Origin of the sequence: Brucella pecoris, from assembly GCF_006376675.1 — a bacterium.
GTDB classification, from domain to species: Bacteria; Pseudomonadota; Alphaproteobacteria; order Rhizobiales; family Rhizobiaceae; genus Brucella; species Brucella pecoris.
This window is the reverse complement of record NZ_VEWK01000005.1, coordinates 56,536-114,206: the sequence shown is the minus strand read 5'-3', so window position 1 is coordinate 114,206 and position 57,671 is coordinate 56,536. Positions and strand designations below refer to the sequence as shown.

Here is a 57,671-nt window from a genome sequence, read left to right as displayed (position 1 = left end):
GCAGCCGGAAATCTACAAGCGTGTAAAGCGGAATCTTTTTCGCGTGCACTATCAATATGTATTCGGAAATACGAAGCCCTATTGGTATGATTTCTTTCAAATCTGCTGTGGGCCGACCTCGCTCAGAGATCGGACAGACGACCGAATAATCGGAGCCTTGCCAATGAAGGAAACTATTGCCGAATGACACCGACACTGGCCGCTATCGTCTGGGGCATCGGGCTTGTCGCCTGGGTCGTTATCCGCATTCCGCACCAGCGGCGCGCGCGCAAGATCAAGGTTGCAAACAATGCAAAGACGCTGGCCGACAGGCTGGCGCTGGGTGCAGCGACCGTTGGCCTTTCGCTGATCCCAATCGTCTATGTCGCAACCGGATTTCCCGCCCTTGCCGATTATGCTTTCCAGCCATGGCTGGCCTGGATCGGGCTGATTGTCGAAATTGCCTTCCTTTGGCTTTTCTATGCAAGCCATCGCCAGCTCGGCAAGAACTGGTCCGTCTCGCTTGAGATCCGCCGCGAGCACAAGCTGGTAACCGACGGGCTCTACAAATATGTCCGTCATCCGATGTATGTATCGTTCTGGCTGTGGGCGATTGCGCAATTCTGCCTGCTGCCAAACTGGTTTGCCGGTCTTGCCGGACTTGCTGGCGTTGGCATCCTTTATTTCTATCGGGTCGAGCACGAGGAGGCGATGATGCGCGCAGCATTCGGCGCATCTTATGACGAATATGCCAGCCGGACCGGGCGTATCATTCCAAAAATCAAACTCTAGTGATTTGGTTGAAACAATCCGACACTCTAGATATCTGTCTTGATGCGCCGTGTTCTAAAGCCGTTTCATCGTTTTCGAACGCGCTCCAACAGGTAATCGAAGATGATTTCAAAGCCGAATATTTTGCGTTCGAAACCTTTCACCCGCCGCGGCCTGCTGTTTGCCGGGGCTGCATTTGCGCTCTTCAACGGTGCGGCACTCGCGGCGTCGAAAATGCCTTCCAAAACCTCACAACAGGCTGACGTCTACCTTCTGCGCGGCTTCGGGGATATTTTCTCCACTGGTATCGATGAGATCGGCAAACAATTGCAGGCCAATGGTGTGGATGCGCATGTCGAAGGGCATCAGGCCTGGCGTTTCGTGCTGAACCAGATACTCGCCGACCAGAGGAAAAATCCGCGCGCGCCCGTCATTCTGATCGGCCATTCGCTCGGTGCCAATGCCGTCATTGATATTGCAGCAGCCCTTGAGCAGAAAGGTATCCAGGTCGCCTATATGGCCACTTTTGCCGCAACCGCGCCTGCCCCTCTGCCCGGCAATATCCGGCGTGTCGTGAACTTCTATTTCAAGCAGCATGGCTGGGGCCTGCCGCTGACCGCCGGCCCGCGCTTCCGGGGAAGTCTCGACAATCGCGACTTCTCTGACATGAAGGATATCGGCCATTTCAATATCGAGAAGCAGCGTCCGCTTCAAAGTGAAGTGGTTCGCAATGTGCTGAGCATCGTACGCTCGAGATAAGCTGGAAAAGCCGATTGGCGGAAGAGAATGGGAGTCGAACCCACCAAAGACCGTCTATCGGCCCCTCCCGGATTTGAAGTCCGGACATGCCACCGGGCATGCATCCCTTCCTGATATTGAATTCATTCCATAAATTCGTTTCGGATGGCTGCACCAAGAGGCAGTTTTCTGCCTTGCAGCGGCCATTTCATTCGCTCTTCATTCCTACAGCAGGAGCAATCATAGCGTCAATCTGGGCGGCTGTATTCCAGCCCCCGATCACTGAATGATGCAGGTTCCCGGCCAGTCTCTACACGACCTGTTGGCGCAGCCGCCAATGACGGCCAGAACGAGAATCAGGCAGATGGTAGTCGACAAAGATTTCATTTCGTTCCTCCGGTTTGCCCTACTTCCCCTTGCGTGAAATCGCCGAACAAGTCCAGTTTGCGGCGGTTCAGGCGACGCATGTCGCCACGCCGTATCGTGACGCTGTTGCGGTCGAAGAACTCCAGTATCTGGATCGCCACCTTTCGTCCGCTATCCACCCGGTCGCGAAACCGCGCCGCAATGAACCAGCCACTATCGAATGCCGCATCCATATCCGACAGGATGCCGATCATTTCGGCAATTGTCGTCCGCAGGAAAAAATGGTCGTGCGCCACTTCATGCACCCGGCCCATGCGCCCGGAAAGCTTGAGCAGGCGGCGAATATCTTCCTCCCGTTCATCAAGCAGTCCTGCAATATCGCGCACGCGTGGCGGACGAAAACGGGCATCGCCTTCAAGCAGCGGCGCGATGCGCTGCCACAGCACCTCGTCAGCATCGCTCATCGTGACTTCATGGTCGCGCAGGCGAAGCCAGACACCGTCCAACCTCAGCAGATCCGCCTCGACCAGTGCGGCGATGGCAGCACGGAAGGCAGGCGCAGGCAGGCGCGGTTTCAACAACAACCGCAGCCGCTCGACACCCATGCCGATCAGGTCCGGATTCTCATCATGGAACGCGCCAAGCCGCGCCAGAATATCGTCGCGCAGCGCATTCCATCGTCCTGGCAGCAGCAAGAGCACCGAATTTGCTTGGCGGAGCATTGCAGCATTGAGCGCTTGCGCCAGACCTTGCGGATCGTCCGGCAGCGCGCGGTCGCACAAGAATGCAGTTGCATCAAGAAAATAAGGCTCGACAGACAGCAGTGCCCGTGCCGCTTCCACCGGGTCGTCAATGGAATGGGCGTCGAGTTGCGCCATGCGTTCCGGGCTGCGGCGCTTGCGTTGCGGCGGGCGCAGATCGAGAAAACGTCCGCCGCCGATGGTGCGCTGCGCAGAAACATCCCGGATTACGAAACGATCTCCTGCCGCAGCCGTAACAGGACGATCCAGCACCAGTTGCACCCGGTCTTCAGTGCCCGGTCGAAGTTCTTCATCCTGCAAAAGCACGATGCGCGCACCGACCTCAGTCGAGGCATGATGCAGGCGAACCGGGAACCACTGACTGATCGGCTTTTTCTCAGATGACAGGATTTGCAACGATGCGTCGATGCGGTCCGTCGGGCGATGAAGGCCGGGCGACACCAGCATATCACCGCGATGTACCGCCTCTTTCGATATGCCATCGCCTGCCAGATTGAGCGCGCAGCGATCACCCGCTTGCGCGGTTTCGCTTAGCCTGTTTTGCGCGTGAATGGTGCGAACACGCGCTTCCTTGCCCGACGGACTGATGACCAGATGGTCGCCAATAGCAACCTTGCCGGACAGTACCGTGCCGGTAACGACCGTGCCCGCGCCCTTGATCGTAAAGGAGCGATCCACGGCAAGACGAAAGCGACCATTTGCCCGCCGCTCACCGAAGGCATGGGCCTGGGTTTCCAGCATGATTTTAAGATCGTTGATCCCGGTACCGGACACGGTGGAAACTGCCAGAACGGGAATATCGGCAAGTCCGGTCAGCGCCAGTTCATTGCGGATCGCGGTTTCTACTTCGGCAAGACGATCAAGCTCGACAAGGTCGGATTTGGTGATGACGGCGACACCGCGCCGGATGCCAAGCAGGTTGACGATTGCCAGATGTTCACGCGTCTGCGGCATGATCCCGTCATCGGCAGCGACAACCAGCGTGACGAAATCGATGCTCGCCGCACCGGCCAGCATCGTGTGCACGAACTTTTCGTGTCCCGGCACGTCGACAAAGCCGAGTATATCCTTTTCGTCACCAGACAAGGGCAAATAGGCAAAGCCGAGATCGATGGAAATGCCTCGCGCCTTCTCTTCCGTCAGCCTGTCCGTATCCACCTGCGTGAGCGCGTGCACCAGCGAGGTCTTGCCGTGATCAATATGCCCCGCTGTTCCGACGATCATGGCTTTTCGTTCAGCGCATTGCGCGCTGCCTCGATGAACGGGGCGGCAAGCGCGCTGCCGCCCGCCTCAGCGCGCAGCAGATATTCGTAAGCCGCTGAAGGATCGCGCTCCACACCCATTCCAAGGTGCAGCGCCGCGCCGAGCATGGCTTCCCCATCCGCGTCGCCCGCAGCGGATGCCTGTCGCCACCAATACACTGCCTGAGACGGATCGCGCGGCACGCCGAGAGCATTATGATAGATCATGCCAAGCCGCGTCATGGCTGCGGCAACGCCGCCATGAGCCGCTTTCAGCGCCCATTCACGTGCCTCGACAGGATCGGCAGAGGTCACCTCACCTTCCATGAGCATCCAGCTCAGCATGTCCTGCGCCTGCGGATCGCCCTGTTCTGCGGCAAGCCGGTACAGTTTTGCAGCTTCCGGATAGTCGGCTTCAATGTCTTCGCCCTTGAACAGCAGTGAGGCGAGATTGCGCTGGCCGGAAGCATCGCCAGCCGCAGCAGACAAGGCCAGCCAGCGCTGTGCGAGACCGATATTTTTCTCCACGCCCATGCCGCCTGCAAAACAGGCGCCGATATTGTTCTGGGCACGGGCATTGCCTGCGCGCGCCAGCGGCTCCCAGATGGAGAGTGCAGTTGCATAGTCACCCGCCTTTGCAGCAACAAGCGCCTTCTGCAGCGCTTGCGCTGTCGTATCCGGCTTCGGTTTGCGGGTGAAAAGATCAGCGAGCCGCATAGGACGACAGGTTCCGGACGAAACTATTCTCGTCATCAAGGCAGCGCAGGTCGAGCACGAGTGCGCCCTTTTCGATCCGCCCGATGACCGGTAAAGGCAGCGCGCGCAATGCGGCCGCAAGTGCAGTCAGCGCGGAGCCGCTGCCGTCCTTCGGCGCAATCGACAATCCGGCGCTTGGAACAGTTGAAAGCGGCAACGCGCCGGAGCCGATCTGGCTGGCGCAATCCATCACCGCCACGATGAAAGCTGCACCGAGCATGTTTTCAAACTCCGGCTTGAGCCGTGCCGCCTGCGCAGCAATGTCGGCCTGCGGGCGCGCCAGATAGCAAAGGGTCGGCAGCTTTTCCACGAGCTGTTCCGGGTTGCGATAAAGTTTCAGCGTCGCTTCCAGTGCTGCGAGCCGGATCTTGTCGACCCGCAAAGCGCGCTTCATCGGGTTCTTGTTGATGCGGGCAATCAGATCACGCTGCCCGACGATGAATCCCGCTTGCGGCCCACCAAGAAGCTTGTCACCGGAAAAGGTGACCACATCCGCGCCTTCGGCAATCGCTTCGCGTACTGTCGGCTCGTGTGCGAGGCCGAAAGAAGTCAAATCGGCAAGCGTACCGGAGCCGAGATCATTGACCAGCGGCACGTCCTTGGCTTGCGCAATTGTGGCCAGTTCCGGTGCCGTGACTTCCCGCGTAAAACCTTCGATCCGATAGTTGGAGGTATGGACCTTTAGCACCAGCCCCGTATCAGGGTTGATTGCATTTTCGTAATCACGCGGATGGGTGCGATTGGTGGTGCCGACTTCGACAAGCCTTGCACCGGCGCGGGCCATGATGTCCGGCATACGAAATGCGCCGCCGATCTCGATCAGTTCACCACGCGACACAATGGCTTCCTTGCCCGAGGCGAGGCTATTCAAAACCAGAAGCACGGCAGCCGCATTGTTGTTGACGACGGTTGCGTCTTCCGCCCCGGTCAGTTCACAGACAAGTGCGCGCAGATGGTCGTCCCGCTCGCCGCGCGATCCCGACGACAGGTCGAATTCAAGCGAAACCGCCTGCCGCATGGCTTGCGTAGCGGCCTCAATGGCGGCTTCGGCAAGGATAGCGCGCCCCAGATTGGTGTGCAGCACGGTCCCGGTCAGATTGAACAGCGGGCGCAGGCTCGATTGCCCTGACGCTTCAAGCAAATGGAGAACCCGTTCAGCCAAATGCTGATTGCTAGAAAGCGGGGTGCCGGATTTCACCGCCTCGCGCTCATCGCCCAGCGCCTTCCGCACAGCCTCCGTCACTGATGCGTGGCCGAAACGCTCCAATGCCGCAGCAAGTTCGGGCATATGCAGGATGGTATCCACGGATGGAAGGTGACGCAGCGAGGTCTTGATCTGGTCCATGCTGCCTCACAGTCCGGCAAGAAGCGGAGAGAACCCGCCTCGCCCGTAAGGCGTTTCGCGCATCAATATATCGAGACCGAGACTCGCAATATCGTCGGTCATCGGATCGGCATCCGCCGATAGTTGCTGATAGATGATCTTGACCCAACGCTGGCATTCGTCGCAGGTTTCGGCCTTGATGATGCCGCCGCCTTCCTCCACTTCCTTGTAGCCGATGCCCTTTGTGGAGCCGCAGCACACGCATTTGACCCGTACATAATGCCAGAGCGTGTTGCAGACGGAACAGGAGCAGAAGCGTGCGCCATGCGCACCGTGCCAGCCTACGACCATCGAGCTTGACGGTATGCTGCCGCAAGTCGGGCAAACGCCATCGGCAACGGGCTTCAGAGACTTCGGGGCAAGCGCCGCTGCAAGCCGCGTGAAATAGAGCTGCAAGCCTGCCCAGACATAGATATGTTCAGCAATTGCTTCCGGCGGCAAAACACCGGCGAAGATTGCCTCGATCATCCGGTGACGCTCATCCGCACTGTTATTGGCCACACGCTCCAGCGCATCGGCGGCATCCTGCGGCTTGGCGATCATGCGGACGCGCTCGAAGAGCCGGTCGAAGATGGTATCGAGCGCCGCTTCCGATATGGCATCCGCACGATCGACCGCTGGCATGCCGAACTCTCGGCCACGCTCATCGCCATGCCGCGCGACGACAGGACCGAGACCAGCCGCTATGTCGGACTGCGCCTCGCTCAGATCGGCAATAAATTCCAGATAGGGTTTCAACGGGCTGACCGAGCCCAAAAGGCGCAGCCGCCCTGCTCTTTCGGCGAAAAGCACGCCGGGGTCCGGCAATTGCACGAAGGGTGGGGCCGATATTTCGCCGATGACCGTCGGGTCCGGCACCAGATCTTTCTTGCCTGCCATGTCACTCCTCACGAACCCAACGGGCCACGTGGACCACTGAATATGATCGCCCTTGAATGACGACCCCGTAAATTCAGGCGGCAGGCTTGCTGCCGCCCTGTTTCATTTTCTGCTTCGATGTCAGTTCACGCAACCATTTGCGGTGATGCCGCCATGCCCAGCCGCCGGTAACCGTTCCGCGTGTCATTGCGTGGATCGTGCCCTTGACCCAGATCGCGGCATAGACATGCACGATCCAGACACAGATCGCCGCCACCGCCGCCATGGAATGGACAAGCAAGGCCCAGCGCTGCTGGTTGATGCTGGTGAAGGAACCGAAATACTCGTTCCAGATCATCACGCCTGAAACGATCAGAATGATAATCAGCAGCGACATTGACCAGAAAACGAGCTTCTGGCCGGCATTATATTTGCCGACTTCGGGCAGTTTTTCCTCATGGCCAGCGATCACGTCATTGGCCTGTGCCAGCCACTGGCTGTCTTCGCGCTTCCACAGATTGGCGCTCCAGAAACGCACGAAAAGCCCAAGGAAGCTGAAGAACAACACCACGCCGATCCATGGGTGGATAGCGCGTGTCCATTGTCCGCCGCCAAACAGGCCCGACAGGAAAAACAGCCAGGGGTGGAACATCGCAAGGCCCGACAAGGCCAGCAGCACGAGGCTGATGGCGGTGATCCAGTGATTGAAACGCGCGCCGCCTGAATAGCGGTGCACCCTGACGGGCTTGCCCGGTTCTATCCCGTCACCGCGTTCAATATCGTCAAAGTCGGTCTTGCTCATGAGCTTTTTTCTCCCGTGAGCTTTTCGGCCTGTTCCTCGTCATGCTCTGTCACGACGTTCGGACCCTTGAAGACATAATGCAGCAGACCTGCTGCGGCAGCCAGCCCCATTGCGGCCATGCCCGCATATTTGGACACGCCTTTCCACGCCTCGACAACCGGGCTGATGCGCGGATTGTTCGGCAGATTGGCGTAGATTTCGGGCTTGTCGGCGTGATGCAGCACATACATGACATGCGTGCCGCTGACGCCCGGCGGATCGTAAAGCCCGGCATTTTCAAAGCCGCGCGATTTCAGATCCTTGATGCGACCGTCGGCCCATTCCTTCATCTCGTCCTTGGTGCCATAGACGATGGCCTGTGTCGGGCATGCCTTGGCACAGGCCGGTCCTTGTCCAACCGCGATGCGGTCGGAACAGAGTGTGCACTTGTAAGCCTTGTGGGTCACTTCCGAAACGCGCGGAATGTTGAATGGGCATCCTTTGATGCAATAGCCGCAGCCGATGCATTCATCATGGATGAAATCGACGATGCCATTGGAATATTGCACAATTGCGCCCGGCGCTGGACAGGCTTTGAGACAACCGGGGTCTTCGCAATGCATGCAGCCATCCTTGCGGATAAGCCATTCCAGATTGCCGGTATCAGGATTGTCCCACTCGGTAAAGCGCATCAGCGTGAAGGTGTTCGGCGTCAGGTCATGCGGATTGTCATAGACACCCACATTGATGCCAACTTCCTCATGCGTGTCGTTCCATTCGGCGCAGGCCGACTGGCACGCCTTGCAGCCGATGCATTTCGACACGTCGATGAGCTTAGCCACCTCCGTCTGACGCTCTGCAGGCGGCGTCACATTCGACGCCGACCGCCTGATCAGGTCCTTGTCACCGAAACGCGGCTGTTGCGGCTGGACGCTAGGATTGGGAACGGGTGGAAACATCTCTAATCCCTCCTATGCTACAGGCGCGCTTGAGCGCTCGATATTGACCAGAAACGCCTTGAATTCAGGCGTCTCGATGTTCGCGTCGCCGACAAACGGTGTCAGCGAGTTCGGGCCGAAGCCCTTGCGGGCAGCACCCATGAAGCCCCAATGGAGCGGGATGCCCACCACATGGACCGTCTTGCCGTCGCAAATGAGCGGCTTGATGCGCTTGGTCACCACGGCCTTGGCCTTGACCGAGCCGCGCTTCGACCACACCCGCACCCAGTCGCCCTTGGCAATGCCCTTTTCCTTTGCCAGTTCTTCGGAAATTTCCACGAAGAACTCGGGCTGCAGAACGGCATTTACCGTCACGTGCTTCGTCCAGTAGTGGAAATGCTCGGTCAAGCGGTAGGAGGTCGCCGCATAGGGGAACTCCTCCGAGGCCGTTTCCGCGAACTGCTTGAAGTCGTCGTTGAAAACGCGCGCCACCGGATTGCCCCGGATTTTTGGTGCGATCACATTGGCGAGCGGCGATTCAAACGGCTCGTAATGGGCCGGGAACGGACCGTCGCGCATCATGCCGCGGCAGAACAGGCGCGACGAGCCCTCCGCATTCATGATGAACGGACCGACCTCTTCCGGCTTGGCGGTCGGCGCAATATCCGGCACGTCATAACCTGTCCACTTTGAACCGTCCCATTCTATGAGCTTACGGCTCGGATCCCACGGCTTGCCATTCAGGTCTGCTGAGGCGCGGTTATAGAGAATGCGACGGTTTGCAGGCCATGCCCACGACCAGTTGAGATAGGCGCCGGTCTCATCCGGATCGTGATTGTCGCGGCGGGCCATATTGTTGCCAGCCTCGGTGAAGCAGCCGGAATAGATCCAGCAGCCCGATGCCGTCGAACCATCGTCGCGCAGTGCCGCGAAGCCGGACAGAAGCTTGCCCGCCTCGGCAACAACCTTTGTCGGATCAGTTGGATCGGTCACCGTGCCAAGGGCACGACCGTTCAGTTCCTTGGCCAGTTCTTCCGCTGTCGGCTCGCCTTCATCCTCATAGTCCCAGACGAGATTGAGGATCGGATCAGGGAAGGCCCCGCCTTCCTTGCTATAAAGCCCCTTCAGCCGCAAATATATCTGCGCCATGATCCAGTTGTCGGTCTTCGCGTCGCCGGGCGGCGTAGCACCAGGCCAGTGCCATTGCAGCCAGCGCCCGGAATTGGTGAGCGACCCCTCATCCTCTGCGAAGCAGGTGGATGGGAGCTGGAACACTTCCGTCTGGATGGAAGCCGAATCCACATCGTTGAATTCACCGTGGTTTTCCCAGAAACGCGAGGTTTCCGTTTCCAACGGATCCATCGTCACGAGGAATTTCAGCTTCGACAAAGCGTCCGTCAGCTTCTTGCGGTTCGGCACCGCCATCAGCGGATTGAACCCCTGACAGACATAGCCGTTGACCTTGCCTTCATACATCATGTCGAAGATACGCAGCATGTCGTAATTCGGCACATCGAGCTTCGGCAGCCAGTCATAGACGAAGTCGTTTTCGACGGTCGCGGCACTGCCCCACATCGCCTTCTGGAAACTGACGAAGAACTTGCGATAGTTCTGCCAATAGCTCGTCTGGTTCGGGCGCAGCGGCTTGAAACCGCGTGTCGACATATAGATTTCGAGATCGGTTTCCTTTTCGACCGGGATATTCATATAGCCCGGCAGAAGATTGGACATCAGGCCGATATCGGTCAGTCCCTGAATGTTGGAGTGACCGCGCAGCGCATTCATGCCGCCACCGCGCACGCCAATATTACCGAGGATGAGCTGCAGCATCGCCATGCAGCGAATATTCTGCGACCCCTTGGAATGCTGCGTCCAGCCGAGCGCATACATCGACGTCATCGTCTTGTCCGGCGCCGAGCATTCGGACATCATCTCGGCCACTTTCAGGAATTTCTCCTTTGGCGTACCGCAGATGCGTTCCACCATTTCCGGCGTGAAGATCGAAACATGCTGCTTCAGGAGATTCCAGACGCAACGCGGATTCTGCAATGTATCGTCGATGACTGCATAGCCGTCATCGCCGATCACATAATCCCAGCTCGAACGGTCATAATCCCGCTTTTCCTCGTCATAACCGGTAAACAGCCCGTCCTTGTATTCGAAGCCATCCTTGATGATGTAGCTGGCATTGGTGAAATGCTTCACATAATCCCACTGCACCTTATCGTTCTGGATGCAGTAGTTGATGACGCCGAGCAGGAAGGCGATATCCGAGCCCTGCCGGATAGGCGCGTAGAAATCCGCCACGGACGCCGTGCGCGTGAAACGCGGATCGACGACGATCAGCTTGGCGCCACGATTGGCCTTGGCTTCCGTCACCCATTTGAAGCCGCACGGATGCGCTTCCGCAGCATTGCCACCCATGACGACGACGAGATCGGTGTTCTTGATATCGGTCCAGGAGTTGGTCATTGCTCCACGGCCAAATGTTGGGGCGAGACTCGCCACCGTTGGGCCGTGTCAGACGCGTGCCTGGTTATCGAATGCTACTATGCCTGTGCTGCGCACCACCTTGTAGGTGAGAAACGCCGTTTCATTGGTGGTCGCCGAAGCTGCGAGGAAACCCGTCGAGGTCCAGCGATTGACCGTTGTACCCGCCTCGTTCTTCGCGATGAAGTTGGCGTCGCGGTCGTCTTTCAGATGCCGCGCGATGCGGTCGAGCGCATCTTCCCAGGAAATCTGCTTAAATTCGGACGAACCCGGCTCGCGCACTTGCGGATATTGCAGGCGGGTCTTCGCCTTGACGAAATCCTTCAGTGCCGCGCCCTTCGGGCAAAGCGTACCGCGATTGGTCGGGTGATCCGTATCGCCTTCGACATGGATCAGTTCGGCCTTCTCGTTCTTCCTGACGTCGCCCTTGGAGTAAAGGATGACGCCGCAGGCGACCGAGCAGTAAGGACAGGTATTTCGGGTTTCGGTCGTGTTGGTCAGCTTGAAGGGGCGAATGGATTCGGCATAGGCGCTTTCCACTGCACCGAAACCGAAAGACCCAAGCGCCGAAGCCGCCACTACCGCCCCCGTTCCGCCCAGAAACTGGCGGCGTGAGAGCTCCACATTCATTGCGCTGCACCTCCCTGATCGTCGGAAGAAAAATGCCGAAGCACGCTCTTCTTTAAATTGGACTTGCCTGACATCAGTTCACCGCAATAAAACCAAGTTGTCAACCGAACGGCAGGCTAAAAAAATTAACAATAAGGTAAATTTATCAATAACATGACTTTTATAGTCATGTATTAATACATGATCCTTACCACAGGAATGACTTGAAAGCGTACCGGCTGATTGACGTTCCAGTGTAAAACCGCCAGACTGACGTCGTGGCTTCTTTTATTGCTCCCGAGTTTCGGGGCCTGAATTTTGAGTGGCTCTTGCCTCGCGTCGGCATCTTTGATCCGATGCGACGGTGTTGTGTGACCCTCAGCTCAGGCTTCTTTCGATCACGCAAAGCCGCATCCAGATTTCCTGCAATCGCCGCATTCCTTTCTCTGTCCGCCCTGAAAGCGGGAGAGCGATTTTTTCCGCGCAATCGCAAAACCATAATTCAAAGCAAAAAAGGGGATCGTCATGAACCGTCGGGAACTTCTTAAATCCGGTGCAGCTTGCGCCGCCTTCAGCATGCTGCCGAATTTTGCATCTGCGGCCAGCAATACATTCGCGCCACAGCCATCCGGCTGGCGCAGCTTCGAGATCACCACCAGCGTCAAGCCTGCCGCTTCGGGAGAAGTTGTCCGCGTCTGGGTTCCGATGGCCGGGTTCAACGGCGACGACTGGAACCGTCCCGAAGGCAATCGCTGGACGACAAACGCCAAGGTCGCGCGGCTCGACCGCGATCCGGCCAGTGGCGCGGGGATGCTTTATCTCGAATGGGATGCGAATGAAACGGCACCGCAAGCCGAGATCATCAGCCTCATCTCCACGCGTGACCGTGCAAGCAGCCTTGATGCTTCGGCAAAGGCCGTACCGCTAACCCACGCGGAACGCGAACGCTATCTGGCCGGGACGCGCCTTGCGCCCGTCGATGGCATCGTCAAACAGACGTCCGACAAGATCGTTGCAGGTGCGGACACTGATGAGGAGAAGGCGCGCCTGATCTATGATTGGGTCGTCGCCAACACCTACCGGCGCGCCGCGACGCGCGGCTGTGGTGACGGCAACATCGTCGCCATGCTCGACAGCGGCGATCTCGGCGGCAAATGCGCCGACCTCAATCCGCTGTTCGTCGCTCTGGTCAGGGCCGCGGGAATTCCGGCCCGCGACCTTTATGGCGTGCGCGTTGCGCCTTCCGCCTTCGGCTACAAGAGCCTCGGCGCGAAGAACGAGGTCATCACCAAGGCCCAACACTGCCGCGCGGAAATCTATCTTGACGGTATCGGCTGGGTCGCTACCGATCCGGCGGATGTGCGCAAGGTGATGCTGGAAGAGGAAAAGGACGGGCTGACCGCCGACGATCCGCGTGTCGTGGCCGTCCGGCAAAAGCTTTTCGGCTCATGGGAGGGCAACTGGATCGCCTTCAATGATGGCAGCGATATTGCCTTGCCGTCCGCACAAGGACCGGAACTCGGCTTCCTGATGTATCCGCAGGCCGAAGTCGCCAGCACCCGTCTTGATTGCCTCGATGCGGATGCCTTCCGCTACGCGATGACCGCACGCGAGATAACAATATAAGTTCCGAGGATATCATGGATATTGCATCGCCTATTCGTCTCAGCACGCTAGCCCATGGTGGCGGTTGCGGCTGCAAGCTGGCTCCGGCCGTCCTGCAGGACCTGCTGGCGGACCAACCGGCCATGCAGCCTTTCAGCCAACTTCTCGTCGGAACGGAAACCGGCGACGATGCCGCCGTCTGGCAACTGGACGACGAGAACTGCGTGATCGCCACCACGGATTTCTTCATGCCGATGGTGGACGATCCGTTCGATTTCGGACGCATCGCAGCCACCAATGCGATATCCGACGTTTATGCCATGGGCGGAACACCGATCATGGCGCTGGCGATCCTCGGCATGCCGGTGAACAAGATGCCCGCCGAAATGATCCGCGAAATCCTGAAAGGCGGTTCCAGCATCTGTGCTGAAGCTGGCATTCCGGTGGCGGGCGGGCATTCCATCGACGCGCCGGAACCGATCTACGGACTGGCGGTCATCGGCATCTGCAAGCTTTCGAGCCTGCGCAAGAACAGCGGCGCGCGTCCGGGAGACACGCTGATCCTGACCAAGGCAATCGGTGTCGGCATATACTCTGCTGCCTTCAAGAAGCAGGAACTCGACAGCGCCGGTTATGATGAAATGATGGCGTCCGTCACCTTGCTGAACCGGGTTGGCGCCGAACTTGGCAAGGATGATGCCGTTCATGCCGTCACCGACGTCACCGGCTTCGGCATTCTCGGCCATGCCCTCGAAATGGCACGCGGTTCGAATGCGGGCATTACCCTTGATTATACCGCCCTGCCCTTTCTCAAGCAGGCCGAACGACTGACGCAAGGCGGTTTCGTGACCGGAGCCTCCACCCGCAACTGGGCAAGTTACGGCCATGAGGTGCGGCTTCCGGACGATTATCCGCTCTGGAAACAGCAATTGCTGACCGACCCGCAGACATCCGGCGGCCTTCTCGTATCCTGTACGCCGGGCGAAGCCGAAAGGCTTCTGAACAGCATCCGCGGCGCAGGTTACCCATCTGCCAGCATCATCGGAACGGTGACGGATGATAAGGGCCACGTGACGGTGACAGGCTGAAAATTGTTGAGACCACTCATCAACAACTCGCTTGCTGTTTGGGCTGTTCCCCTCTGGAAATTGCCGCCATGAGGCGATAAAGGCAACAGGATAATATTTTCCAGAGGGACATCATGGGCTATTTTCCAAGTTGGCGTTTGACATCAAACGCCGTCGTGCTTCCTGACGAGCGCCTGCCAGCCGCCGCCGCCATACCAATGGGCGTGCAGCATCTTCTCGCAATGTCCGGCTCGACCATCGTGGCCCCGCTTCTGATGGGTTTCGATCCCAATGTGGCCGTCTTCTTCTCCGGTATCGGCACGCTTCTGTTCTTCGTGCTGACGGCAGGCCGTGTGCCGAGCTATCTCGGTTCGTCCTTCGCTTTCATCGCGGTTGTCATCGCCGCAACCGGCTATGGCGGTTCCGGCCCCAATCCCAATATCGCAATCGCACTCGGCGGCATCATCGCCTGCGGCGCGCTCTATGCCTTTATCGGCCTTGTGGTCATGGCCATCGGCACGGGATGGGTTGAAAGGCTGATGCCTCCGGTCGTCACCGGTGCCATCGGTGTTTCCATCGGCCTCAACCTCGCACCGGTCGCTGTCGGCCAGTTGAAGGGAACCGGCACGCATATAACCATCGCGTTGCTCACCGTTCTCTGCATGGCGATGATCGCCGCCTACGGACCGCGTGGGACCAAGCGCCTGTCGGTGCTTTTCGCTCTACTGTTCGGCTATCTGCTGGTCCTGATCCTCGGCAATGGCCTCGGTATCGTGCCCGGCATCGATTTCACCGCCGTCAGCAATGCCGCATGGTTCGGCCTGCCGCATTTCACCACGCCGGAATTCAACTGGCAGGCGATCACCCTCATCGCGCCGGTTGCCGTCGTGCTGGTGGCGGAAAATCTCGGCCATATCAAAGCGCTCGGTTCAATCACCGGCCAGAACATGGACCGTTATATCGGTCGTGGCTTCCTCGGCGATGGCATCGCCACCATGATCTCCGGTTCGGGCGGCGGCACAGGTGTGACCACCTATGCTGAAAACATCGGCGTCATGGCGATGACCAAGGTTTATTCGACCCTGATCTTCGTGATTGCCGCCATCATGGCGCTGATCCTTGGCATGTCGCCGAAATTCGGAGCCATCCTGCAGACCATCCCCGCCCCGGTTCTGGCTGGCCTGGCCGTTTCGGTGTTCGGCCTCATTGCCTCTGCCATGGCTCGTATCTGGATCGTCAACAAGGTGGACTTCGCGGATTCCCGCAACCTCTTCACCGCCGGCGTGGCGCTGATTTTCGGCGCGGGCGACTTCACGCTGACGATCGGCGATTTCGCCCTTGGCGGCATTGCGACATCGACGCTGGCGGCCCTCGTCTTCTACCAGTTGCTCGGCATCGGTCGTAGCGATAAGCCCGCGACATAAAAACAAAAGGAGCGGGCATGGGTCCCGCTCCTTCCATGTCGAAGCAATTCTTACTTGATCGACATCAATTACTATATTTCTATATCCGTCTATGTCTGAGAATGAAGATCATCTGGATGAGACGGGTTCATGCTATCAGACCTCTTCGAGCACAACCGGCAATGGGCAGCGGAAAAGCGCCAGGAAGACCCTGAATATTTCAGCCGCCTGTCATCAATGCAGCGTCCGGAGTATCTCTGGATCGGATGTTCGGACAGCCGCGTTCCGGCCAATGTCGTCACCGGATTGCAGCCGGGTGAGGTGTTCGTGCACCGCAACGTCGCTAACCTCGTCCATCGCGCCGATCTCAACTTGCTGTCAGTGCTTGAGTTTGCTGTCGAGGTGCTGGAGATCAGGCACATCATCGTCTGCGGCCATTACGGATGCGGCGGCGTACGCGCCGCCATGGCCGGTTATGGCCACGGCATCATCGACAACTGGCTCCAGCCGGTTCGCGATATCGCACAGGCAAACGAACAGGAGCTGGACGGCTTTATCGATCCCGAGGAACGTCTGAACCGGCTTTGCGAACTGACCGTCGCCTCGCAGGTGGAAAGCCTGTCGCGCACGCCGGTTCTGCAATCAGCCTGGAAGCAGAACAAGGATATTGTCGTGCACGGGTGGATGTACGGCCTCAAGGACGGCCTGTTGCGTGACCTTCAATGCGACTGCACGAAAAGCGTGCTGCATTTTTCCTGTCAGTCGGCGGGATAATCCGCAAGCAGCTTTTCTGCCCGGACGCGCATGTCCGGTTCGAGTTCGGCTGAGCGCCGCGCAAGCTTGTCGAAACAAACCGTAGTCGTCTCGTTAACCGCGCGCAGTTCACCGTCCAGCGAACCCACCATCATCTGGCGAAACGTGATCGACGAGCGCCCGACTTTCAGCACAAGCGAACGGATCGTCAGCAGGTCTCCGGCTGGCACTTCCTGCTTGTATTCGGTTGTCGAGCGCACATCCGCCCAACCAAAACCGTCATCGGGAATTTTCCCGGCAATGTGGCCCAAAAGCTGAAAGCTCGCATCGTCGAACATCCCGGCATAATGCCGGACATTCATGTGTCCCATGACATCGCACATCCACGGATGCGCGACGCCGACAAAGGTAACAAGACCGCTCATCGCGCCACCGACTGATAGCCACCCAGAAAGGCTGTGAGATTATCGCCCAGCGCGTCGCAGAGATAGCCACCTTCCTGCACGATAACGGTTGGCAGCCGAAGCTTTGCGATTGCTTCTGCAATGCGGCCGAAACCACCGGTGGTGACCGACAATCCGCCGAACGGATCGCCTTCAAACGGATCGAGGCCCAGCGCTACCACCAGCGCATCCGGCGCAAAGGCTTCGATACGGCGAAAAGCCGTATCGAGTGACACAAGGAACTCGGCGTCGCCGGATTTGCGCGGCAGTGGCAAATTGAGATTGTAGCCAAGTCCCGCTTCCTCGCCGCGCTCATCGGCATGGCCCCAGAAGAACGGATAGAAGCGCACCGGATCAGCATGAATCGAGACGGTCAGCACATCAGGGCGGGCATAGAATATACCCTGCGTGCCGTTGCCGTGGTGAAGATCGACGTCGAGGATCGCCACGCGCTGGGCTTTCGAGCGTAGCCGCTGGGCCGCGACCGCCGAATTGTTGACGAAGCAGAAGCCGCCCGCCACATCGGCAAAGGCATGATGCCCCGGCGGACGGCAGAGCGCATAGGCCGCGACCTCGCCTGCAAGCACCGCATCGGCGGCATCGACCGCGCTCCATGCGCTCCAGCACACGCTTTCCCATGTATGTTCAGCAATCGGGCAAGCCGTATCGGCCATGTGATAGCCGACCTGCCCGACTGCGGATGCGGGATAACGGCCATCACGCGCCAGCGGATGGATGTTCGGGATCACCTCTTCCGAAGCCTCTTCAATGCGCCGCCAGCGAGCATAGATATGCTGCAGGAATTCCAGATATTCCGGCGTATGCACGGCAGCAATCGGGCCAAGTCCATGATTTTGCGTACGGATAATCTCGCAGCCTGCGGCCTTTGCGCCAGCGAGCAGACGCTCGGCACGCTCCGGCTGTTCGGGGTTCGGCTGCGATGCACCGCTGGAAAGAAAGGCTTTCGGGTCGTGTCGTTTCTGCTCGACAGCGTAAAAGGCTTTCATGATTGCTCCCTCATTTGATTGATGCGGGCCAGACGGGCGAAATCATCGCCATAGGCGCCATGATCGCGGTCGGCTTCGATCCAGCCGATACCCAGCCGTTCGTAAAATCTCTGCGCTGCGACATTGTCCCGGTCCACGGCCAACCGTAGATAGACGCCGCCCCGCGCCATCGACCAGGAGGCGGCATGGCGCAAAAGCACCTCACCGATCCCCCTGCCGCGAAAGGCTTCATCGACGTAAAGGTCCTGCACGTAGACGCCGGGTTTGCCGTACCATGTCGAGAAGATCGGGAAGAACAGGGCGAGCCCGGCAAAACCTTCGTCCACCTCGGCGATCAGGCTGGTAAAAGCAGCGTATGGCCCGAAACCGTAACGGCGGAAATCCTCAACTGTGCAGGAGATTTTTCCCGCCGCGCCAAGCCCAGCGCCCATCGTACAGATTGCTGCGTGAATCTGTTCGGCATCGGCGAGTTCGCCAAGCCGGACCACGACGCCGGTTTTACTGTCCAACACGATCTTCGGCATCAGAACGCCACCCTGTCTCCACCTTTGAGACCCAGATATTCACGCGCCTCGTCAGGCGTTGCAACATCCAGTGACAGGCCGTCGAGGATGCTGCGGATGCGACGAACCTGATCGGCATTGCTCTTGGCTAGCTGGCCGCGCCCGTCATAAAGGCTGTCTTCCAGCCCGACACGCACATTGCCGCCCATGGCAGCCGCCATGGTAATCATCGGAATCTGATGCCGCCCAGCCGCCAGCACCGAGAAGGAATAGTCGTCGCCGAACAGCTTGTCGGCGATCCGCTTCATATGCATGAGATTGTCCGGGTCGGCACCGATGCCGCCCAGAACGCCGAAGACGAACTGGATGAACAGATGGCCCGACACCAGCCCCCGGTCGCGGAAATGCGCCAGCGAATAGAGATGGCCGACATCGTAGCATTCGAACTCGAAGCGCGTGCCGCAGCCCTGACCGAGGCTGGTCAGAATGCCTTCCATATCCGCAAAAGTGTTCTTGAATATCGAATGGCGTGTGGCTTCCAGCAATTCCGGTTCCCACGCATGCTTCCATTCACGCGGCTTGTCGAGTGCCGGGAACAACGCGAAATTCATCGAACCCATATTGAGCGAACACATTTCCGGTTGCGCTTTAAGCGGTGCGGCCAGCCGGTCTTCCAGCGTCATCAATGATGAACCGCCCGTGGAAATATTCACCACCGCCGCTGTCGATTGTTTGATGCGCGGCAGGAACTGCATGAACAGGTCCGGATTGGCGGATGGCCTGCCGTCACGCGGATCGCGGGCGTGGAGATGCAGGATGGATGCGCCCGCTTCCGCCGCTGCAATGGCTTCGCTCGCAATCTCGTCCGGTGTCACCGGCAGATGCGGCGACATGGTCGGCGTATGGACGGAGCCTGTCACCGCGCAGGTGATGATCACCTTGCGACGCGTTTTCTTCTTGTCGGTCATGATCCGGTTTCCTTACGCATTCACAGGCAGGTGGAGTTCACGCGCCAGAACCTCCAGCGTATCGCCGAGAATGGCGGTGATCTCGCCGACCTGTTCGCGGTTCACGACCATGGGTGGACAGACGAGGAAATGATCGCCTTCGACACCGCCGCGTGTGCGGCGCGAATAGATGATCAGGCCGCGTTCATAGGCGAGATCGACCATCCGTTGATGAGCGTTCAGTTCCTTCGGCAGCGGTTTCATGGTTTCGGGATCGGCGACGAACTCAGCAGCCAGCAACAAACCCTTGCCGCGCACATCGCCAATGAAAGGAAAGCGTTTTGCAAGCCCTTCCAGTTCGCCCTTCAGAGCGTCGCCCATACGGGCAGCGTTGCCGACCAGATCAAGGCGATCAATCTCCTGCAGCACCGCCTTGCCCGCTGCGCAGGCCAGCGGATTACCGGCATAGGTGAAGCCATGCAGGAAGCCGCCCGCATCCAGAACCGGCTGCACGATACGGGCTGGTGCCGCCATTGCGCCAAGCGGGCAATAGCCGGAGGCAAAGCCCTTGGAAAGCGCGATGAGGTCGGGCTTGCAATTCCAGTGGTCGCCGCCGAGAAACTTGCCGGTACGCCCGGCGCCGCTCATCACCTCGTCGTGGATCAGCAGGATGCCATAACGGTCGCAGATTTCGCGGATACGCGGATAATAGCTATCGGGTGCGACCAGCGCGCCGGTGGACGCCCCACCGATCGGCTCCATGATGAACGCGAGCACGCTTTCAGGGCCTTCTTCCTGAATCTTTTCCTCCAGCATGTCGGCATATTTCTGGCCGCGCTGTTCCATCGTGAGATTGTCGCGGTCGAGATAGGCGGTCGGTGCCGGAACTTTCGGCATTTCGCGCATGATGGGCGCGAAGGGCTCACTCAAAGCTGCATAGCCGGTGACAGCCAGAGCGCCAAGCGTGCCGCCGTGATAGGATGGAAAACGCGAAATCACTTTCCAGCGCTTGCCCTGCCCGGTCGCAACTGCCCACTGGCGGGCGAGCTTGATGCAGGATTCAACCGCTTCCGAGCCGCCGGAAACGAAGAAAATCTTGTCCAGACCTTCCGGCATCCGCTCGGCGGCCATGCGCGCCAGATCTTCCGCCGGTTCGTTTTCGAAATGCAGACGATAGGCGAAGGTCACGCGGTCCATCTGCTCTTTCATGGCATCGAGCACGTTGCGATTGCCGTGGCCGATATTGACCACCATCGCGCCGCTCGATCCGTCGATGACACGGCGTCCGTCCTGATCCCAGATATAGATGCCCTCGGCACGGTCGACCAGCGGCCTGCGCAGGCGCGACTGGTAGAAAAGATGCGATGCCGGGCGTTCGTTCTGTGCTTTTGTGTTGAGCATGGCGTTACTCTGTCAGCGCTTGAGATATTGGTTGAGAACATTGGCGGTCACACGCTCGACCATGCGGTCGCCGCGTTTGAGAGCCGCTACCCACTCGCAGCTTCCGGCGTGGAAAACCTCGCCCTTGCCACGTGGGAAATTGACGATCATGCCGCAGCCGCGCTTGATGCGTTCGACGGCTGCATCCCCATTGTCGCCGATCAGCGTATCGGCCACGAATTTGGCATCAGCATCGGAGAGGAACTGGTCGTCGGCTGGAATATCCGCGCTCTCCTCCTTGAGAGACGACATGCCGAGCGCCAGAATCTGCAATCCATCCGGTGCACCGCTGCCTTCCTCCGGTTCCGGCAATCCGCCCCGGATCACATAATCGAGCCCGTCGACTTCGTAACCGAAGGCGTGACCGTCAGCACCGAGAAGATCGCCGTAATAGATGCCGGTACCAGTAAAGGCCCAGTGTTCGGGGCGATAGACCGGGAAACCGCGCACGCCGCGCGGGGCGCAACCGCCCCAGCCGACATAAAGCCCGCGCAATGCATTGAGACCGAATGTCTCCGCTGCTGGCCGTCCGGTTTCTTTCGCTTCCCAGCAACCACTGGTGCGGCGCGGATCGGCGGAGCGATAGACCGGGTCTTCGGCGCGGGCGCGATATTTGTAGCAGGTCTGGCGCTTGCCATCATCTTCAAGCCGGGTCTGCCACATGAAATTGCCCGCAAAACGCGCTGCACGACCACCGCCATCGACATAATGATCAACGGCATCGCGCATTTCCCATGTCCAGTATTCGTCGTGACCGACAAAGGCCACGCAATCATAACCGTCGAGGATTTCAGGCGAGAAATGCAACTCGTGCTGGCTGGCGAGATCAACCGCATAGCCTTCCCGCTCGGCCCAGCGGAAGAACAGGCTGTCATAGCTTGCCCAGCCGGAAGAGGTATATTTCTTGGAATAGCCATTGGCATAGGCCCATTCCATATGCGGATAGCGCGGGGGTGCGGCAGGCGGCGTCACAAATTCCAACGGCACGCGAGGCGCGTCGGATGGCAGGACAACAAAGCCGCGGCAGAACGGGCGCTCGATGCTCACCGTCGTTGCATATTGATCGCCATTCGGCCCGGTAATGCCCTGATAATGATTAGAACCGCCCCAGGTATTATAGGCGGTCCATGTGCCGGTCGCGGCGACCTGCAGGATACGACCGGGCTTGCGGCCCGCCGCCGGGCGCAGGATGAAAAGGTGGTGGCAATGGATCGACTGTCCGTCATTGCCATGCGCCTTCAGCGTGATGCGATAGGCGCCGGAAGGCCAGTTTTCATCCGTCTTGAAGGCAAATGTCGTTTCCCAGCCGCAGCCAACAACCGAACATTGCGCAGGTGTTTCCTGCCATTTGCAGTCGATCCCGCGTTTGGAGAAGACCGGTGTTTCCACGGCTCCGTCCCGCACGATTTCGATATCGAAACGCGAGGCGGTCGCACTCACCTGCAGATGGACAGTCGCGCCCGGCAAATAGGAATAGGCATCGGTGTAGCACCAGATTTCGCCGCGCGGCCCGTCCATGCCGGGATATTCATAATAATGGCCAAGGACTGCTTCGCGCCGTTGTGCCGGGGTCAGCCCGAAATCGGGGAACTCGTTAACGTTTCTCTCGCTCATCCGACACCTCACGCAGCCAGATATTTCTTAAGGAAAGAGCGGGTGCGCTCCTGCACCGGATTGCTCAGAATCTGATCCGGCGGTCCTTCTTCCACCACCACACCGCCATCCATGAACAGGATGCGGTCGGCGACCTCGCCTGCAAACCGCATCTCGTGCGTGACGATCAGCATCGTCATATGTTCGGCGGCGAGCTGCTTCATGACAGCATTGACTTCATCCACCAGCTCGGGATCGAGCGCCGAGGTGGCCTCGTCGAACAGCATCACCTTCGGCTGCATGGCGAGCGCACGCGCAATGGCCACGCGCTGCTTCTGCCCGCCCGACAGGCGCGAAGGGTAGACGTCGATCTTGTCGGCAAGCCCCACCTTCGACAGAAGCTCCAGCGCCAGCGTGCGGGCCGCGTCCTTGCCCATGCCCTTGAGCTTGATCGGGCCGAGCGTGATGTTTTCGAGTACCGTCAGATGCGGGAACAGATTGAAGTGCTGGAATACCATGCCCATCTGCTGGCGCACCGCGTTAATGTGCTTTTCAAACGCCTGTCCAGTCAGCGGCTGGTTGACCTGCACGCCATCGAGCCAGACTTCGCCGCCATTCAGCGTTTCCAGATGATTGATCGAACGCAGAAGTGTGCTCTTGCCGGAACCGCTGGGGCCGATGATCGCCACGATCTGGCCGCGCGCCACCGAAAGGTCGATGCCTTTCAGTACTTCCAGCTCACCATAGGCTTTGCGGGCGCCCTTCACTTCGACCATCGGTTTTGCGGATTTGGGGCTGCTCATCGCGTGACCTCCACTTTTCTTTCAATGCGTCGCAAACCGGCCTCAAGGACGAGATTGACCGCGTAATAGATGGCCGCGACGGTGATATAGAATTCGAATGGGCTGAAGGTTTCGCTGATGGCAAGCTGGGCGCTATGCACCAACTCGGCAATGCCGATGATCGAAACCAGCGACGTATCCTTCAAAAGAACGATCATGTTGTTGCCAATCGGCGGGATCGTGTTGCGGATCGCCTGCGGAATGACGACATAGCGCAAAGCCTGACCGTGGCTGAAACCGATGGAACGGGCGCCTTCCATCTGACCCGGATCGACTGCCACAATGCCTGCCCGGATGATATCGGCATTATAGACGGCAAAGTGCAGGCTAAGGCCGATAATGCCAGCGCCAAGGGCGGGAATATTGATGCCGATCTGTACCAGCCCGAAATAAATCAGAAACAGTTGCAGCAGCAGCGGCGTTCCCATGAAAAGCCACATGAAAAACCGTACCGGCCAGGCGAGTATGGCAGGCGCATAAAGCACCACCAGCGCAAATGCGATGCCGAATACGAAGCTTAAGAACGCCGATGCAACGGTTAGAACAAGCGTCCACCACAATCCGGTCAGAAGCAGATCCGTATAGGGAGTGACGATGCTGAAATCGAGAGCCTGCATCCAGTCCTCCTCACTGCGCCGCAAAGCGTTTGTCGAGAAAATCGACCCCGCGCGCCATGACATAGATGATGATCATGTAGAGAACGGCGGCCACGCCGAAAATCTCGAACGGCTTGTAGGTCGAACCAATGAAACGCTGCGCCGTATAGGTCAGTTCAACCACCGAAATCGTAGAGACCAGCGCCGAGCCTTTCAAAAGAGCAATGGCGTTGACGCCGAGCGGGCGGATCATGAGGCGAGCCGCCTGCGGCAGCACAACAAGCCGCATGGTCTGGCCACGCCCGAAGCCGATGGAGCGCGCCGCTTCGCTCTGGCCGCGATCGACACTCTGGATTGCGCCACGGATCGATTCCGACATATAGGCACCGATGTTCAGCCCGAGCCCGATGACGCCAGCGGCAAACGGTTCCAGATTGATGCCGATCTGCGGACCGCCGAAATAGAGGATGAAGAGCTGGACAAGGCAGGGCGTACCGCGAAAGACGCTGACATAGGCGATTGCAAGCCCGCGCAAAATGGGTGAGCGGGACAGGCGCGCAGTCACAAGTGTTGCAGCCACCGCAAGGCCCAGGATGAGGGCCAGCGCAGAAATCTGCACAGTTACCCATGCCGCCTCCAGAAAAAACGGGAGGACGCGCTGCATCAACGCAAAATCCATCGGAAAACTCCGGTCAATCGGTTCTCAACCGGCCCGGACATATGCCGGGCCGGGATGACGTATCAGCGAATGTCGCTGCCGACCCATTGCATCGAGATCTTCTCGTAGGTGCCGTCGGCCATGATCTCGTCAAGCGCCTTCTGCATCGCCGCCTTCAGCTCCGGATTGTTCTTGCGGATGGCGATGCCGATGGCAACGCTGCCGCCTTCAATGTCCGGCGTATCGAGCTTGCGGACCTTCTGGCCGGTTTCCTTGATCGCCACCATGACCGGGATGTTGTCGACAACGATGGCGTCAACACGACCCGAATTCAGTTCGAGCATGAGTTCCGGCAGGCCCTTATAGGTGCGAATGGTCCAGCCGCCCTGCTCACGCGCCCACTTCTCATGGGTTTCACCAAGCGTCACACCCAAGGTCTTGTCCTTGAGATCGTCGAGCTTCTGAACGGCGGAGTCTTCCTTCACGAAAACCGCGCGACCTGCATGATAATACGGTCCCACGAAGTCCACCGCCTTCTCGCGCTCCGGCGTGATCGTCATGGAACCGACGACCGTATCGAACTTGCCCGCCCGAAGACCGGCAACGATGCCATCCCAGGCCGTGGTGATGAGCTGCGGCTTCAACTGCATGCGCTCGGCAATCGCCGCACCGATGGAAGCATCGAAGCCCACGACCTCGTTCTTCTCGTTGACGAAATTGAACGGCGGGTACTGGCCGCTCATGGCGATCTTCAGTTCGCCCGATGCCTTGATCTTTTCAAGATCATCCGCCTGTGCGGGCGCAACCGCAAAAACTGCTGTGGCAGCAATCGCGGCAGCGGCAATGAAACCCGTGAATTTGTTAAACATGCTGTTCCCGACTTCCTCTTGATTGTTTTTCTGAGGCTATTTGATGCCTCTCAATATTCATGATTGCTTTTATGGATGCATTTCGCAAATAGATAATGGGAATGGATTACATAGATTTCATGAATGGATAAAACCATGTCGCTGCATCGCCCCGAGCGTCTTGTCTGGGATCTGGACTGGAACCTTCTGCGTAGTTTTGTGGTGATCGCCGAAGTCAAAAGTATCACCCGCGCCGCCGAGCGCCTCAACCTCAAACAGCCAAGTGTGAGCAATGCGCTGCGCCGGCTGGAAGACCGCATCGGCCAGCGGTTGGTGGAGCGTGACGCCACGCATTTCGAGCTGACCGAAGTTGGCAAACTCCTCTACGAACAGAGCATCGAAGTCTTCGGTGCCATTTCCCAACTGCCGCAATTGGTGCGCGGCGTCGGTGACGATGTGACCGGCCATGTCACCATTTCAGTCGCCAGCCACATTGTTTCGCCCATTTTCGATCAGGCGCTTGCGCTGTTTCACGAACAACATCCCCGCGCAACGCTGACGATCAACGTATCCGCCAGCACCGAAGTCGCCCGGCTGGTGCGAGAGAAGCGCACCTCGTTCGGGCTTGGTCTGGTGAGCAATCGCGATCCGGCGCTGGATTACACCATGGTCTATCGTGAATTCTTCGGCTTTTTCTGCGGCCCCCGGCACCGGATGTTCGGCCAGTCCGGGCTGACGCTCGCCGATCTGAAGGGAGAACCATCGGTATCGTTTCAGACCGATCATATTGCCGACGCGCTGCGCCCTGTGGCCTTGCTGCGCAGTGAAGCGCGGCTTTCGCCGGATGTCGTCGGCACCTCGTCGAGCCTTGAAGAAGTGCGCCGGATGATTATCACCGGTCTTGGTATCGGCCCGCTTCCGCTGCATGTAGCGCGACGCGAGATCGATGACGGTCTTCTCTGGCGCCTGCCGCCCTACGATAACCCGCCGGCAATCGATGTTTTCCTGATCCACAATCCGGAAACCAATCTCAACAAGGCCGAAAAAGCCATGCTGGCCGGACTGAAGGCGTTGATTGCCTCCACCCCGCTGGAAGACCGTATTTACGGAGATTGACGAGCGGGCAAAGCCCGCTCGCCCCTTATCATTCTGCCGCTTCTGCAGCGCATAGCGTATTGCATTCGACAGCGTCCCGCGCGCCAGACAGGCTCGCCTGACCAAGCGCGACAACTACTGCGGCGCTGAGGCTGGCCACGACAGAAACCCAGCAGCCGTTTGCGGCACCAAAATTGTCGACCACCCAGCCGGCAACGAACGCGCCAAACGCCATCCCGATACCGATGCCGGTCATCACCCAGGTTATGCCTTCGGTCAGCATCGTCTCCGGCACGCGGCGTTCGATCAGACCGAAGGCTGTGATGAATGTCGGAGAAATCGCAACACCGCTGACGAACACCGCCGTTGCAAGAAGCGTGGTCGACGTACCGGCAAAAGGTAGCGGCAAGGCCGTCAGTGCCAGCACGCTGACGGCAATCATCAACTGGCGTTGCAGAGGCATACGAAGCGCCAGTGCCCCAAGCGTTATCCCGACAAGGAACGAACCGATCGCGTAGACGCCGATCACAAGGCTGGCGGCGCCGGGCTGACCAAGCTCGCTTGTGATCGCCACGGCGCTGACTTCAGCGGTCGCAAAGGTAGAGCCGACGAAGATGAGTGCCAGCGTGATGATCTGAACGGGACGCGACCAGATTGCGGAGCGTTGCGGGCCATTCTGATCGAGCACACGAACCGGCGGCTCACTGGAACGCTGCAAAAGGAAGGCAGTCGTGCCCACGGCCAGGAAAGCCGTGCTGATAAGCATCCCCGCTTCGGGAAACAACGAAACCGCCAAAGCCACGGAAAGGGAAGCACCTGAAATATAGACCAGTTCATCTGCAGCCGACTCGAACGCGAAAGCGGTATTCAATTCAGGACGGTTGCGGAAAATTTCGGTCCATCTTGCCCGCACCATTGCCGGGATGCTGGGCATGGCACCAGCAAAGAATGCCGAGACGAACAATGTCCAGTTCGCCCAACCCAGATTTGTTGCCGCAATCAGAAGAGCGAAGGCTATCACCGAGACGATTGTGGCGGGCATGACGATGCGGCTTTGCCCGTAACGATCGACAAGCCGCGATATTTGCGGCGATATGAATGCATTCGTCAGTGCGAAGGTGGCCGAAACCGCGCCCGCAAGCCAATATTCGCCATGGGTCTGCGCAAGCATAGCCACGATACCGACCGGCGCCATCGCAAAGGGAAGACGGGCGAAGAACGCAGCCGCCGAAAAGCCGATAGCGCCTGGGGCGCTGAAAATTTCTCTATATGGATTGGACATCGGAGTGGGTCCTTGAAAGGGAGAATTACATCACTTGCATACGGTCCGTATGTTAATTAAATAATTGATACGCGGCGTATGTCAACTAATATACGCAGCGTATGCAAATAAAAGGAACCATGATGCGTAAACCGCGAAGCGAAATGATTGCCGAAACAAGGACGAAGCTGATGGCTGCGGGGCGCAAGGCCTTCGGGACCGCTGGCTATACTGAGGCTTCGATGGATGATTTTACCGCCTCCGCCGGGCTGACACGCGGCGCGCTCTATCACCATTTCGGTGACAAGAAGGGTCTTCTGCAAGCCGTGATCAACGAGATCGATTGCGAGATGGCCGCGAGACTATGCACGATTTCTGCGAGGGCACCCGACCGCTGGCAGGGTTTTGTCGACGAGAATGCGGCCTATATCGAGATGGCGCTTGAACCGGAAATCCAGCGGATCATGTTTCGCGACGGGCCGGCAGTGTTCGGCGATCCTTCGAGCTGGCCGAGCGCCAATGGCTGTATCCGCACGATAGCCACAAGCCTCGATGCCTTGCGTGAAGAAGGTGTCATCGTCGATATCGACTCGGAAGCCGCCGCGCGGCTGATCAATGCAGCGAGCAGCAGCGCCGCGCAATGGATCGCCAATTCGGACGATCCCGAAGCCACGTCAAAGCGAGCCGTCAAGGCGTTCAGGACGTTTCTGGAAGGTCTGTTGAAGCGGAAAAATTGAGCTATTCTTTGTATTAACGCACATTTTATCCGAAAACCGTTTCACACTTTTCGGGATGCGCTCTAGCCCGACACGATCGACGTGAAATCAGCCGTACCTGCAAAACGCGCGGCCCTTACCTTGCCGTATTTGCTCTTGTCGATGACGAGATGTTTCTCGACGGCGCGCTGCATGGCCATCTGCTTGATCGGCACTTCATGGAAGTGCGAGCAGGTGACCCCGTGCTGATCATCGACGCCGCCAGCCGACAGAAAAGCCTTGTTGATGTTGACGCGCTTCAGGACGTCAATCCCCTCGTCACCTGAAAACGATGCCGCTTCCGGGTGATAGAGCCCACCCAGAACGATGAGACGCACATCGCTGCGCTGCGACAGGATTTCTGCAATGTTGAGAGCGTAGCAGACAACTGTAATATGCTGGTCCTGCGGGATGCGATGAGCAAGGTGCGGCATCGTGGTGCCGCAATCTATGAAAACAGTATCATAGGGTTCGATCAATGCAGCGGCCGCCGCGCAAGCCTGCGCTTTCGCATTGGCATGGCTGTCTTTTTCAAAATCAAAGACATAATCGCCGTTCAAGCCGTCCTGTGTCGGGATAATGTAACCACCCAAACAATTGAGCATTCCACCGTCGCTGCCGATATCGCGGCGGATCGTCATTTCCGACACGCCAAGACGCGCTGCCGCATCGCGCAGACGAAGCACACCGACTTCATCTACGAGTGCCGACAATTCGGCAATCCGCTCTTCTTTCCGGCTGATTCTGCTCACGCTATCCCCATTATTCGCAGTTCGCTCACCCGTTTATACGTCCGTCACAATTCACGCAATTGCGATCATCCGATCTTGACAGGCTGAATATAAATGTGAAACGATCCAAACATAATGATCGGATTATAACATTATAATTCGCATTGTTGGGAGGATATGACAACAGGGTTTTGCGCACGCCGAACAGAATTCGTTCTTCGGCCAGCAGACCGGGGAGCGTCAAACAGGCGGGAAAACAGATTGCATTTTCGCCCGGCCGCGAAGCCGGGCATGGAGGAGAACGCTGACGCGCCCCACCGTTCCGGGGCGCGTCAGCGTCAGTATCGTCCTTCTGCGGCCAATGGCGCGGCAGGACACAGAGTTCGGAGTTCCTTCCGGCTGATATGCCAGATGGGGCTCCGGCATTTGAAGTAACGCGCATTCTGTCCGCAACGGTCAGGAATGCGTCTTGGGAGGAAACACCGGTGAAAAAATTTCTAGCATCCGTGGCGATTGCCATGTCCGTTGCCGTTCCGCACGCTTTCGCGGAAGGCGTTGTTGATACGTCGAAAATCAATAAAGAGCTAATCACCACTGCCAATGACAAGAAGTACACCATCGCGACTGTCGTGAAGGTGGACGGCATTGCCTGGTTTGACCGCATGCGTGATGGCGTCGACCAGTTCAAGGCCGACACCGGCAACGACGTCTGGATGGTCGGCCCGAGCCAGGCGGATGCCGCGGCACAGGTGCAGATCGTTGAAAACCTGATTGCGCAGGGTGTTGACGCTATTGCCATCGTTCCGTTCTCGGTTGAAGCGGTGGAACCGGTTCTGAAGAAGGCGCGCGAACGCGGCATCGTGGTCATCAGCCACGAAGCATCCAATATCCAGAACGTCGATTTTGATATCGAAGCCTTCGACAACAAGGCCTACGGCGCGAACCTCATGAAGGAACTCGGCAAGTCGATGGGCGGCAAGGGCAAATATGTCACGACCGTCGGCAGCCTGACCTCCAAGTCGCAGATGGAATGGATCGATGGCGCCGTCGAATACCAGAAGGCTAACTTTCCCGAAATGGCCGAGGCGACCGGTCGTCTGGAAACCTATGACGACGCCAACACCGACTATAACAAGCTCAAGGAAGCGATGACCGCCTATCCGGACATCAAGGGCATTCTCGGCGCGCCGATGCCAACTTCTGCCGGTGCCGGACGCCTGATCGCCGAAGGCGGCCTCAAGGGCAAAGTCTTCTTCGCAGGCACGGGCCTCGTTTCGGTGGCTGGCGAATATTTGAAGAACGACGACGTCCAGTACATCCAGTTCTGGGACCCTGCCGTTGCAGGCTACGCCATGAACATGCTGGCCGTCGCCGCACTTGAGAAGAAGAACGACCAGATCAAGGCCGGTCTCAATCTGGGCCTGCCTGGCTATGAAAGCCTGCTGGCGCCGGACGCTGCCAAACCGAACCTGCTCTACGGCGCAGGCTGGGTCGGCGTGACCAAGGAAAACATGGATAAGTACGACTTCTAGTATCCATGAATGTTCGATGGGAGGAGCTTGATGCCCCTCCCATCCTGCAAATCGCATTCCAGCCTTGCATGAGGCCCTTCATGAGTGAAAACCTGATCGAACTGCGCCATATCGGAAAACGCTTCGGCGGCGTCAGGGCGCTGGACGATGTTTCCTTCGCCATCAAGCCCGGTGAAATCCACTGTCTCGCGGGCGAGAACGGTTCCGGCAAATCCACCATCATCAAGGTCATGTCGGGCGTCTACACGCCGGAAGACGGCGAGATACTGATCGACGGCAAAACCGTCGGCAAGCTCACCCCCGTCAAATCGGTTCATCACGGCATTCAGGTGATCTATCAGGACTTCTCGCTGTTCGGGAACCTGACCGTTGCCGAAAATCTGGCAATCAATACTTTCCTCATTGAAGGCCGCAAAGGCGTCGACTGGAAGCGCGTGCGCGAACTGGCGCAAAAGGCGCTGGAACGGCTCGGCGTCAGCATCGACCTCGATGCAGATGTGGACAGCCTGCCGACATCGGGCAAGCAGATCGTGGCGATTGCGCGCGCCGTGATGGCGGACGCCCGCCTCATCATCATGGACGAGCCGACCACCGCCCTGACGCGTCATAAAGTCGATGCGCTGTTCAAGATCGTGCGCGATATTCAGGCACAGGGCATTGCGGTGCTCTTCGTCAGCCACAAGATGCGCGAAATGCTGGAAATCAGCGAAAGGCTGACCGTCTTCCGCAATGGAAAGAAAGTTGCTGAAGGCCCGATTTCGGATTTCGACGAACCGTCGATCACCCGCGCCATGACAGGTCAGGAACTCACATCGGACCATTATCACTGGACCTCGCGTGAAGGTGCTTCGGTCAATCCGACCCTCGAAATCAAGAACCTTTCTGTTCCGGGCTCGGTGGAAAATGCCAGCCTCACTCTCAACGCGGGCGAGATCGTCGGCATATCGGGACTGATCGGCTCCGGTCGCACCGAACTAGCGCTGGCACTCTTCGGCATGAAGCCGCATTTCACCGGCTCCGTTCGGATCGACGGCAAGGATATCCATCCGAAAACCGTACAGGAGGGGATCGCCTGCGGCGTCGCCTATGTGCCGGAAGACCGCCTGACGGAAGGACTGTTTCTGACGCAATCGATCGAACGCAACATCATCGTCACCTCGATCGAGAAATTCGTGCGTGGTCTCTTCATCGACCGAAAGAAGGCCAACACCACGACCCGCGACATGTTCTCGGCACTGCATATCGTCGCCCCCGGCCCGCATACGCCGGTCAATCACCTGTCGGGCGGCAACGCACAGCGTGTGGTGCTGGCCCGCTGGCTTTTGACCGGCGCGAAAGTGCTGATCCTCAACGGGCCGACCGTCGGTGTCGACGTCGGCTCCAAGGCGCAGATTCACAACATCATCCGCAAGCTCGCCCACGATGAAGGGCTCGCTGTTCTGATGATCTCAGACGATGTGCCCGAGCTGGTGCAGAACTGCAATCGTGTGCTGGTGATGCATCGCGGACGTTTCGTCGACGAACTTTCCGATGAAGCCATGACCGAAGATGCCGTCAATGACCGGCTCAAGACGCTGAATTGAGGAACCGGCACATGAAGTTTTTCCGCAGTACCGAATTCATCATTGCCTGTGTGCTGTTCGCGGCGATGGTCATTATCGGCCTCATCAATCCGGCGTTCTGGTCGCTGGACAATATCTTCGGCCTTCTGCGCTCCAATGTCGTGATCGGCATCATGGCGCTCGGCGTTCTGCTGGTGATGATTTCCGGCGGCATCGACGTCTCCTTCACCGCCTTTGCCATCGCGGCCATGTATCTGACCGTCCGCGCCATGGTCTATCTCGGCTATGACGGGGTGTTCATTCCATTCGTAGCGGCAACGTTGATTGGTCTGCTGCTCGGCGCATTCAACGGTTTCATCATTCATCGCTTCAAGATGATCCCGCTGATCGTGACGCTCGGCACAGGCTCCATCGTGCGCGGGCTCGTGCTGGGCCTTGTCGGTACCAGCACCGTCAACATCAACAAGATGCCGAAAGAACTGATCGAATTCGGCAAGACGGATGTGATCTCGCTGACATCGGCCTCTGGCACGGCGTTCGGGCTGACCGCAATGTTCCTCGTCTATCTGGCGCTGGCGCTGCTGATCCACCTGATCCTAAACTATACGATGATCGGACGCAGCGTTTATGCCTATGGCGGCTCGCCGGAAGCGGCAAAGCGCGTCGGCTTCAATACCCGCCGCACGATCTTCTTCGTCTATTGCGTGGCCGGAGCGCTCGCAGGTTTCGCGGGCCTTCTGCATTCCTCGATGATCTGGCTTGCCAATCCGCGCGATTTCGTCGGGCTTTAGCTGGACGTGATCGCAGCCGTGGTTCTAGGCGGCGCATCGATCTTCGGCGGACGCGGCACCGTTCTCGGTACGTTGATGGGTGTCTTCATGCTCGTCATGGTCAAGAACTCGCTCATCATCATGAAGGTGGACACCACATGGCAGCGCGTCGTGGTGGGCCTCATCATCATCGTCGCCACAGCCATCACCGCATGGCGCGACCGCAAAAGCATCGCCTGAAAGGAAAACGCGACATGAAACAGTCTTTTGACATGCGCCGCATCCTTGGCGGAGATAACAACATCATCCAGCTCATCGTCATCACAGTGTTGGTCTTTGCGCTGATGACCTGGATGAACCCGGACAAGTTCCTACGCTATTACAACTTCGAATCCATCAGCTACATCATGCCGGAGCTGGGCATCCTCTCCGTCGCCATGATGATTGCCATGCTGACGGGCGGTATCGACCTGTCGGTGGTGGGCATCGCCAATCTGGCGGGCATCATGGCCGGGGTTTACTTCCATTCCTCCATGGTGCAGGCGGCACAGACTTCCGGCTCGGGAATGCTGTTCTATACTATCATCGGCATATTGCTCGCCTTGCTTATCGGACTGGTAGCGGGGCTGGTCAACGGCCTGTTGATCGCCAAGCTGCGCATCACGCCGATCCTCGCCACACTCGGCACCGGACAAGTCTTGATGGGGCTGGCCCTTGTTCTGACCGGCGGACCGGCCATCGTCGGTTTTCCCGATGCCTGGAACTGGGTTGGCAACGGCAAGATGTTCGGCGTCGCCACGCCGTTCCTGCTGTTCATCGCGGTGTGCATCGTCGTGGCAATTCTGCTGACCCGCACGACGCTCGGCATCAATCTCATGCTGATCGGCACCAATCCGCGTGCCGCCGTCTTCGCCGGTATCCGCAAGGATCGCATGATACTCTATTCCTACATGCTCACCGGCGTGCTTGCTTCCATAGCCGGGATCATCCTGTCGGGCCGCACCAACGCAGCCAAGTCGGACTATGGCGCATCCTATCTGCTGCAAGCCGTGCTGATCGCCGTTCTCGGCGGTACCAACCCGGCGGGCGGCAAGGGGCGTGTGCTGGGTATCGCCATCGCGCTGATCGCTCTGATGCTGCTTTCGTCGGGCTTCCAGATGATGCGGTTCTCCAACCACCTCATCGATTTTATCTGGGGCGCGTTTCTCATTCTCGTCATCGCGATCAACGCATCGCGCAATCAGGGCAGGTGACCCCTTATGCAGGACATCGAATTTCATCTTCGCCGTCAGGATTTTGTCCAACAGCCGCATGTCATCGCCAATACCTACGGCCTTAGCGTTACGGCCTTTCGCTATCCAAGCGGTATCGAGGCGCTGCTGGTCGAGAACGAACGCGGCAACATCATCGTACTGCCCTTCATGGGGCAGATGATCTGGGGTGCGGAGTTCGACGGCGTCGACCTGACCATGGGCAACAGCTTCTCCATGCCGCGCCCGGCCACGACCATTGTCGAGACCTATGGCTGCTTTGCTTTCCACAGCGGCATCCTGCGCAATGGTTGTCCTTCGCCTCAGGACAATCATCTTCTGCATGGCGAAATGGCCTGCGCGAAGATGGATAAGGCCGGGCTTCTATTCGGCCATGACGAGCGCGGCGCTTTCGTGGAAATCACCGGTGAATATGAATATGTGATGGGCTTCGGCGCGCATTATCTGGCACGGCCGAGCGTGCGGCTTTATGCTGATGAAACATTGTTCGATATCACCATGGACGTCGAGAACCTTTCATCCGCTCCCATGGAGCTGATGTATATGTGTCACGTCAATTTCGCCTATGCGGAAGGTGCGCAGATCGTGCAGCCGGTGCCCTACACACCGGATCACGTGCAGGTGCGCACTGCCGTTCCCGGTCACGTTACGCCCAATGATGATTACCTGTCGCTGATCGACGAACTGGCCACCGATCCAGCCGCGATGGAAGTGCTGGACGAGCCGGAGCGCTACGATCCCGAACAGGTTTTCTATATTCGCGGCCTGCCGAAAGATGCCGAAGGCAACACCCATCTGATGATGCAGCTTCCCGAGGGCGACGGATTTGGCATTTCTTACCCGACCGAAATCTTCCCAAAAACCGTGCGCTGGATTCTCGTGAACGGGGATTCCCAGGTTGCAGCCTTTGCCCTGCCCTCGACCTGCGAGCCGGAAGGCTATCTGGCGGAAAAGGCCAAGAACAATGTGCAGGTGCTGGTATCGGGTGAACGCGCCGTCTTCCCCGTGCGCGTCGGTTATCTCGATACCGCAGCCGCCGAACAGTTTGAAACAAAAATCTGTTCACTCCAGACCGCCTGAATTTGAAGGAAATACCCCATGACGAAGAAAATCGGTGTGGTCGGTTCCAACATGGTGGATCTCATCACCTATGTGAACCGTATGCCCGGCCCCGGCGAAACGCTGGAAGCGCCGACATTTGAAATCGGCTGCGGCGGCAAGGGTGCCAATCAGGCTGTGGCTGCTGCACGCCTTGGTGCAGATGTGATGATGGTCACGCGTGTGGGCGACGATATTTTCGCCGACAACACCATCCGCAACCTGAATGAATTCGGCGTCGATACGCGTCATGTGCGCAAGGTTCCCGGCAAGTCGAGCGGCGTTGCGCCGATCTTCGTCGAACCATCCGGCGAAAACTCGATCCTCATCGTCAAGGGCGCCAATGCCGATCTTCTGCCTGCCGAAGTCGACAAAGCTGCCGACGATCTGAAAGCTTGCGGCCTTATCCTGATGCAGATGGAAGTTCCGGTCGAGACTGTCTACCACACCATCGCTTTTGCCGCCGAAAACGGCATCGAAACCATTTTGAATCCTGCGCCTGCCGCCGCTGATCTTGATCCCGAACTGATCCGGCAGGTGACCTTTCTCGTGCCCAATGAGACCGAACTGGCGATCCTCTCCGGTCTGCCGACCGGCACGGACGACGAAATCGTCACTGCGGCGCGTTCGCTCATCGCGCGCGGCATCCGCACCATCATCGTCACACTCGGCGGGCGCGGTGCGCGCATGATTACAGCAAGCGAAATCGTCAATATTCCACCGGTCAAAGTCACGCCAAAAGACACGACCGGCGCGGGCGACGCTTTTATCGGCTCCTTTGCCCGCTTCTACGCCGGGACCGGCAATGTGGAAGCCTCGCTTCGCAAAGCAGCGCTCTACGCGGCTCATTCCATTACCCGGCCCGGCACGCAGAAAGCCTATGCCAGTTGGGAAGAATTCGAAACGTTCTGCCGCGATCACACTCCCACGATCGAATGCGCCTGAACGCATCTCAACTTATGAACGGACAATGAAATGACCGAAGCCCTCCCCCGTAATACCGGGACACCGCTCAAGCCGGAATGGTTTGAGGACGTGTCCGTCAATCGCAGCGCTTCCGAGCGCCGCGCCGCCACAATCAGCGCCCGCCGTTCGGTGAAAAAGGAATATCAGGCCGCGTGGCTCATCCGCGCCGTCCAGTGCATTGACCTCACCACGCTCGCAGGCGACGACACGGCGGGGCGCGTGCGCAGGCTCTGTGCCAAGGCGCGCCGTCCGGTGCGCGAAAATATTCTGGAAGCGCTCGGCCTTGCAGATGCGAGCATCACCACCGGCGCTGTCTGCGTTTATCCGACCATGGTGCCGCATGCGGTGAAGGCGCTTGAAGGCTCCGGCATTCCGGTCGCCTCTGTTGCAACCGGTTTTCCCGCCGGACTGACCCCGCTGCCGCTTCGCCTTGCAGAAATCACCTATGCGGTTGAACAGGGTGCGCATGAAATCGACATCGTGATTACGCGCGAGCATGTGCTGACACAAAACTGGTCAGCCCTCTACGACGAGATTGCCGCCATGCGCGAAGCGTGCGGTGAAGCGCATATGAAGGCGATCCTCGCCACCGGCGACCTCAACACGCTGACCAATGTCTATCGCGCTTCGATGGTGGCGATGCAGGCAGGCTCCGATTTCATCAAGACCTCAACGGGCAAGGAAGACGTCAACGCCACTTTGCCGGTGAGCCTGACCATGGTGCGAGCACTGCGCGATTATGGCGAGCTGTCCGGTCAAAGCGTCGGCTTCAAACCGGCGGGTGGCCTCAAGACCGCCAAGGATGCGCTCACCTGGCTCAGCCTCATGAAAGAAGAGCTCGGTAATCGCTGGCTGGAGCCCGATCTTTTCCGCATCGGCGCAAGCTCGCTTCTCGGCGATATCGAACGGCAGTTGGAGCACTTCGTGACCGGACGCTACTCCGCCGCCAACCGTCACGCCGCTGCTTAAACTTGGAATTTCGCATTCTCCTACGCAAAACCGCTTCGCACTTTTGCTGGAAATGCTCGTAAGGAATATAAATATGCGACCCATCAAGGACATCCTGAAGACCATGGAATATGGACCTTCCCCCGAAGCAAACGGCGATGTGAACCTGTGGCTGGAACAGCATGGCCGCTCTTTCGGCCATTATATCAATGGCATTTTTGTCAAACCGGAAGGCCCTAAGACGATTGCGGTTGCCAATCCGGCCAATAATGTCAAGCTCGCTGAAATCATCTGCGGCAGCGCGGAAGATGTCGATCAGGCGGTGAAAGCCGCCCGCGCTGCCTTCGGCAAATGGTCCAAACTGTCTGGCTATGAGCGCGCCAAATATCTCTATGCCATCGCGCGCCACATTCAGAAGCGCGAGCGCTTTCTGGCCGTGCTGGAAACAATGGACAACGGCAAACCGATCCGCGAAACCCGCGATATAGACATTCCGCTCGCCGCCCGCCATTTCTATCATCACGCAGGCTGGGCCGAGATGGTGGAAGACGAGTTCAAGGGGTTTTCGCCCGTTGGTGTCTGCGGTCAGGTCATTCCGTGGAATTTCCCGCTTCTCATGCTTGCCTGGAAGATCGCGCCAGCTTTGGCCGCCGGTAATACAGTTGTTCTGAAGCCTGCCGATCTGACGCCGCTTTCGGCCATTGCCTTTGCCGAAATCTGCCATGAAGTCGGCCTGCCTGCCGGGGTCGTCAACATCGTGCAGGGTGATGGCACCACCGGCGCGGAAATCTGCGGCCATGACGGCGTGGACAAGGTAGCCTTCACCGGCTCTACACAGGTTGGCCGTGTCATTCGCGAGCAGATTGCCGGATCGGGCAAGAAACTGTCGCTGGAGCTTGGCGGCAAGTCACCGTTCATCGTGTTTGAAGATGCCGATCTTGATGCTGCCGTCGAAGGCGTCGTCGATGCAATCTGGTTCAATCAAGGTGAAGTGTGCTGCGCAGGTTCGCGCCTGCTCGTGCAGGAAGGCATTGCCGACCGCTTCTATACCAAGCTCAGAAAGCGCCTTGAGACACTGCGCGTTGGCGATCCGCTCGACAAATCCACCGATGTGGGCGCCATCGTTTCGCCCGGTCAGGTGAAGCGCATTTCCGATCTGATCCAGAAGGGCATTGAAGAAGGCGGCGAGCTCTGGCAGACGCCGAACCCTCTGCCTGCAAAGGGTAATTACATCGCGCCCGGCTTCTTCACCGAAGTGGATCAGGCATCAACCGTCTGTCAGGTGGAAATCTTCGGGCCGATTGCGGCAGCGACAACCTTCCGCACACCGGACGAAGCCGTCGCGCTCGCCAACAACACACGTTACGGGCTGGCAGCCTCGATCTGGTCCGAAAACATCAATGTCGCACTCGATCTTGCTGCGCGCGTGAAAGCTGGTGTCGTCTGGATCAACTGCACCAATATGCTGGATGCCGGTGCGGGCTTCGGCGGCTATCGTGAAAGCGGATTCGGTCGCGAAGGCGCACGCGAAGGCATGTACGAATATCTCGTTTCCGACTGGGAAAAAGCGCTTTCCTCGGCCAAGGTCGCGGACGCCTTCGTGCCATCGGCTTTGCCTTCCGGGGATGACACAATCACCATCGACGGTATCGACCGCACGATGAAGAACTATATCGGCGGCAAGCAGGCCCGTCCCGATGGCGGTTACAGCTATTCGGTCATCGGCAAGGGCGGCGCGGTCATCGGTCAGGCTGGTATCGGCAACCGCAAGGACATCCGCAACGCGGTGGAAGCAGCGAGCAAGGCTGGAAGCTGGGGTGCCGCGACGGCGCATAACCGGGCGCAGGTGCTCTATTATCTCGGCGAAAACCTCGATGCCCGCCGTGCGGATTTCGTCGCGCGACTGATCGAAAGTACCGGTGTCAGCGAGAAAAAGGCCGCAGAAGAATTCGAAGCTGCATTGCGCCGCATTTTCTATTACGCCGCACAGGCTGACAAGTTCGATGGGGCTGTTCATTCCACCAAATCGCGCCATGTCACGCTGGCAATGAATGAACCATGGGGCGTCATGGGCATCGTCTGCCCCGACGAAGCGCCGCTTCTCTCACTCGTCGCTCTGGTTTTGCCTGCCATCGCCATGGGCAACCGGACGGTGGTGGTGCCTTCGAGTCGCCACCCGCTGATCGCAGGCGATTTCTATCAGGTGCTCGATACCTCCGACGTGCCGGGCGGCGTGATCAATATCGTCACCGGCGAGCGCGATCTTCTGACGAAGACACTTGCCGAGCACGATGAGGTTGCCGCACTCTGGTATTTCGGTTCGCGCGACGGCAGTGCCATGGTGGAGAAAGCGTCGGCTGGCAATCTCAAAGCCACGTGGGTCAATAATGGCCGCTTGCCGAACTGGCTCAACAAGACCGAAGGGCAAGGCCGCGACTATCTGCGCCGTGCAATACAAGTAAAGAACATCTGGGTGCCATACGGGGCATAGTATCCCAAATCAAAGGGCCCGCTTTGGCGGGCCTTTTATTGAGCGCTCTGCGCTCACTGCGGCACCCATAAAATAGTGTCGGGATTGATCCCCAACAGCAACGCCTGCGCGACCGCACGTGCCTTTAGTTCCTCGCCCGCGTCAGGTTCGCGCGAAAGCACCCAGAAATAGCTTCGCGTCGAACCGACGATGATTGACCACTGATAGCCCTCTTCATCGATATCCACGATATTATAGCCGCCATAGAACGGGCCGAAGAACGAAACTTTCAGCGCACCTTCATCGGCAGATCGTACAAAGCTGGCTGTTCCTGTGGCTTGCGTCCAGCGTCCTTTCCATGGGGCGAAGCCACGATTGACCACTTTGACGGTTTGATCAGGCTTCAATGAATATTCCGCCGTCGTGCGGGTCAGACCGCGTTCAAAACGGTTTTCAAGTCGCCCGACCTCATGCCATTTGCCGAGATAACGCATAAGATCGAAGGGCTTCACCGGTAGAACTCCGCGCGGGATTTGCGGCGAGCTTGCCCGCGTCAGCGCATATCCCACGGCCAGTCCCGTCAGGCCCAGAGCGAGTTTACCAAATCTCATCGTCTTCCCTTCCCTTGTCGCACGACAAGACAAACCGATGCGATGGCGATTGGTTCCGACCAGCAAACACGGCGCGTTGCCGCAGCGTCATCCCACTGTCACGCAATTCGAATAGAAGCTGCCAAGCCATTTGGATTGCGGGAAAATGTTACACTCCTCTGATATAAAAGCAGATATCGCCGTTCGGGCTGAAGGGCTGAATTTGGCCTATGGCCCGGCCACCATATTGAAAAATATCGATCTTTCGCTGCCCAGAGGACAAACGCTCGCCCTGCTCGGACCATCGGGCTGCGGCAAGACAACCCTGCTCCGTCTCGTGGCCGGTCTTCTCGCTCCGACGAAGGGCTCGATCACGATCAACGGTGTCACCGTCGCGGATGCCTCGACCGGAACCTTCGTTCCGCCAGAAAAGCGCCGTCTCGGCATGGTGTTTCAGGATTATGCGCTCTGGCCGCATATGACTGTTTTCGGTAATGTATCCTTCCCGCTTGAGATGCGCGGGCTCGGCCGCGCTGAGCGCGAGAAGCGGGTTGCCTCCGCACTCGATCGTGTCGGCCTGACCGGCTTCGGTGATCGCGCCATCAGCGATATGTCGGGTGGTCAGCAGCAGCGCGTCGCCATTGCCCGCGCTATAGTCGCCGAACCGGGACTGGTATTGTTCGATGAACCGCTTTCCAATCTCGATCGCGAACTGCGCGAAAACATGGTCACCGAGATCGGGCAGCTTGTCGCCAATCTGGGACTGACTGCAATCTATGTCACGCACGATCAGAGCGAAGCGTTTTCGCTTGCCGATCAGGTAGCCGTCATGCGTGCCGGTGTGATCGAACAGCTCGCGGCCCCTGAAGCCCTCGTCGCCGAACCGACGACACCGGAGGTCGCCGATTTTCTACGGCTTGGCTGTGTGGTGCCTGTAGAACACCGTGGCAATGCCTACCGGATTGCGCGCACCGAAATCCACATCGCCCACGGTTCCGTCACCGGAGAGGCAACGCACGTGCTGTTGCCGTCACGCTCGGTTCGCAGCGTTCCCGTTCATGAAGCTGCAATTCCGGCGACAGTCCTGCGCTCGCAATTTCGCGGTGACGGCCATTTGACCACAGTGCGCATCGGCTCACAGCAGGACGGTCACGAACTGACCTATCTCGACAGCACCCGCCTTTCACCCGGCATTCCAGTCGGCATTTCCGTCGATGCCAGCCAGCTACGCTGGTTTTCGAAATAAGACCATCACATCAGGCAATATCTCAGGAGGCACAGATGAAAAAATCCATTCTCGGCGCGGGGCTTGCGCTTGTTACTGCTTTGCTCACCAGCACGGCTGCCTATGCGGACATCACGGTCTATTCGGCAGGCCCTGGCAGCCTGATTGAAAAGCTGGCGGCAGGCTTCACCACCAAGACCGGCGCAAAGGTCAATGTCTTTCAGGCAACAACCGGCAAGGTTATGGCCCGCATCGAAGCGGAAGCTGCCAATCCGGTTGTCGACGTTCTGATTTCCGCTTCGTGGGATACGGCAACCGATTTCGCCAAGCGCGACTGGCTGGTCGCCTATACCAGCCCGAACGCCGAGAAAGTGCCGGATTTCCTCAAGAATGAAACCGCCGTCGCGCAAGGCGTTTCTGCCCTCGGCATCGCTTGGAACCCTGCCAGCAAGACGCCGAAGCCCGCCGAATGGGCGGATCTCGCCAAGCCTCAATACAAGGATCTGGTCAACCTGCCAGACCCGGCACAGTCGGGCGCGACCTTCGAGCTCGTTGCCGCCCTTCAGGCACAGCAGGGCTGGGACCTGTTCAAGAACCTGCATGAAAACGGCGCCGCTGTCGCCGGTGCCAATGCAGAAGCTTTGAACCCTGTCCTCCAGGGTGCGAAGGCAGCAGTGTTTGGTGCAGTCGACTATATCTCGCTTGCCGGCAAGGCCAAGGGTGAATCCATCGACGTCATTTTCCCGGCATCCGGCACCGTGATCGCACCACGCCCAGCGATGATCCTCAAATGGTCGAAGAACCAGGACGAAGCCAAGCAGTTCGTCGATTACATGCTGTCCGATGAAGGCCAGAAAATGGTTGCCGACACCTATCTGATGCCGTCGCGCACCGATATTCCGGCCAATCGTCCACTGATCGGCGACCTCAAAATCCTGCCGATCGACGCCAAGGAAGTCTATGGCAAGCGTAATGAAACGCTGAAGGAGTTCGGCGCCGCATTCGCCGTTAGCAACTGATTTTTGAAGGACAGGCAGACATGAAGTCAAGCAGTGCGGCGGCTGGTAATCCGCTCGGATTCGTCGCGGTTGCAGGGCTCGCATTCATCGTCGCGGTGCCATTTGTTTTCATTGTCCTTCAGGCAATCTTTCCGCAATTGGGGAGAGGCTCGCTGGCCGAGCCTTTCCTGCATCTCTCAGCCCTGCTCGAAGACCCGAAACTTTTGCGCATGAGCGGCAATACCGTGCTGCTCGGGCTTTCTGTGGTGGCACTTTCCGCCCTCATCGCCGTTCCGCTTGCGGTTTTCAGAGCGCTCTACAAGGTTCCTTTCGCCGTATTGTGGGACGTGCTGATGCTCGTTCCGTTCATGATCCCCCCCTATATCGCTACACTTGGCTGGATCATGACCCTGCAACCGCGCGGCTATCTTGAACAGCTAGCCGGTTTCAATCTGGCTCCCTTCCTGTTCTCGGTCGCAGGCATGAGCTTCGTCATGGCACTGAATACCTTTCCGCTCGTCTATTTTGCGGTGTCGCGCACGATTGAAGCGGTCGGCGCGCGTTATTCCGACGTCGGACGCGTGTTCGGAGCTTCGCCGTGGCGCTCCTTTATTCGCATTACCCTGCCGCTTGCGACGCCGGGTCTCGCGGCAAGCCTCCTTCTGGTTTTCGCGGCCGCCATCGAGGAGTACGGCACGCCCGCAGCCCTTGGACGCCGCTCCGGCTTTGAAGTTCTGGTGACGGAAATTGATCTCCGCATTTCCGACTGGCCCATCGACCTTGCGGGTGCCGCCGTCTTTTCACTAGCGCTTGTCTGCCTGTCGCTGGCCGCTTTTCTGGTCCAGCGCTGGATACTGACACGCCGCTCCTATGTGACGACCGGCGGCAAGCCACAGGCAAAGGACAAACGCTCGCTCGGAGCGCTCACCATTCCCGTGGTGGTTCTGTTCGCCATCGTCGCCTTTGCCGCAACCGGTATTCCTTTGCTGGCCATTCTGGCGAGCGCGCTTTCCAAAACCGTTTCCGGCGGGCTGACCCTGTCGAATCTCGGCTTTGACAATTTCGCCGCCATTGCCGACAATAGCGCAGGTGGCATACGTGCACTGCTCAACAGCTTGTCGCTCGGCATTGCAAGCGCCCTGCTAACGGGATTTCTTGGCGCGGTTGCTGCCTATGCCGTGGTGAAAATGCGTTTCCGTGGCCGCTTCTGGCTCGACGTGCTGACCGTTCTGCCGAATGCCCTGCCCGGCGTCGTTGTGGCAGTCGGTCTCATTCTGGCATGGAACCAGCCCATGCTACCCGTCTCGCCATATAACACACCGCTCATCTTGCTGCTCGCCTATTGCTGCATTCTTCTGCCGCAGCCGATCCGCTATGCATCGGCTGCCTTTCACCAGATCGGTGACAATCTGGAAGCTGCGGCGCGGGTCTGCGGCGCAAACAGCTTCACTGCTTTCCGTCGCATCATGCTGCCGCTGATCACGCCGAGCCTCATAACCGCCATGCTGCTGGTCTTCGCCGTCGCGACCCGTGAGCTGGTCGCGTCGATCCTGGTCGCTCCGGTTGGAATGCAGACCATCTCGATCTTCATCTGGCGCCAGTTCGAACAAGGCTCAGTTGGCCTCGGCATGGCCATGGCATTCATCGCTATTCTCATCACCACGCTTCTGCCGCTGGTCCTCATGGGGTTGTTGAAGCGCTCGGGTCTCGTTAGAATTTGACCTGCCTTCCTGATCGGGAGGTGCGCAACAGCAGGGTCGAAATTCCAGCGCCTTGAAAAGCCGGGAGAACCGTTTTGACGAAACAACCCGTCGTCTTGAAAAGAGAAGAATGGGCGAGGCGCGACGACGCCTGGTCCGGGCGCGTCGAAGGCAAGAGATTTGGCACCGACGCGTCGATCATATTCTTCTCGACCGATATTGTAGGGCATGGTCCCAAATTGCATCGGCACCCCTATGACGAGATTTTCATCGTTCGTCAGGGAAATGCCCTGTTCATTGTTGGCGACGAACAAATCGAGGCAACGGAAGGACAGGTCGTCTTCGGTCCGGCAAACATACCGCACAAGTTCATCAATCTGGGACCCGGACGTCTGGAAACAACCGACATTCACGTCAGCCAGCATTTCGAGCAGGAAGATCTTGGGTGAATACGGGCGGTCGGGATCGCGCGTTTCCCCTCCCTCATTATAGGCAGAATTATCTTGCTTCAGTCCTATAAGATGATAGTTTTAGTCATATTAATATGATGCATCCTGGCGCATTTCCGGCGAACAGTCCGGGACCTCATCGGAACGCTGTTTAAATACGGATCGGAACAGTTTGGGCTTTTGGCATTCTATGATCTGGCAAGCCGAAGGCATCCGGGTAGTTGCGCCGGTCCAATGGCGTGTGCTGGACGGGCTGGTCAGCGTCTTTTGGGAAGCCGAAAGCCAGACGGGAGCCAACGGCTATTTCCTGTCGCATGATCCCCGCATCATGATCTTTTTCCAGGATGTCTCATCCAACATTCGCATATCGAACGACAATGGTGTCTTTGGCCAGCACCACCGCCCGATGACACGTGCGATCTATATACCGGCCGGCGTCCCGATGTGGACGAACACGGTTTCGCTCCACCGTTTTTCGCACCTCAACCTGCATTTCCATAAAGACCGGCTGCTCAGATATCTCAGCCCTGCGCTCGGTGCGTCCATGGCCATGGCCGCCATGCGCAGTCCGGTTGAAATTCAGGATCTTGGTGCGATAGAAGCACTTGCTCGCCTGCTGGTCGACGAAACGGCCAATCCGTCGAAACATGGGCTTTTTGCAGAAAACCTGATCGGCAGTATTCTGACCGGCCTCCTCGATATACCGGGCGAGGAGAACAAACAGGGCTATGGCCGCCTCACTATGGCGCAGATGAACAAGCTGAACGCACGTTTCGATAGCTGCGGCGATCGCCGGTTAAGCGTCGCGGAAATGGCAGCTTCCGTCGGTCTGTCGGAAAGCTGGTTCGCCAATGTCTTCAAACAGACAACTGGCAAAACCCCGCTGCAATGGCAAATGGCAAAGCGCATCGATCTGGCGCAACAGTTGCTGGCGGAAAGCGAGATGACTGTTGCCGGTATCGCTGCCCAGCTCGGATTTACCGATCAGGCCCATCTGACCAAAGCCTTCCGCCAGGTGGTGGGTGAAACACCCGCCGCCTGGCGACGCTTCCAGTCGAACCGCTAATCCTACCAGGTGCGGCGAAGCGTTGCGGTAATCTCGCGGCCAGGATTATAGAAATCCGCGCCGAAGCCGCCATAGGCAACATATTTCTTGTCAAACAGATTGCTGACATTGACCTGCAGCGCCGAGTTATCGAGAAACTCATAGGTGAATGCAGCATCGAATACGACATTGCCGCTTGTGCCGGATGTATTGGCTGGCGTGAAGTAATAGGCGCCGATATAGCGACCGCCGACACCGAATGTCATGTCGCCGCGACGCCCGCTGCCCTCAAGTTTGTAGTTTGCCCACAGCGAGGCAAGGTGCTTTGAAACGAACTGCGGGCGATTGCCTTCATTGCCGCTGGTGCCGTTCTCCACGATCTCCGGGTCCATATAGGAATAGGCTGCGATCAGATTGATATTGTTGGTCAACTCCGCCTTGGCTTCCAGATCGATACCGCGAACGCGAACCTCGCCGATTGTGGATGGTTGAAGCGTGATGGGATCGGTAACCGAGATATTGTTCTTGGTCAGGTCATAAACCGAGGCTGTGAACAAGGCCGGAAACGCAGACGGCTGGTATTTTACGCCGACTTCAATCTGTTCGCCGCGCTCGGGATCAATTCCGATAGCGGGAGGGGCGACCGATTCCGCATAGCTCGTATAGACCGCCCATTCATCGGTCACCCGATAGGTCAGACCGAACCGGCTCGTGAACTCGCTAAGGTCCCCGTCCGCAGTCGTGTTATTGAGATTGTTCGTCTGCGACAGGTCGAGCCAGTCATTGCGCAGGCCAACGCTGGCGATCAGCTTTTCTGCGAATGTAAGATCCTGCTGGAAATAGATCGCCTTGGTTTTCTGCTTGGTCGACGTGCTGCCGATAAGAGGCAGATTGACCGGAGCACCTGTAAAGACCGGGTTGGTCCAGTCGATGCCCGGAGCCGGTCCCCAGAGTGTCTTGTTGGTGGCCGAATAATTATTGTACTCGATACCCGCCATCGTCCGGCTTTCGAACCGATCGAAGTTTGTCTCATATTTCAGGTTCGCGTCGCCGACGAAATTCTCGGCTGAAGCTTCGTTCCCGAAGAAATCGCGTTTGGCGATTGTGGAACCATCGGTTGGCGTAGCCGAAATGTAGGCATAGCCGAAATCGGTATCCTGCTTGCTGTAACGCCCGTTCGCGCTGAAACTCAAACCATTGCCGAAATCATGGTCGAACATGGCACTGACGGTATTTCTGTCGGTGCCGCGATAGTTGAAATCAGGCTCGCCGAAAAAGCGGCTTCTGTTGAAATCGGTGCCGACCGGATGACCACCGCTTCCGGGGACGCCATTGCGGTGAAGGTGATCGAAGATTACCGTCAGATTGGTCGCATCGCTCGGACGCCATGTCAGCCCGCCCATGATGAACTTTTCATCGTCGCGCGAATAATCATATTCGGCGTCGGAATCCTTGAACTTACCGGTGAGGCGGTAGGACAACGTTTCGTCGCCGGTCAGGTTATCGCCGAAATCGAAGCCAGCTTCCTTGTGGTTGAACGAGCCGCCGGTGACATAGGCTTCGCCAAAGCGCTCCCTCTTCGGTCGCTTGGTCACATAATTGACCAGACCACCGGGATCGGAAACACCGAAAGCCGTGGAACTGGCCCCTTTCAGAACTTCAATCCTTTCAAATGCATAGGGTTCTTCCCGTATACCGCCAAACGGACGGCCAAGGGACAGCCCGTCGCGATAGGTATTGGCATCGAAACCGCGGATCTGGAAAAAATCGAACCGGTCGTCCGAACCATAGAAATTGGTGGAAACACCCGCCGTATATTGCAACACCTGCTCGACGGTCTGCGCGTTGCGCTCCTGCATTTCCTTGGCAGTGATCACCGATACGGAAGCTGCCGTATCCATAATGTCCGTCGCCATCTTGCCGCCACCAGTGGTTCTTGTTGCGACAATCGACTTTGAATCGTCGTCGCTTCCGCCGGAACCGTCGACCGTGATGGTCTTGAGCACTGTGGGCGCTTCCGTCGTCATTGCCTGCTGCGCAGAAGCCAGACCCGGTATCGATACAAAAAGCGCCGTGCAACCCAGAAGAATTGCTCTGCGATAGCGGACCCGGTTGGTTTTCTTCGTCTCGGCGGTCTTTGAAATAGTCATGGTCAGGTCCGATATGCGGTTTGTGGCGGTCGTTTTGGGCGACGGCGTTTCAAATCGTAGAGACATCGACCAGCGCTTCGATCAACGGCCAGATAAGCCCGGCAATCGATACGATGAAGAAACTGAAACTGTCCCCGCACCGCCACTAACTTGAGAATCTTTGTCCGGTATTGTAGAAAACTGCTTTTTTGTAGGAAATCACGGTTAATTCGCACCAGCTTTATCAAGGTACATGCTTCGGCCTTGACGCAATGAGCTTAACTTGAGAGTGAAATGCCACTTTACATACAAGGAGAATGCGCCGGATGACGTGGTCCATTCGCTCTCTATTTTTCGTGGCTCTGTCCTGCTTTGCAATCATTGTGCCGCACGCTGCGCAGGCTGGTGAAAAGACTGCCTATCCGATTGTCATCAAACATGCTTTTGGAACAACAACGATAGAGAAAAAACCTGAGCGGATCGTGACTGTTGCCTGGGCGAACCATGAAGTTCCCCTTGCGCTCGGTGTGGTACCGGTCGGCTTTGCGAGAGCCAATTTCGGCGATGACGACAATGATGGTCTTTTGCCATGGGTAGCCGCAAGGTTGAAGGAACTCGGTGCCGATACGCCTGTTCTTTTCGATGAAGGCGACGGAATCGATTTCGAGGCAGTCGCCGAAACACGACCCGATGTCATACTTGCATCCTATTCCGGCCTGAGCCAATCTGACTACGAGACACTCAGCCAGATCGCCCCTGTCGTTGCCTATCCCGAAGCGCCCTGGTCCACTGACTGGCGCGACATGATCCGCCTCAACAGCGCAGGCATGGGGATGGCGGAAGAAGGCGAAGCACTGATCGCAAAGATCGAAGGCAAGATTTCCGAGACGGTCAGCCAGTATCCGCACCTGAAGGGCAAGTCGGCCATGTTCGTCACGCATCTCGACACGACGGACCTGAGTACGATCAATTTCTACACCACCAATGACACGCGAGTGAAGTTCTTCAAGGATCTTGGCCTGAACTCGCCCAAGAGCGTTGTCGATGCCTCCAAACCGGGCCAGTTCTCCGGTTCCATCAGCGCCGAACGCGTCGACATGTTCGATGATGTGGACATCGTCGTGACCTATGGCAGTCAGAAATTGCTGGATGCCATGAGGCGCAATCCACTTCTCGCCAGGATGCCGGTCGTCGAAAACAATGCGGCGGTCATGCTGGGCAGAAATCCGCTTGGAACAGCCGCCAATCCAACGCCGCTTTCCATTTCGTGGGTGCTGAAGGACTATGTAGCCCTTCTTGCCGGTGCGGCCGATAAAACAAAATGACCATCGCCCATCACACCCGGCATTCGAGCCAGCCGATCAGCACATATCGGTCCAGCAGAACCAAAACAGGCTGGCTTGGCACGGTTGTTTTTCTTCTCCTGGTCCTCTGCGTTCTGTCCGTATCGCTCGGCACACGCGAAGTTCCCTGGTCGGATATTGTCGCAGCGCTGCGCGGCCATCTAGACACGGTCGGACAAGCTGCGGTCGCCATGCGTATTCCGCGCACCCTGCTGGCTCTTCTCGCCGGGGCAGCACTTGGACTAGCGGGTGCGATCATGCAGGGCATAACCCGTAATCCGCTGGCGGACCCGGGCATTCTGGGCGTCAACATGGGTGCGTCGCTCGCTGTCGTCATCGCGGTCGCCTGGTTCGGCATCGTCTCCGCACCCGCCTATATCTGGACAGCCATATTCGGCGCCGGTTGTGCCGCCGTTTTCGTCTATACGGTCGGATCGCTTGGTCGCGGCGGCGCGACACCGCTCAAGCTCGCCCTTGCAGGTGCGGCCACATCCGTCGCATTTTCCTCGCTGGTTATTGCCGTCGTTCTGCCGCGCAACGACATTGCCGGTGGCATCCGCGCCTGGCAGATCGGTGGTGTCGGGGGAGCGACTTTCGATCGGCTCAACTATGTGCTGCCGTTTCTTGCTGTCGGCTTCGTCATCAGTCTTTTGTCAGCCCGCAAACTGAACTCGCTTGCGCTTGGCGACGAACTGGCCGCCGGTCTGGGTGAACGGGTTGCCATCGCACGCGCCGTCGCGGCGCTCGGCGCAATTCTCCTTTGTGGCGCAACGACCGCCATCTGCGGCCCCATCGGATTTGTCGGACTGGTCGTACCACATCTCTGTCGCCTGCTGGTCGGGGTCGACCACCGCTGGCTGTTACCGTTCTCGGCGCTGAGCGGAGCTTGTCTGCTGCTTGCCGCCGATATTGTCGGGCGGCTCATTGCGCGCCCTGCCGAACTGGATGTCGGGATCGTCACCGCCCTGATCGGTGCGCCGTTTTTCATCTGGATCGTCAGACGCCAACGGGTTCGCGAGTTATGACAATGCTGCTTCCCACCGCCGATCTGATCGCCCGAAACCGCCGCAGCCGCGCCCACAAGCGCAATCTTGTCATCGGCATCTTTCTAGCCATTCTCGTCGCCTTCTTCCTCATCACCTTGATGATGGGACAATCATTCACCCCGCCAAAAGATGTCGTCCGGGTGCTTCTGGGTGAAGAGGTTCAGGGAGCAAGCTTCACGGTCGGCAAACTGCGCCTGCCGCGTGCTGTTCTGTCCGTAATGGCGGGGCTGAGTTTCGGCCTCGGCGGCGTCGCATTCCAGCTCATGCTTCGCAATTCGCTGGCAAGCCCTGACATTATCGGCATCAGTTCAGGCGCAAGCGCTGCCGCCGTTTTTGCAATCGTCGTGCTCTCGATGAGCGGGCCGGTTGTATCCATATTTGCTGTTGTCGCCGGACTTGCCGTTGCGCTCGCCGTCTATGGCCTTTCCTTCAGGAACGGGATTGCCGGAACCCGGCTTATCCTGGTTGGCATCGGTGTTTCGGCGATGCTCGAAAGCTTCATCGCCTATATTCTTTCAACTGCTCCCGCCTGGAGCCTGCAGGAAGCCATGCGCTGGCTGACCGGCAGCGTCAACGGAGCGCGGCTGGATCAGATGTTTCCGCTTCTGGTCGCTCTGATCGTCTTCGGCGGGCTGCTTTTGAGCCGGTCGCGCGATCTCGAAGCGTTGCGACTTGGTGACGATAGCGCGGCGGCGCTGGGAACCCATGTCGGGCGAACCCGGATCATCATCATCATCGCCGCCGTGGGCATGATCGCCTTCGCCACGGCTGTCGCCGGGCCCATCGCATTCGTCGCCTTTCTGTCGGGCCCTATTTCAGCACGCATCATCGGCAATAACGGTTCCCTGCTCATCCCATCTGCTCTCGTCGGAGCCATACTTGTTCTGGCTGGCGATTATTGCGGACAATTCCTACTGCCGGGCCGTTATCCGGTCGGCGTTGTCACAGGGGCTCTGGGCGCTCCCTACCTCATCTATCTCATCATACGCGCCAACCGCAGCGGGGCATCCCTATGACCAACCACACTCTCAGCGTGTGTCAGTTGACCACCGGCTACGGCGACAGGCTTGTGCTAAACGGTCTCGATCTTGAGATACCGTCTGGCAAGGTGACCGCAATAGTCGGGGCCAATGCCTGCGGAAAATCCACGTTGTTGCGAACGATGTCGCGGCTTCTGACGCCCCGCCGCGGACAGGTGCTGCTCGACGGCAAATCGATCCACACGCTTCCATCCCGGCAACTGGCACAGAAGCTCGGCCTGCTGCCGCAATCGCCGATAGCACCGGAAGGCATATTGGTCGCCGATCTCGTCAGCCGGGGCCGAAACCCCTATCACGGCGTTTTCTCGCAATGGACGAAGGCAGACGACGAAGCAATCGCGGCGGCACTCGAAGCAACCAAGACAACCGAACTGGCCGACAGACCGGTCGATGAGCTTTCAGGCGGCCAGCGTCAGCGTGTGTGGATCGCCATGGCGCTGGCGCAGCAGACCGATATTCTCCTGCTGGACGAGCCGACGACTTTTCTGGATATCAGCCATCAGGTCGAAGTGCTGGATCTGCTCACCGATCTCAACCGGGAACGGGGAACCACAATCGTCATGGTCTTGCACGATCTCAATCTTGCCGCCCGCTATGCCGATTTTCTGGTCGCAATGGCCGACGGACGGCTGCATATAACCGGGACGCCCGACGCAGTCCTGACGGAACAGAATGTCCGTGATGTCTTTCATCTGGAAAGTCGCATCATGACCGACCCGACCTCCGGCCGCCCCATCATGCTGCCATTGGGAAGGCATCGCCTCCGGCAAGATCATCCTGAAGCCCGGTTCGAATCTTCAGACGCGTAATCGCCTGCGCTGCAACAACCCTTTTGCAGACTTCTCCAACCCGCTGATTTCCCCGCCGATTTCATAACGCCACGATCCGATGATCGTGGCGTTCTTCGTTCTGGCGCAGCCACACCACAGCATCTCACTCGACGCGCTCCTATAATTATCTATAATAATTTAGCTTGAGTCAGCTATGCCCATGCGGATAATCTATATTTCATAGATTCTTTCTATTTTTATAGATAAAATGGAGAAAGCATGCTGAACACGGTGAAACTGGCCACTGAAAGAGCTGAAAGAACGGCGTCCAAACCGGATGCAGGCGCGTGGACGCTCGCCGGAGCCCGCCTGCTCTATGAGCTTCCGTTCAACGACCTTCTTTTCCAGGCACAAAGTCTTCACCGCGCCAACTTCGACCCGAACCGCGTACAGCTCAGCAAGCTGCTCAACATCAAGACGGGCGGCTGTCCCGAAGATTGCGGCTATTGCAGCCAGTCGGCACATCATGCCTCGGGCCTGAAAGCCTCAAAACTGATGAGTCTTGATACGGTTCTTGAAGAAGCGCAGAAGGCGAAGGATAGCGGCGCAACGCGTTATTGCATGGGCGCCGCCTGGCGCAGCCCGAAGCCGCGTGATGAACCGGCCATTGTGGAAATGGTCAAGCAGGTGAAGGCGCTCGGTCTGGAAACCTGCATGACGCTCGGCATGCTGAACCCGGATCAGGCTCAGACCTTTGCGGAAGCGGGCCTCGATTATTACAACCACAATATCGATACGTCGGAGCGGTTTTACCCGCAGATCATCACGACACGCAGTTTCGATGATCGGCTGGAAACGCTTGCCCATGTCCGGGAAGCCGGGATCAAGGTTTGCAGCGGCGGTATTCTCGGCCTTGGAGAAACTGAGGACGACCGCATCGATATGCTGGTGACACTGGCAAATCTGCCGACACCTCCCGAAAGCGTGCCGATCAACATGCTGATCCCGATGCCCGGATCGCGGCTGGAAAAAGCCTCCCCCGTGGATCCCATCGCCTTCATTCGGATCATCGCGCTTGCCCGCCTGATGATGCCGCAATCGCATGTGCGCCTGACAGCCGGACGCAGTTCGATGAGTGATGAAATGCAGGCTCTCTGCTTCTTCGCAGGCGCAAACTCGATCTTTATCGGCGACACGCTGCTGACCGCCGCCAATCCGGGCGAAGACCGCGACACAAGCCTCATGCGGCGGCTCGGCCTGACTGCGGATGCACTGGACACCCATGCATGAACACTGACCCATTGGCCCGCTACGCCGCCAAGCTGAAAAACTTGCAGCGACGCGGACATCTGCGCACCCTTTCGGATAACAGCGGTGCGGATTTCAGCTCGAACGACTATCTGGGTCTGGCCGCCTCGCCTGCAATCCGCGAAGCATTGATTGCGCAACTGGAAAACAGCCTTGCCAGCGGGGCTGGCGGTTCAAGGCTATTGCGCGGCAATCACCCGGAACACGAACTTCTGGAAGCCGAAGCCGCCGCCTATTTTCGTTCGCCATCAATGCTTTATTTCAGCACTGGTTATGCTGCAAATCTTGGCGTTCTCTCAACCTTGCCGCAACGCGGCGACCTGATTGCCTATGACGCCCTTATCCACGCCAGCGCACATGAGGGGATGCGGGCCGGAAAAGCCGAAACTGTGTCCATCCCGCACAACGATGCCAATGCATTCGACAGGGCAATCGGCGTCTGGCGCGCGAAGGGCGGGAATGGCACTCCGTGGATTGTGGTGGAAAGCCTCTATTCGATGGATGGCGACTGCGCGCCGCTACCCGACCTCATCGAAATCGCTGACCGGCATGATGCCTTTCTCTTCATCGATGAAGCCCACGCGACGGGCGTACATGGACCGGATGGGCGCGGCTTCACTGCAGGGCTGGAAGACCGGCAGAATGTTATTACACTTCACACCTGCGGCAAGGCCATGGGCAGTGCGGGTGGACTGGTTGGAGCCGATCCAATTCTTCGCGATTTTCTCGTCAACCGTGCACGACCCTTCATCTATTCGACCGCTCCCTCGCCCTTGCAAGTATCCGCGACGCGGCTCGCGCTAAAGACCACGGCCACCGAAGGCCATCGTCGGCACGAATTGCACCGGCTTATCAAATTCGCCAATGAGCAGTTCACCAACCGTTTGGGAAGACGAGGCAGCGGAACGCAGATATTGCCGCTCATCGTCGGCAATGCCGACCGCGCTTTGCGCATTGCACACCGCATGCAGGCCGAGGGCTTCGACATACGTGCCATCCGCCCGCCGACAGTGCCTGCGGGCACGGCGCGGCTTCGCATCACCATCACGCTTAATGTCGATGAACCCACGATAGCGCGCATGTTCGAACATCTTGCAGCCGTCACGGCAGAGGAAATGATATGAGCCGCACCTTCGTCATTACCGGCACTGACACGAATATCGGCAAGACCGTCTTTTCCGCAGCCCTCGCGGATGCGCTCAACGCTTATTACTGGAAGCCCGTGCAGTCAGGACTGGAAGAGGCGACCGACAGCCAAACCGTGGTTCAGCTTGCCAGACTTTCGCCATTGAAAATCATCCCTGAAATGTGGCGCCTGAAAACGCCAGCTTCGCCGCATCTCTCGGCACAAATCGACGGGGTGGAGATCGATACGGATGCGCTCGAAGTACCGTCGGTCGATGCTCCTCTGGTGATTGAAGGGGCAGGTGGATTACACGTGCCGTTGACGCACAGAACGACGTTCATCGACGTTTTTGCACGCTGGCAAAAGCCAATCATTCTTTGTGCAGGAACCGGCCTCGGCACAATCAATCACACATTGCTTTCGCTTGAGGCATTGAACCGGCGCAATATTGCGGTTCACGGCATTGCCTTCATCGGCGATCCACAACCGGACACCGAACAGATCATCCCGGAACTGAGCGGTGTGCGCAGGCTGGGTCGCCTGCCCCGCCTCGCGACGCTCGATCCAGAAACGCTTCGTAGCGCCTTTCAGGCGCACTTCGACCTGAATATCTTCAACGAGGCTTCCAAATGACCGGCCATCCGTCACCTGTCTGGCATCCCTTCACCCAGCACGCCACGGAACCAGCTTTCCGCAAAGTCGTCAAAACTGGCGGCGCCTATCTGCAAGATGAAACCGGCCGTTCCGTGCTGGACGCCATATCGTCTTGGTGGGTGATCACCCACGGGCATCGTCATCCGAGGATCATGATGGCAATCCGGGATGCACTGGAACGCTTCGACCAGATTATTTTTGCCGAGTTCACCCACGAACCGGCAGAAAAGCTGGCGGAAGAACTGGTCAAGCTCGCGCCGCAGGGCCTCGCCCATGTGTTCTATTCCGACAGCGGCTCCACCGCGGTCGAAGTCGCGCTGAAAATGGCGCTTGGCTTCTATCACAACAGGAACAAACCGCGCTCGCGCATCGTAGTCATGGAACATAGCTATCACGGCGATACGATCGGCACCATGTCCACCGGCGCGCGCGGCGTGTTCAACGCGGCTTATGAACCCTTGCTGTTTCGGGTCGACACTATCCCGTTTCCGACAGCAGAGCGGGAGCAGGAAACACTCGACGCGCTGGAGCATTTCTGCCGCAATGGCGAGGTCGCGGCCCTGTTGATTGAGCCACTGGTGCTTGGGGCTGGCGGAATGAAAATCTATTCTGCGCATCTGCTGGCAGAGTTCCAGCGGATTACCCAGCGTTACGGGACGCTTCTGATCGCCGACGAAGTGATGACGGGATGGGGACGCACCGGCACCATGTTCGCCTGCGAACAGGCATCCATCAAACCGGACATTCTGTGCCTTTCCAAAGGCATTACGGGAGGCGCTCTTCCGCTGGCTGCAACCCTCAGCACTGCAGAAATCTTCGAGGCACATTTCTCGAAGGACCGCAGCCGCACATTCTTTCATTCCAGCTCCTATACGGCCAATCCGATAGCCTGCGCGGCGGCATGCGCCAATATCGAAGTCTGGCAAACAGAACCCGTTGCAAACCGTATAGTTACACTGGCTGAATGGCACTCCGAACGGCTTGCACGCTTTCAGGGCGACCGTCGTTTCACCAATCTACGACAGCAGGGCACGATTGCCGCCCTCGACCTCGCTGTCGAAGAGACCGGATACCTTTCCGATGCGGGACCGAAATTGAAAGCCTTCTTCCGCGAACGGGGTGTGCTTCTGCGTCCGCTTGGCAATGTGATCTATCTGATGCCGCCCTATTGCGTAACACCCGCTGATCTCGACCTCGCCTATGACGCGATCGATGCGGCAGCGAACATGATCAAGGCCGCGGCGTGATGAGCATTTCAAGTCGAATGGCGGGTTTCGGCCACTATGCGCCCGACCGCCGGGTCGAAAATGCCGAATTGGAACAATGTCTCGGGCTTGACACGGGCTGGATCGAAAAGCGCACTGGCATCCTGCAAAGACGCTGGGCGGCACCAGATGAAACGCTGACCGATATGGCAATGAAGGCCGGAACAATGGCGCTCGACGATTCCGGTCTGCCGCCCAACTCGGTGGCACTTGTCATTCTTGCCACATCGACACCCGATCATCTTCTGCCGCCGTCCGCCCCGCTGCTTGCTCATAAGCTGGGCCTGGAAAACTGTGGCGGCATCGATCTGGCGGGCGCGTGTTCGGGGTTCCTCTATGCGCTTGTGCTAGCCGACGGCTTTGTCAAAAACTTCCGAAAACCGGTTCTGGTCGTAGCAGCCAATATACTGAGCCGTCGTATCCATATGACGGAACGCAACACGGCAATTCTCTTTGCCGATGCCGCCGGGGCTGTTCTGCTGGCGCCGTCAGACAACCCGCATGAAGGGCTTGGTGGATCAGCACTTATATCCGATGGCGGAAGTTATGGCCTGATATCCATTCCGGCTGGCGATACAAGAATGACCATGCCGGACGGAAAAGCCGTCTTCGCACAAGCCGTTCGCATGATGACGAACTGTGCAACAAATGCACTTGAACAAGCAAAGCTCACCGCCGTCGATGTGGATCGGTTCTTTCCCCATCAGGCAAATGCGCGGATCATCGACACAGTCTGCGACCGGCTGCATCTGCCTGCGTCCATAGCAGCCAGAACGATTGAAACCTTCGGCAATTCGTCGGCAGCCACGATTCCGCTGTCGCTGTCTCTGGCATCGCGATCACGCGCTTTCCAGCCCGGCGAACCACTGCTTTTAACGGCAGCGGGTGCCGGAATGCTTGCAGGAGCTGCAGTCTGGAGAATTGGCGACGGCTGAAACTCGATCACGCCTCGTGCTGATTACGATAAAGCTCGTAGGCAAATCGTGCGCGAACGCCGACATCGAGAAACGGCCTTGGCGGAACAGCCGACGGCGTTCCAAGGCTCAGCATGTCGGATATCAGCTCGTTATCCTCCCCCAGCGCCATTTCGGCAGCAAGCCTTCCGCTGATTGTGCCCTTGGCGACGCCAACCGCATTCTGGCAAACG

General features: G+C 58.2%; 54 protein-coding genes and 1 tRNA gene (2 of these 55 only partly in view). 32 read left to right on the top strand and 23 right to left on the bottom strand.

What is annotated here, in order from left to right; genetic code table 11:
• The 3 genes from FIB18_RS11700 to FIB18_RS11690 form a co-directional block, all read left to right on the top strand.
• On the top strand, positions 1-187 hold the 3' portion of the coding sequence (locus FIB18_RS11700) for an alpha/beta fold hydrolase (RefSeq protein WP_140020871.1). 998 nt of this gene lie to the left of the window's left edge; 187 of the gene's 1,185 nt are visible here — the last part of the coding sequence; the start codon falls outside the window, past its left edge; it ends in the stop codon at positions 185-187.
• Positions 184-771 (top strand): protein-S-isoprenylcysteine O-methyltransferase, encoded by a 588-nt coding sequence (locus FIB18_RS11695; RefSeq protein WP_140020870.1) that lies wholly within the window; start codon positions 184-186, stop codon positions 769-771. The genes FIB18_RS11700 and FIB18_RS11695 overlap by 4 nt, the downstream gene beginning before the upstream one ends.
• Before the next feature lie 102 nt (positions 772-873).
• Positions 874-1,509, top strand: a complete 636-nt coding sequence (locus FIB18_RS11690) for a thioesterase domain-containing protein (protein WP_140020869.1) — start codon at positions 874-876, stop codon at positions 1,507-1,509.
• Between the two features lie 15 nt (positions 1,510-1,524).
• On the opposite strand, the gene FIB18_RS11685 is transcribed toward FIB18_RS11690, so the two are convergent.
• From FIB18_RS11685 to fdnG, 8 genes are all read right to left on the bottom strand, one after another.
• Positions 1,525-1,620: transfer RNA gene (locus FIB18_RS11685), tRNA-Sec, on the bottom strand.
• Positions 1,621-1,871: 251 nt separating this feature from the next.
• Positions 1,872-3,839, bottom strand: coding sequence for a selenocysteine-specific translation elongation factor (gene selB, locus FIB18_RS11680; RefSeq protein ID WP_140020868.1), 1,968 nt, complete (start codon positions 3,837-3,839; stop codon positions 1,872-1,874).
• A complete protein-coding gene (locus FIB18_RS11675) occupies positions 3,836-4,573 on the bottom strand; it encodes a tetratricopeptide repeat protein (RefSeq protein WP_140020867.1) in 738 nt (245 codons plus the stop codon). The genes selB and FIB18_RS11675 overlap by 4 nt, the downstream gene beginning before the upstream one ends.
• Positions 4,560-5,957 carry an L-seryl-tRNA(Sec) selenium transferase gene (gene selA, locus FIB18_RS11670; protein ID WP_140020866.1) on the bottom strand — a complete coding sequence of 466 codons (1,398 nt, stop codon included), beginning with the start codon at positions 5,955-5,957 and terminating at the stop codon, positions 4,560-4,562. The genes FIB18_RS11675 and selA overlap by 14 nt, the downstream gene beginning before the upstream one ends.
• 6 nt (positions 5,958-5,963) lie before the next feature.
• Positions 5,964-6,875, bottom strand: a complete 912-nt coding sequence (gene fdhE, locus FIB18_RS11665) for a formate dehydrogenase accessory protein FdhE (protein WP_140020865.1) — start codon at positions 6,873-6,875, stop codon at positions 5,964-5,966.
• Between the two features lie 73 nt (positions 6,876-6,948).
• Positions 6,949-7,656, bottom strand: coding sequence for a formate dehydrogenase subunit gamma (locus FIB18_RS11660; protein ID WP_140020864.1), 708 nt, complete (start codon positions 7,654-7,656; stop codon positions 6,949-6,951).
• Positions 7,653-8,594 carry a formate dehydrogenase subunit beta gene (gene fdxH, locus FIB18_RS11655; protein ID WP_140020863.1) on the bottom strand — a complete coding sequence of 314 codons (942 nt, stop codon included), beginning with the start codon at positions 8,592-8,594 and terminating at the stop codon, positions 7,653-7,655. Before fdxH ends, FIB18_RS11660 begins: the two co-directional genes overlap by 4 nt.
• Positions 8,595-8,606: 12 nt before the next feature.
• Positions 8,607-11,693 (bottom strand): formate dehydrogenase-N subunit alpha, encoded by a 3,087-nt coding sequence (fdnG, locus tag FIB18_RS11650; protein WP_140020862.1) that lies wholly within the window; start codon positions 11,691-11,693, stop codon positions 8,607-8,609.
• 504 nt (positions 11,694-12,197) lie between these two features.
• Here fdnG and FIB18_RS11640 point away from each other — a divergent pair.
• From FIB18_RS11640 to can, 4 genes are all read left to right on the top strand, one after another.
• On the top strand, positions 12,198-13,298 hold the full coding sequence (locus tag FIB18_RS11640; RefSeq protein ID WP_140020861.1) for a transglutaminase-like domain-containing protein: 1,101 nt from the start codon (positions 12,198-12,200) through the stop codon (positions 13,296-13,298).
• A gap of 14 nt (positions 13,299-13,312) precedes the next feature.
• Complete coding sequence (selD, locus tag FIB18_RS11635) at positions 13,313-14,365, top strand: selenide, water dikinase SelD (protein WP_140020860.1); 1,053 nt, start codon at positions 13,313-13,315, stop codon at positions 14,363-14,365.
• Between the two features lie 113 nt (positions 14,366-14,478).
• Positions 14,479-15,768 carry a solute carrier family 23 protein gene (locus tag FIB18_RS11630; protein WP_140020859.1) on the top strand — a complete coding sequence of 430 codons (1,290 nt, stop codon included), beginning with the start codon at positions 14,479-14,481 and terminating at the stop codon, positions 15,766-15,768.
• 129 nt (positions 15,769-15,897) lie between these two features.
• On the top strand, positions 15,898-16,521 hold the full coding sequence (gene can, locus FIB18_RS11625; protein ID WP_140020858.1) for a carbonate dehydratase: 624 nt from the start codon (positions 15,898-15,900) through the stop codon (positions 16,519-16,521).
• On the opposite strand, the gene FIB18_RS11620 is transcribed toward can, so the two are convergent.
• The 10 genes from FIB18_RS11620 to FIB18_RS11575 all read right to left on the bottom strand — a co-directional run bounded on the left by FIB18_RS11620 (position 16,506) and on the right by FIB18_RS11575 (position 25,398).
• Complete coding sequence (locus FIB18_RS11620) at positions 16,506-16,925, bottom strand: acyl-CoA thioesterase (protein WP_140020857.1); 420 nt, start codon at positions 16,923-16,925, stop codon at positions 16,506-16,508. The two genes, can and FIB18_RS11620, sit on opposite strands and share 16 nt — an antisense overlap.
• The gene (locus tag FIB18_RS11615) at positions 16,922-17,950 is read right to left on the bottom strand and encodes a histone deacetylase family protein (protein WP_140020856.1); all 1,029 of its coding nucleotides are present in this window, start codon (positions 17,948-17,950) and stop codon (positions 16,922-16,924) included. Before FIB18_RS11615 ends, FIB18_RS11620 begins: the two co-directional genes overlap by 4 nt.
• Positions 17,947-18,474: a GNAT family N-acetyltransferase gene (locus FIB18_RS11610; RefSeq protein WP_140020855.1), complete on the bottom strand. Its 528-nt coding sequence runs from the start codon at positions 18,472-18,474 to the stop codon at positions 17,947-17,949. Before FIB18_RS11610 ends, FIB18_RS11615 begins: the two co-directional genes overlap by 4 nt.
• Complete coding sequence (locus tag FIB18_RS11605; RefSeq protein ID WP_140020854.1) at positions 18,474-19,421, bottom strand: BKACE family enzyme; 948 nt, start codon at positions 19,419-19,421, stop codon at positions 18,474-18,476. The genes FIB18_RS11610 and FIB18_RS11605 overlap by 1 nt, the downstream gene beginning before the upstream one ends.
• 12 nt (positions 19,422-19,433) lie before the next feature.
• Positions 19,434-20,801 (bottom strand): aminotransferase family protein, encoded by a 1,368-nt coding sequence (locus FIB18_RS11600; RefSeq protein WP_140020853.1) that lies wholly within the window; start codon positions 20,799-20,801, stop codon positions 19,434-19,436.
• Between the two features lie 12 nt (positions 20,802-20,813).
• Positions 20,814-22,454 carry a N,N-dimethylformamidase beta subunit family domain-containing protein gene (locus FIB18_RS11595; protein ID WP_140020852.1) on the bottom strand — a complete coding sequence of 547 codons (1,641 nt, stop codon included), beginning with the start codon at positions 22,452-22,454 and terminating at the stop codon, positions 20,814-20,816.
• 8 nt (positions 22,455-22,462) lie between these two features.
• Complete coding sequence (locus tag FIB18_RS11590; RefSeq protein WP_140021019.1) at positions 22,463-23,209, bottom strand: amino acid ABC transporter ATP-binding protein; 747 nt, start codon at positions 23,207-23,209, stop codon at positions 22,463-22,465.
• 23 nt (positions 23,210-23,232) lie between these two features.
• Positions 23,233-23,892 (bottom strand): amino acid ABC transporter permease, encoded by a 660-nt coding sequence (locus FIB18_RS11585; RefSeq protein WP_140020851.1) that lies wholly within the window; start codon positions 23,890-23,892, stop codon positions 23,233-23,235.
• A 10-nt stretch (positions 23,893-23,902) separates the two neighbouring features.
• The gene (locus FIB18_RS11580; protein WP_140020850.1) at positions 23,903-24,550 is read right to left on the bottom strand and encodes an amino acid ABC transporter permease; all 648 of its coding nucleotides are present in this window, start codon (positions 24,548-24,550) and stop codon (positions 23,903-23,905) included.
• A gap of 62 nt (positions 24,551-24,612) precedes the next feature.
• Positions 24,613-25,398 carry an ABC transporter substrate-binding protein gene (locus FIB18_RS11575; RefSeq protein ID WP_105544933.1) on the bottom strand — a complete coding sequence of 262 codons (786 nt, stop codon included), beginning with the start codon at positions 25,396-25,398 and terminating at the stop codon, positions 24,613-24,615.
• A gap of 135 nt (positions 25,399-25,533) precedes the next feature.
• Between FIB18_RS11575 and FIB18_RS11570 the strand changes: the two genes are divergently transcribed.
• Positions 25,534-26,493, top strand: coding sequence for a LysR family transcriptional regulator (locus FIB18_RS11570; RefSeq protein WP_140020849.1), 960 nt, complete (start codon positions 25,534-25,536; stop codon positions 26,491-26,493).
• A gap of 28 nt (positions 26,494-26,521) precedes the next feature.
• Here FIB18_RS11570 and FIB18_RS11565 read toward each other — a convergent pair whose 3' ends face one another.
• Positions 26,522-27,754, bottom strand: coding sequence for an MFS transporter (locus FIB18_RS11565; RefSeq protein ID WP_140020848.1), 1,233 nt, complete (start codon positions 27,752-27,754; stop codon positions 26,522-26,524).
• Between the two features lie 122 nt (positions 27,755-27,876).
• On the opposite strand from FIB18_RS11565, the gene FIB18_RS11560 reads away from it, so the two are divergent.
• Positions 27,877-28,470, top strand: a complete 594-nt coding sequence (locus tag FIB18_RS11560; protein WP_140020847.1) for a TetR/AcrR family transcriptional regulator — start codon at positions 27,877-27,879, stop codon at positions 28,468-28,470.
• 62 nt (positions 28,471-28,532) lie between these two features.
• On the opposite strand, the gene FIB18_RS11555 is transcribed toward FIB18_RS11560, so the two are convergent.
• Positions 28,533-29,240 (bottom strand): DeoR/GlpR family DNA-binding transcription regulator, encoded by a 708-nt coding sequence (locus tag FIB18_RS11555; RefSeq protein ID WP_140020846.1) that lies wholly within the window; start codon positions 29,238-29,240, stop codon positions 28,533-28,535.
• A 464-nt stretch (positions 29,241-29,704) separates the two neighbouring features.
• Here FIB18_RS11555 and FIB18_RS11550 point away from each other — a divergent pair, with 464 nt between their 5' ends.
• From FIB18_RS11550 to FIB18_RS11515, 9 genes are all read left to right on the top strand, one after another.
• Complete coding sequence (locus tag FIB18_RS11550) at positions 29,705-30,751, top strand: autoinducer 2 ABC transporter substrate-binding protein (RefSeq protein WP_168436657.1); 1,047 nt, start codon at positions 29,705-29,707, stop codon at positions 30,749-30,751.
• An 80-nt stretch (positions 30,752-30,831) separates the two neighbouring features.
• A complete protein-coding gene (locus FIB18_RS11545; RefSeq protein WP_140020845.1) occupies positions 30,832-32,334 on the top strand; it encodes a sugar ABC transporter ATP-binding protein in 1,503 nt (500 codons plus the stop codon).
• 11 nt (positions 32,335-32,345) lie between these two features.
• On the top strand, positions 32,346-33,104 hold the full coding sequence (locus tag FIB18_RS11540) for an ABC transporter permease (protein WP_235894882.1): 759 nt from the start codon (positions 32,346-32,348) through the stop codon (positions 33,102-33,104).
• A 6-nt stretch (positions 33,105-33,110) separates the two neighbouring features.
• On the top strand, positions 33,111-33,323 hold the full coding sequence (locus FIB18_RS25190; protein ID WP_235894881.1) for an ABC transporter permease: 213 nt from the start codon (positions 33,111-33,113) through the stop codon (positions 33,321-33,323).
• Positions 33,324-33,337: 14 nt separating this feature from the next.
• The gene (locus tag FIB18_RS11535) at positions 33,338-34,336 is read left to right on the top strand and encodes an ABC transporter permease (RefSeq protein WP_140020844.1); all 999 of its coding nucleotides are present in this window, start codon (positions 33,338-33,340) and stop codon (positions 34,334-34,336) included.
• Positions 34,337-34,342: 6 nt separating this feature from the next.
• Entirely contained in the window at positions 34,343-35,434 is a 1,092-nt protein-coding gene (locus FIB18_RS11530; protein WP_140020843.1) for an aldose 1-epimerase family protein, read from the top strand.
• A gap of 18 nt (positions 35,435-35,452) precedes the next feature.
• Positions 35,453-36,397 (top strand): ribokinase, encoded by a 945-nt coding sequence (gene rbsK / locus FIB18_RS11525; protein ID WP_140020842.1) that lies wholly within the window; start codon positions 35,453-35,455, stop codon positions 36,395-36,397.
• A gap of 30 nt (positions 36,398-36,427) precedes the next feature.
• Entirely contained in the window at positions 36,428-37,387 is a 960-nt protein-coding gene (deoC, locus tag FIB18_RS11520) for a deoxyribose-phosphate aldolase (protein WP_140020841.1), read from the top strand.
• 73 nt (positions 37,388-37,460) lie between these two features.
• Positions 37,461-39,857, top strand: coding sequence for an aldehyde dehydrogenase family protein (locus FIB18_RS11515; protein WP_168436659.1), 2,397 nt, complete (start codon positions 37,461-37,463; stop codon positions 39,855-39,857).
• 53 nt (positions 39,858-39,910) lie between these two features.
• Here the strand turns inward: FIB18_RS11515 and FIB18_RS11510 are convergent, their stop codons facing one another.
• Positions 39,911-40,447, bottom strand: a complete 537-nt coding sequence (locus FIB18_RS11510; protein WP_140020840.1) for a lipocalin family protein — start codon at positions 40,445-40,447, stop codon at positions 39,911-39,913.
• 145 nt (positions 40,448-40,592) lie between these two features.
• Between FIB18_RS11510 and FIB18_RS11505 the strand changes: the two genes are divergently transcribed.
• The 5 genes from FIB18_RS11505 to FIB18_RS11485 all read left to right on the top strand — a co-directional run bounded on the left by FIB18_RS11505 (position 40,593) and on the right by FIB18_RS11485 (position 45,864).
• A complete protein-coding gene (locus FIB18_RS11505) occupies positions 40,593-41,672 on the top strand; it encodes an ABC transporter ATP-binding protein (protein WP_140020839.1) in 1,080 nt (359 codons plus the stop codon).
• 35 nt (positions 41,673-41,707) lie between these two features.
• Positions 41,708-42,670: an ABC transporter substrate-binding protein gene (locus FIB18_RS11500; RefSeq protein WP_140020838.1), complete on the top strand. Its 963-nt coding sequence runs from the start codon at positions 41,708-41,710 to the stop codon at positions 42,668-42,670.
• 20 nt (positions 42,671-42,690) lie between these two features.
• Positions 42,691-44,370, top strand: coding sequence for an ABC transporter permease (locus FIB18_RS11495; RefSeq protein ID WP_140020837.1), 1,680 nt, complete (start codon positions 42,691-42,693; stop codon positions 44,368-44,370).
• A gap of 74 nt (positions 44,371-44,444) precedes the next feature.
• A complete protein-coding gene (locus tag FIB18_RS11490; RefSeq protein WP_140020836.1) occupies positions 44,445-44,798 on the top strand; it encodes a cupin domain-containing protein in 354 nt (117 codons plus the stop codon).
• A 172-nt stretch (positions 44,799-44,970) separates the two neighbouring features.
• Entirely contained in the window at positions 44,971-45,864 is an 894-nt protein-coding gene (locus tag FIB18_RS11485; RefSeq protein ID WP_206667397.1) for a helix-turn-helix domain-containing protein, read from the top strand.
• Positions 45,865-45,866: 2 nt separating this feature from the next.
• Here FIB18_RS11485 and FIB18_RS11480 read toward each other — a convergent pair whose 3' ends face one another.
• Complete coding sequence (locus FIB18_RS11480) at positions 45,867-47,993, bottom strand: TonB-dependent siderophore receptor (protein WP_140020834.1); 2,127 nt, start codon at positions 47,991-47,993, stop codon at positions 45,867-45,869.
• A gap of 305 nt (positions 47,994-48,298) precedes the next feature.
• Here FIB18_RS11480 and FIB18_RS11475 point away from each other — a divergent pair, with 305 nt between their 5' ends.
• From FIB18_RS11475 to FIB18_RS11435, 9 genes are all read left to right on the top strand, one after another.
• The gene (locus FIB18_RS11475; RefSeq protein WP_140020833.1) at positions 48,299-49,297 is read left to right on the top strand and encodes an iron-siderophore ABC transporter substrate-binding protein; all 999 of its coding nucleotides are present in this window, start codon (positions 48,299-48,301) and stop codon (positions 49,295-49,297) included.
• Positions 49,294-50,340 carry a FecCD family ABC transporter permease gene (locus FIB18_RS11470; protein WP_140020832.1) on the top strand — a complete coding sequence of 349 codons (1,047 nt, stop codon included), beginning with the start codon at positions 49,294-49,296 and terminating at the stop codon, positions 50,338-50,340. The genes FIB18_RS11475 and FIB18_RS11470 overlap by 4 nt, the downstream gene beginning before the upstream one ends.
• A 2-nt stretch (positions 50,341-50,342) precedes the next feature.
• Positions 50,343-51,377, top strand: coding sequence for a FecCD family ABC transporter permease (locus FIB18_RS11465; RefSeq protein WP_140020831.1), 1,035 nt, complete (start codon positions 50,343-50,345; stop codon positions 51,375-51,377).
• Complete coding sequence (locus tag FIB18_RS11460; protein WP_140020830.1) at positions 51,374-52,210, top strand: ABC transporter ATP-binding protein; 837 nt, start codon at positions 51,374-51,376, stop codon at positions 52,208-52,210. Before FIB18_RS11465 ends, FIB18_RS11460 begins: the two co-directional genes overlap by 4 nt.
• Before the next feature lie 240 nt (positions 52,211-52,450).
• On the top strand, positions 52,451-53,461 hold the full coding sequence (gene bioB, locus FIB18_RS11455; RefSeq protein WP_140020829.1) for a biotin synthase BioB: 1,011 nt from the start codon (positions 52,451-52,453) through the stop codon (positions 53,459-53,461).
• A complete protein-coding gene (locus FIB18_RS11450) occupies positions 53,458-54,603 on the top strand; it encodes an 8-amino-7-oxononanoate synthase (protein WP_140020828.1) in 1,146 nt (381 codons plus the stop codon). The genes bioB and FIB18_RS11450 overlap by 4 nt, the downstream gene beginning before the upstream one ends.
• Positions 54,600-55,238, top strand: coding sequence for a dethiobiotin synthase (gene bioD, locus FIB18_RS11445; RefSeq protein WP_140020827.1), 639 nt, complete (start codon positions 54,600-54,602; stop codon positions 55,236-55,238). Before FIB18_RS11450 ends, bioD begins: the two co-directional genes overlap by 4 nt.
• Entirely contained in the window at positions 55,235-56,506 is a 1,272-nt protein-coding gene (locus FIB18_RS11440) for an adenosylmethionine--8-amino-7-oxononanoate transaminase (protein ID WP_140020826.1), read from the top strand. Before bioD ends, FIB18_RS11440 begins: the two co-directional genes overlap by 4 nt.
• Complete coding sequence (locus FIB18_RS11435; protein ID WP_140020825.1) at positions 56,506-57,459, top strand: beta-ketoacyl-ACP synthase III; 954 nt, start codon at positions 56,506-56,508, stop codon at positions 57,457-57,459. The genes FIB18_RS11440 and FIB18_RS11435 overlap by 1 nt, the downstream gene beginning before the upstream one ends.
• Before the next feature lie 7 nt (positions 57,460-57,466).
• On the opposite strand, the gene FIB18_RS11430 is transcribed toward FIB18_RS11435, so the two are convergent.
• Positions 57,467-57,671: the 3' portion of an NAD(P)/FAD-dependent oxidoreductase gene (locus FIB18_RS11430; RefSeq protein ID WP_140020824.1), read on the bottom strand. It continues 1,115 nt past the right edge of the window; the window shows 205 of its 1,320 coding nt (coding positions 1,116-1,320); its start codon lies beyond the right edge, outside the window; its stop codon occupies positions 57,467-57,469.

Coding starts and splice junctions, on each gene's coding strand:
- FIB18_RS11695 (WP_140020870.1), top strand. CDS start 184: ATGACACCGACACTGGCCGCTATCGTCTGGGGCATCGGGCTTGTCGCC.
- FIB18_RS11690 (WP_140020869.1), top strand. CDS start 874: ATGATTTCAAAGCCGAATATTTTGCGTTCGAAACCTTTCACCCGCCGC.
- selB (WP_140020868.1), bottom strand. CDS start 3,839: ATGATCGTCGGAACAGCGGGGCATATTGATCACGGCAAGACCTCGCTG.
- FIB18_RS11675 (WP_140020867.1), bottom strand. CDS start 4,573: ATGCGGCTCGCTGATCTTTTCACCCGCAAACCGAAGCCGGATACGACA.
- selA (WP_140020866.1), bottom strand. CDS start 5,957: ATGGACCAGATCAAGACCTCGCTGCGTCACCTTCCATCCGTGGATACC.
- fdhE (WP_140020865.1), bottom strand. CDS start 6,875: ATGGCAGGCAAGAAAGATCTGGTGCCGGACCCGACGGTCATCGGCGAA.
- FIB18_RS11660 (WP_140020864.1), bottom strand. CDS start 7,656: ATGAGCAAGACCGACTTTGACGATATTGAACGCGGTGACGGGATAGAA.
- fdxH (WP_140020863.1), bottom strand. CDS start 8,594: ATGTTTCCACCCGTTCCCAATCCTAGCGTCCAGCCGCAACAGCCGCGT.
- FIB18_RS11640 (WP_140020861.1), top strand. CDS start 12,198: ATGAACCGTCGGGAACTTCTTAAATCCGGTGCAGCTTGCGCCGCCTTC.
- selD (WP_140020860.1), top strand. CDS start 13,313: ATGGATATTGCATCGCCTATTCGTCTCAGCACGCTAGCCCATGGTGGC.
- FIB18_RS11630 (WP_140020859.1), top strand. CDS start 14,479: ATGGGCTATTTTCCAAGTTGGCGTTTGACATCAAACGCCGTCGTGCTT.
- can (WP_140020858.1), top strand. CDS start 15,898: ATGCTATCAGACCTCTTCGAGCACAACCGGCAATGGGCAGCGGAAAAG.
- FIB18_RS11620 (WP_140020857.1), bottom strand. CDS start 16,925: ATGAGCGGTCTTGTTACCTTTGTCGGCGTCGCGCATCCGTGGATGTGC.
- FIB18_RS11615 (WP_140020856.1), bottom strand. CDS start 17,950: ATGAAAGCCTTTTACGCTGTCGAGCAGAAACGACACGACCCGAAAGCC.
- FIB18_RS11610 (WP_140020855.1), bottom strand. CDS start 18,474: ATGCCGAAGATCGTGTTGGACAGTAAAACCGGCGTCGTGGTCCGGCTT.
- FIB18_RS11605 (WP_140020854.1), bottom strand. CDS start 19,421: ATGACCGACAAGAAGAAAACGCGTCGCAAGGTGATCATCACCTGCGCG.
- FIB18_RS11600 (WP_140020853.1), bottom strand. CDS start 20,801: ATGCTCAACACAAAAGCACAGAACGAACGCCCGGCATCGCATCTTTTC.
- FIB18_RS11595 (WP_140020852.1), bottom strand. CDS start 22,454: ATGAGCGAGAGAAACGTTAACGAGTTCCCCGATTTCGGGCTGACCCCG.
- FIB18_RS11590 (WP_140021019.1), bottom strand. CDS start 23,209: ATGGTCGAAGTGAAGGGCGCCCGCAAAGCCTATGGTGAGCTGGAAGTA.
- FIB18_RS11585 (WP_140020851.1), bottom strand. CDS start 23,892: ATGCAGGCTCTCGATTTCAGCATCGTCACTCCCTATACGGATCTGCTT.
- FIB18_RS11580 (WP_140020850.1), bottom strand. CDS start 24,550: ATGGATTTTGCGTTGATGCAGCGCGTCCTCCCGTTTTTTCTGGAGGCG.
- FIB18_RS11575 (WP_105544933.1), bottom strand. CDS start 25,398: ATGTTTAACAAATTCACGGGTTTCATTGCCGCTGCCGCGATTGCTGCC.
- FIB18_RS11570 (WP_140020849.1), top strand. CDS start 25,534: ATGTCGCTGCATCGCCCCGAGCGTCTTGTCTGGGATCTGGACTGGAAC.
- FIB18_RS11565 (WP_140020848.1), bottom strand. CDS start 27,754: ATGTCCAATCCATATAGAGAAATTTTCAGCGCCCCAGGCGCTATCGGC.
- FIB18_RS11560 (WP_140020847.1), top strand. CDS start 27,877: ATGCGTAAACCGCGAAGCGAAATGATTGCCGAAACAAGGACGAAGCTG.
- FIB18_RS11545 (WP_140020845.1), top strand. CDS start 30,832: ATGAGTGAAAACCTGATCGAACTGCGCCATATCGGAAAACGCTTCGGC.
- FIB18_RS11540 (WP_235894882.1), top strand. CDS start 32,346: ATGAAGTTTTTCCGCAGTACCGAATTCATCATTGCCTGTGTGCTGTTC.
- FIB18_RS11535 (WP_140020844.1), top strand. CDS start 33,338: ATGAAACAGTCTTTTGACATGCGCCGCATCCTTGGCGGAGATAACAAC.
- FIB18_RS11530 (WP_140020843.1), top strand. CDS start 34,343: ATGCAGGACATCGAATTTCATCTTCGCCGTCAGGATTTTGTCCAACAG.
- rbsK (WP_140020842.1), top strand. CDS start 35,453: ATGACGAAGAAAATCGGTGTGGTCGGTTCCAACATGGTGGATCTCATC.
- deoC (WP_140020841.1), top strand. CDS start 36,428: ATGACCGAAGCCCTCCCCCGTAATACCGGGACACCGCTCAAGCCGGAA.
- FIB18_RS11515 (WP_168436659.1), top strand. CDS start 37,461: ATGCGACCCATCAAGGACATCCTGAAGACCATGGAATATGGACCTTCC.
- FIB18_RS11510 (WP_140020840.1), bottom strand. CDS start 40,447: ATGAGATTTGGTAAACTCGCTCTGGGCCTGACGGGACTGGCCGTGGGA.
- FIB18_RS11505 (WP_140020839.1), top strand. CDS start 40,593: ATGTTACACTCCTCTGATATAAAAGCAGATATCGCCGTTCGGGCTGAA.
- FIB18_RS11500 (WP_140020838.1), top strand. CDS start 41,708: ATGAAAAAATCCATTCTCGGCGCGGGGCTTGCGCTTGTTACTGCTTTG.
- FIB18_RS11495 (WP_140020837.1), top strand. CDS start 42,691: ATGAAGTCAAGCAGTGCGGCGGCTGGTAATCCGCTCGGATTCGTCGCG.
- FIB18_RS11480 (WP_140020834.1), bottom strand. CDS start 47,993: ATGACTATTTCAAAGACCGCCGAGACGAAGAAAACCAACCGGGTCCGC.
- FIB18_RS11475 (WP_140020833.1), top strand. CDS start 48,299: ATGACGTGGTCCATTCGCTCTCTATTTTTCGTGGCTCTGTCCTGCTTT.
- FIB18_RS11470 (WP_140020832.1), top strand. CDS start 49,294: ATGACCATCGCCCATCACACCCGGCATTCGAGCCAGCCGATCAGCACA.
- FIB18_RS11465 (WP_140020831.1), top strand. CDS start 50,343: ATGCTGCTTCCCACCGCCGATCTGATCGCCCGAAACCGCCGCAGCCGC.
- FIB18_RS11460 (WP_140020830.1), top strand. CDS start 51,374: ATGACCAACCACACTCTCAGCGTGTGTCAGTTGACCACCGGCTACGGC.
- bioB (WP_140020829.1), top strand. CDS start 52,451: ATGCTGAACACGGTGAAACTGGCCACTGAAAGAGCTGAAAGAACGGCG.
- FIB18_RS11450 (WP_140020828.1), top strand. CDS start 53,458: ATGAACACTGACCCATTGGCCCGCTACGCCGCCAAGCTGAAAAACTTG.
- bioD (WP_140020827.1), top strand. CDS start 54,600: ATGAGCCGCACCTTCGTCATTACCGGCACTGACACGAATATCGGCAAG.
- FIB18_RS11440 (WP_140020826.1), top strand. CDS start 55,235: ATGACCGGCCATCCGTCACCTGTCTGGCATCCCTTCACCCAGCACGCC.
- FIB18_RS11435 (WP_140020825.1), top strand. CDS start 56,506: ATGAGCATTTCAAGTCGAATGGCGGGTTTCGGCCACTATGCGCCCGAC.